The 57671-nt window shown below is 42.1% G+C and carries 63 protein-coding genes and 1 riboswitch (2 of these 64 cut by a window edge); of the genes, 48 read left to right on the top strand and 15 right to left on the bottom strand.

The features are described 5' to 3' along the window. Nucleotides 1-73, bottom strand: partial view of a polyphosphate kinase 1 gene (gene ppk1, locus NST25_RS16610; RefSeq protein WP_076130046.1) — the beginning only. It extends 2042 nt beyond the left edge of the window; 73 of the gene's 2115 nt are visible here — the first part of the coding sequence; its start codon is at nt 71-73; its stop codon lies off the left edge, out of view. A gap of 400 nt (nt 74-473) precedes the next feature. Between ppk1 and NST25_RS16605 the strand changes: the two genes are divergently transcribed. Further along, the gene (locus tag NST25_RS16605) at nt 474-1130 is read left to right on the top strand and encodes a 3D domain-containing protein (protein ID WP_340391850.1); all 657 of its coding nucleotides are present in this window, start codon (nt 474-476) and stop codon (nt 1128-1130) included. Nucleotides 1131-1230: 100 nt separating this feature from the next. On the opposite strand, the gene NST25_RS16600 is transcribed toward NST25_RS16605, so the two are convergent. Beyond that, nucleotides 1231-2112, bottom strand: coding sequence for a polysaccharide deacetylase family protein (locus tag NST25_RS16600; RefSeq protein WP_076184412.1), 882 nt, complete (start codon nt 2110-2112; stop codon nt 1231-1233). A gap of 187 nt (nt 2113-2299) precedes the next feature. Between NST25_RS16600 and NST25_RS16595 the strand changes: the two genes are divergently transcribed. The 8 genes from NST25_RS16595 to glp all read left to right on the top strand — a co-directional run bounded on the left by NST25_RS16595 (nt 2300) and on the right by glp (nt 8633). Continuing rightward, on the top strand, nt 2300-3334 hold the full coding sequence (locus NST25_RS16595; protein WP_076308325.1) for an NADH:flavin oxidoreductase/NADH oxidase: 1035 nt from the start codon (nt 2300-2302) through the stop codon (nt 3332-3334). Between the two features lie 87 nt (nt 3335-3421). After that, nucleotides 3422-4126, top strand: a complete 705-nt coding sequence (locus NST25_RS16590; RefSeq protein WP_076130050.1) for a dihydroorotate dehydrogenase electron transfer subunit — start codon at nt 3422-3424, stop codon at nt 4124-4126. Next, nucleotides 4119-5051, top strand: coding sequence for a dihydroorotate dehydrogenase (locus tag NST25_RS16585; RefSeq protein WP_076098788.1), 933 nt, complete (start codon nt 4119-4121; stop codon nt 5049-5051). Before NST25_RS16590 ends, NST25_RS16585 begins: the two co-directional genes overlap by 8 nt. Nucleotides 5052-5075: 24 nt before the next feature. Continuing rightward, nucleotides 5076-5414, top strand: coding sequence for a hypothetical protein (locus NST25_RS16580; RefSeq protein WP_076218215.1), 339 nt, complete (start codon nt 5076-5078; stop codon nt 5412-5414). 70 nt (nt 5415-5484) lie between these two features. Then, nucleotides 5485-6153 carry a PspA/IM30 family protein gene (locus tag NST25_RS16575; RefSeq protein WP_036687619.1) on the top strand — a complete coding sequence of 223 codons (669 nt, stop codon included), beginning with the start codon at nt 5485-5487 and terminating at the stop codon, nt 6151-6153. Nucleotides 6154-6276: 123 nt separating this feature from the next. After that, entirely contained in the window at nt 6277-6681 is a 405-nt protein-coding gene (locus tag NST25_RS16570; protein WP_036687618.1) for a DUF350 domain-containing protein, read from the top strand. A 14-nt stretch (nt 6682-6695) separates the two neighbouring features. After that, nucleotides 6696-7202 carry a DUF4178 domain-containing protein gene (locus tag NST25_RS16565; protein WP_076130052.1) on the top strand — a complete coding sequence of 169 codons (507 nt, stop codon included), beginning with the start codon at nt 6696-6698 and terminating at the stop codon, nt 7200-7202. Between the two features lie 168 nt (nt 7203-7370). Next, nucleotides 7371-8633: a gephyrin-like molybdotransferase Glp gene (glp, locus tag NST25_RS16560; protein WP_339187253.1), complete on the top strand. Its 1263-nt coding sequence runs from the start codon at nt 7371-7373 to the stop codon at nt 8631-8633. Between the two features lie 669 nt (nt 8634-9302). On the opposite strand, the gene xerS is transcribed toward glp, so the two are convergent. Next, a complete protein-coding gene (gene xerS / locus NST25_RS16555) occupies nt 9303-10385 on the bottom strand; it encodes a tyrosine recombinase XerS (RefSeq protein ID WP_076190208.1) in 1083 nt (360 codons plus the stop codon). Between the two features lie 165 nt (nt 10386-10550). Between xerS and NST25_RS16550 the strand changes: the two genes are divergently transcribed. The 9 genes from NST25_RS16550 to NST25_RS16510 all read left to right on the top strand — a co-directional run bounded on the left by NST25_RS16550 (nt 10551) and on the right by NST25_RS16510 (nt 17947). Beyond that, entirely contained in the window at nt 10551-11060 is a 510-nt protein-coding gene (locus NST25_RS16550) for a GNAT family N-acetyltransferase (protein ID WP_076184408.1), read from the top strand. A 363-nt stretch (nt 11061-11423) separates the two neighbouring features. Further along, nucleotides 11424-11525 (top strand): sporulation protein YjcZ, encoded by a 102-nt coding sequence (locus tag NST25_RS16545; protein WP_197069683.1) that lies wholly within the window; start codon nt 11424-11426, stop codon nt 11523-11525. Nucleotides 11526-11708: 183 nt separating this feature from the next. Further along, nucleotides 11709-12332, top strand: coding sequence for a TetR/AcrR family transcriptional regulator (locus NST25_RS16540; RefSeq protein WP_076277031.1), 624 nt, complete (start codon nt 11709-11711; stop codon nt 12330-12332). 60 nt (nt 12333-12392) lie between these two features. Then, a complete protein-coding gene (locus NST25_RS16535; protein ID WP_339187252.1) occupies nt 12393-13244 on the top strand; it encodes a hypothetical protein in 852 nt (283 codons plus the stop codon). Between the two features lie 33 nt (nt 13245-13277). Then, entirely contained in the window at nt 13278-13757 is a 480-nt protein-coding gene (locus NST25_RS16530) for a flavodoxin domain-containing protein (protein WP_339187251.1), read from the top strand. A 240-nt stretch (nt 13758-13997) separates the two neighbouring features. Further along, nucleotides 13998-14870: an AraC family transcriptional regulator gene (locus tag NST25_RS16525; protein ID WP_076220205.1), complete on the top strand. Its 873-nt coding sequence runs from the start codon at nt 13998-14000 to the stop codon at nt 14868-14870. Nucleotides 14871-15066: 196 nt separating this feature from the next. Beyond that, nucleotides 15067-15885: an aminoglycoside phosphotransferase family protein gene (locus NST25_RS16520; protein ID WP_339187249.1), complete on the top strand. Its 819-nt coding sequence runs from the start codon at nt 15067-15069 to the stop codon at nt 15883-15885. 178 nt (nt 15886-16063) lie between these two features. Further along, complete coding sequence (locus NST25_RS16515) at nt 16064-16804, top strand: class I SAM-dependent methyltransferase (RefSeq protein ID WP_081392544.1); 741 nt, start codon at nt 16064-16066, stop codon at nt 16802-16804. Between the two features lie 288 nt (nt 16805-17092). Then, on the top strand, nt 17093-17947 hold the full coding sequence (locus NST25_RS16510) for a GNAT family N-acetyltransferase (protein WP_339187246.1): 855 nt from the start codon (nt 17093-17095) through the stop codon (nt 17945-17947). Nucleotides 17948-18140: 193 nt separating this feature from the next. Here the strand turns inward: NST25_RS16510 and map are convergent, their stop codons facing one another. Together map and NST25_RS16500 are read right to left on the bottom strand one after the other, a co-directional pair. Continuing rightward, the gene (gene map, locus NST25_RS16505) at nt 18141-18887 is read right to left on the bottom strand and encodes a type I methionyl aminopeptidase (protein WP_076302587.1); all 747 of its coding nucleotides are present in this window, start codon (nt 18885-18887) and stop codon (nt 18141-18143) included. A 7-nt stretch (nt 18888-18894) separates the two neighbouring features. Further along, nucleotides 18895-19479, bottom strand: coding sequence for a TetR/AcrR family transcriptional regulator (locus NST25_RS16500; protein WP_340391839.1), 585 nt, complete (start codon nt 19477-19479; stop codon nt 18895-18897). A gap of 539 nt (nt 19480-20018) precedes the next feature. On the opposite strand from NST25_RS16500, the gene NST25_RS16495 reads away from it, so the two are divergent. From NST25_RS16495 to NST25_RS16480, 4 genes are all read left to right on the top strand, one after another. Further along, entirely contained in the window at nt 20019-20831 is an 813-nt protein-coding gene (locus tag NST25_RS16495; protein WP_076302586.1) for a hypothetical protein, read from the top strand. Between the two features lie 538 nt (nt 20832-21369). Continuing rightward, nucleotides 21370-22332 carry a YafY family protein gene (locus NST25_RS16490; protein WP_076302585.1) on the top strand — a complete coding sequence of 321 codons (963 nt, stop codon included), beginning with the start codon at nt 21370-21372 and terminating at the stop codon, nt 22330-22332. Between the two features lie 109 nt (nt 22333-22441). Beyond that, nucleotides 22442-23068 carry a type 1 glutamine amidotransferase family protein gene (locus tag NST25_RS16485; protein ID WP_339168073.1) on the top strand — a complete coding sequence of 209 codons (627 nt, stop codon included), beginning with the start codon at nt 22442-22444 and terminating at the stop codon, nt 23066-23068. A 197-nt stretch (nt 23069-23265) separates the two neighbouring features. Then, entirely contained in the window at nt 23266-23736 is a 471-nt protein-coding gene (locus NST25_RS16480) for a DUF3889 domain-containing protein (RefSeq protein ID WP_256715986.1), read from the top strand. Nucleotides 23737-24091: 355 nt separating this feature from the next. On the opposite strand, the gene NST25_RS16475 is transcribed toward NST25_RS16480, so the two are convergent. Further along, nucleotides 24092-25027 (bottom strand): Gfo/Idh/MocA family oxidoreductase, encoded by a 936-nt coding sequence (locus NST25_RS16475; protein ID WP_076279340.1) that lies wholly within the window; start codon nt 25025-25027, stop codon nt 24092-24094. 111 nt (nt 25028-25138) lie between these two features. Here NST25_RS16475 and NST25_RS16470 point away from each other — a divergent pair, with 111 nt between their 5' ends. After that, on the top strand, nt 25139-26095 hold the full coding sequence (locus NST25_RS16470; protein WP_339187239.1) for a WYL domain-containing protein: 957 nt from the start codon (nt 25139-25141) through the stop codon (nt 26093-26095). A 163-nt stretch (nt 26096-26258) separates the two neighbouring features. Here NST25_RS16470 and NST25_RS16465 read toward each other — a convergent pair whose 3' ends face one another. Continuing rightward, on the bottom strand, nt 26259-27503 hold the full coding sequence (locus tag NST25_RS16465; protein WP_076126732.1) for an MFS transporter: 1245 nt from the start codon (nt 27501-27503) through the stop codon (nt 26259-26261). A gap of 143 nt (nt 27504-27646) precedes the next feature. Here NST25_RS16465 and NST25_RS16460 point away from each other — a divergent pair, with 143 nt between their 5' ends. From NST25_RS16460 to NST25_RS16450, 3 genes are all read left to right on the top strand, one after another. Beyond that, nucleotides 27647-29419: an ABC transporter substrate-binding protein gene (locus NST25_RS16460; protein WP_248548704.1), complete on the top strand. Its 1773-nt coding sequence runs from the start codon at nt 27647-27649 to the stop codon at nt 29417-29419. A gap of 255 nt (nt 29420-29674) precedes the next feature. After that, nucleotides 29675-30598 carry a ketopantoate reductase family protein gene (locus tag NST25_RS16455; protein ID WP_339187236.1) on the top strand — a complete coding sequence of 308 codons (924 nt, stop codon included), beginning with the start codon at nt 29675-29677 and terminating at the stop codon, nt 30596-30598. Nucleotides 30599-30632: 34 nt separating this feature from the next. Continuing rightward, nucleotides 30633-31046 (top strand): VOC family protein, encoded by a 414-nt coding sequence (locus tag NST25_RS16450; protein ID WP_076126726.1) that lies wholly within the window; start codon nt 30633-30635, stop codon nt 31044-31046. A gap of 128 nt (nt 31047-31174) precedes the next feature. Here NST25_RS16450 and NST25_RS16445 read toward each other — a convergent pair whose 3' ends face one another. Continuing rightward, nucleotides 31175-31735 (bottom strand): TetR/AcrR family transcriptional regulator, encoded by a 561-nt coding sequence (locus NST25_RS16445; RefSeq protein ID WP_339168062.1) that lies wholly within the window; start codon nt 31733-31735, stop codon nt 31175-31177. Nucleotides 31736-31888: 153 nt separating this feature from the next. Here NST25_RS16445 and NST25_RS16440 point away from each other — a divergent pair, with 153 nt between their 5' ends. Beyond that, entirely contained in the window at nt 31889-32569 is a 681-nt protein-coding gene (locus tag NST25_RS16440) for an SDR family NAD(P)-dependent oxidoreductase (RefSeq protein ID WP_076306019.1), read from the top strand. Nucleotides 32570-32681: 112 nt separating this feature from the next. On the opposite strand, the gene NST25_RS16435 is transcribed toward NST25_RS16440, so the two are convergent. Then, entirely contained in the window at nt 32682-33074 is a 393-nt protein-coding gene (locus NST25_RS16435; protein ID WP_339187231.1) for a hypothetical protein, read from the bottom strand. Between the two features lie 186 nt (nt 33075-33260). Here NST25_RS16435 and NST25_RS16430 point away from each other — a divergent pair, with 186 nt between their 5' ends. Next, nucleotides 33261-34133, top strand: coding sequence for a GNAT family N-acetyltransferase (locus tag NST25_RS16430; RefSeq protein ID WP_339191217.1), 873 nt, complete (start codon nt 33261-33263; stop codon nt 34131-34133). A 121-nt stretch (nt 34134-34254) separates the two neighbouring features. On the opposite strand, the gene NST25_RS16425 is transcribed toward NST25_RS16430, so the two are convergent. Both NST25_RS16425 and NST25_RS16420 read right to left on the bottom strand, forming a co-directional pair. Then, nucleotides 34255-34422: a hypothetical protein gene (locus NST25_RS16425; RefSeq protein ID WP_169744777.1), complete on the bottom strand. Its 168-nt coding sequence runs from the start codon at nt 34420-34422 to the stop codon at nt 34255-34257. Nucleotides 34423-34642: 220 nt separating this feature from the next. After that, on the bottom strand, nt 34643-35101 hold the full coding sequence (locus tag NST25_RS16420) for an Hsp20/alpha crystallin family protein (RefSeq protein ID WP_076126722.1): 459 nt from the start codon (nt 35099-35101) through the stop codon (nt 34643-34645). A gap of 114 nt (nt 35102-35215) precedes the next feature. Here NST25_RS16420 and NST25_RS16415 point away from each other — a divergent pair, with 114 nt between their 5' ends. The 5 genes from NST25_RS16415 to NST25_RS16395 are packed head-to-tail and all read left to right on the top strand — an operon-like array spanning nt 35216 to nt 36879. Continuing rightward, nucleotides 35216-35440, top strand: coding sequence for a spore germination protein (locus NST25_RS16415; protein WP_036687577.1), 225 nt, complete (start codon nt 35216-35218; stop codon nt 35438-35440). Nucleotides 35441-35453: 13 nt separating this feature from the next. Continuing rightward, nucleotides 35454-35681, top strand: a complete 228-nt coding sequence (locus NST25_RS16410; RefSeq protein ID WP_076308316.1) for a spore germination protein GerPB — start codon at nt 35454-35456, stop codon at nt 35679-35681. Nucleotides 35682-35723: 42 nt separating this feature from the next. Continuing rightward, nucleotides 35724-36338: a spore germination protein GerPC gene (gene gerPC / locus NST25_RS16405; RefSeq protein ID WP_076126719.1), complete on the top strand. Its 615-nt coding sequence runs from the start codon at nt 35724-35726 to the stop codon at nt 36336-36338. Then, nucleotides 36316-36492: a spore gernimation protein GerPD gene (locus NST25_RS16400; protein WP_143765011.1), complete on the top strand. Its 177-nt coding sequence runs from the start codon at nt 36316-36318 to the stop codon at nt 36490-36492. The genes gerPC and NST25_RS16400 overlap by 23 nt, the downstream gene beginning before the upstream one ends. A gap of 3 nt (nt 36493-36495) precedes the next feature. After that, entirely contained in the window at nt 36496-36879 is a 384-nt protein-coding gene (locus NST25_RS16395) for a spore germination protein GerPE (RefSeq protein ID WP_076308315.1), read from the top strand. Between the two features lie 6 nt (nt 36880-36885). Here NST25_RS16395 and NST25_RS16390 read toward each other — a convergent pair whose 3' ends face one another. The 3 genes from NST25_RS16390 to NST25_RS16380 form a co-directional block, all read right to left on the bottom strand. Next, nucleotides 36886-38199, bottom strand: a complete 1314-nt coding sequence (locus NST25_RS16390; RefSeq protein WP_339187225.1) for a PQQ-binding-like beta-propeller repeat protein — start codon at nt 38197-38199, stop codon at nt 36886-36888. A 189-nt stretch (nt 38200-38388) separates the two neighbouring features. Next, nucleotides 38389-39345: an alpha/beta hydrolase gene (locus tag NST25_RS16385; RefSeq protein ID WP_076308313.1), complete on the bottom strand. Its 957-nt coding sequence runs from the start codon at nt 39343-39345 to the stop codon at nt 38389-38391. A 198-nt stretch (nt 39346-39543) separates the two neighbouring features. After that, a complete protein-coding gene (locus tag NST25_RS16380; protein WP_076184385.1) occupies nt 39544-40866 on the bottom strand; it encodes an amino acid permease in 1323 nt (440 codons plus the stop codon). 128 nt (nt 40867-40994) lie between these two features. On the opposite strand from NST25_RS16380, the gene NST25_RS16375 reads away from it, so the two are divergent. From NST25_RS16375 to NST25_RS16365, 3 genes are all read left to right on the top strand, one after another. After that, nucleotides 40995-41897: a LysR family transcriptional regulator gene (locus NST25_RS16375; RefSeq protein WP_076126709.1), complete on the top strand. Its 903-nt coding sequence runs from the start codon at nt 40995-40997 to the stop codon at nt 41895-41897. A 28-nt stretch (nt 41898-41925) separates the two neighbouring features. Next, entirely contained in the window at nt 41926-42831 is a 906-nt protein-coding gene (locus NST25_RS16370) for a tyrosine-type recombinase/integrase (RefSeq protein WP_076106781.1), read from the top strand. Between the two features lie 112 nt (nt 42832-42943). Then, a complete protein-coding gene (locus NST25_RS16365; protein ID WP_339187217.1) occupies nt 42944-43915 on the top strand; it encodes a glycosyl hydrolase family 53 in 972 nt (323 codons plus the stop codon). Between the two features lie 191 nt (nt 43916-44106). Here NST25_RS16365 and NST25_RS16360 read toward each other — a convergent pair whose 3' ends face one another. After that, nucleotides 44107-45030 carry an L-lactate dehydrogenase gene (locus NST25_RS16360; RefSeq protein ID WP_036687562.1) on the bottom strand — a complete coding sequence of 308 codons (924 nt, stop codon included), beginning with the start codon at nt 45028-45030 and terminating at the stop codon, nt 44107-44109. 172 nt (nt 45031-45202) lie between these two features. Here NST25_RS16360 and NST25_RS16355 point away from each other — a divergent pair, with 172 nt between their 5' ends. The 12 genes from NST25_RS16355 to NST25_RS16300 form a co-directional block, all read left to right on the top strand. Continuing rightward, nucleotides 45203-46585, top strand: a complete 1383-nt coding sequence (locus tag NST25_RS16355) for an amino acid permease (protein ID WP_076302576.1) — start codon at nt 45203-45205, stop codon at nt 46583-46585. 30 nt (nt 46586-46615) lie between these two features. After that, the gene (locus NST25_RS16350) at nt 46616-47905 is read left to right on the top strand and encodes a hypothetical protein (RefSeq protein WP_081387523.1); all 1290 of its coding nucleotides are present in this window, start codon (nt 46616-46618) and stop codon (nt 47903-47905) included. A 223-nt stretch (nt 47906-48128) separates the two neighbouring features. Further along, nucleotides 48129-48305 (top strand): hypothetical protein, encoded by a 177-nt coding sequence (locus NST25_RS16345; RefSeq protein ID WP_169744776.1) that lies wholly within the window; start codon nt 48129-48131, stop codon nt 48303-48305. A 194-nt stretch (nt 48306-48499) separates the two neighbouring features. Further along, nucleotides 48500-48892 carry a DUF2500 domain-containing protein gene (locus NST25_RS16340; protein WP_076190442.1) on the top strand — a complete coding sequence of 131 codons (393 nt, stop codon included), beginning with the start codon at nt 48500-48502 and terminating at the stop codon, nt 48890-48892. An 821-nt stretch (nt 48893-49713) separates the two neighbouring features. Then, nucleotides 49714-50145, top strand: coding sequence for a cell wall hydrolase (locus tag NST25_RS16335; RefSeq protein WP_076126705.1), 432 nt, complete (start codon nt 49714-49716; stop codon nt 50143-50145). Nucleotides 50146-50289: 144 nt separating this feature from the next. Next, nucleotides 50290-50754 carry a spore coat protein GerQ gene (gene gerQ / locus NST25_RS16330; RefSeq protein ID WP_036687556.1) on the top strand — a complete coding sequence of 155 codons (465 nt, stop codon included), beginning with the start codon at nt 50290-50292 and terminating at the stop codon, nt 50752-50754. Between the two features lie 314 nt (nt 50755-51068). Beyond that, nucleotides 51069-52385 carry a hemolysin family protein gene (locus NST25_RS16325; protein WP_036687555.1) on the top strand — a complete coding sequence of 439 codons (1317 nt, stop codon included), beginning with the start codon at nt 51069-51071 and terminating at the stop codon, nt 52383-52385. A 161-nt stretch (nt 52386-52546) separates the two neighbouring features. Continuing rightward, nucleotides 52547-53299 (top strand): DsbA family protein, encoded by a 753-nt coding sequence (locus tag NST25_RS16320; RefSeq protein WP_081387610.1) that lies wholly within the window; start codon nt 52547-52549, stop codon nt 53297-53299. Then, entirely contained in the window at nt 53296-53760 is a 465-nt protein-coding gene (locus tag NST25_RS16315; protein ID WP_076126701.1) for a disulfide oxidoreductase, read from the top strand. The genes NST25_RS16320 and NST25_RS16315 overlap by 4 nt, the downstream gene beginning before the upstream one ends. 194 nt (nt 53761-53954) lie before the next feature. Beyond that, a riboswitch (cyclic di-AMP (ydaO/yuaA leader) is annotated at nt 53955-54114 on the top strand. Nucleotides 54115-54238: 124 nt separating this feature from the next. Further along, on the top strand, nt 54239-56056 hold the full coding sequence (locus NST25_RS16310; protein WP_076126699.1) for an APC family permease: 1818 nt from the start codon (nt 54239-54241) through the stop codon (nt 56054-56056). Between the two features lie 203 nt (nt 56057-56259). Then, nucleotides 56260-57255: an iron-hydroxamate ABC transporter substrate-binding protein gene (locus NST25_RS16305; protein WP_340391829.1), complete on the top strand. Its 996-nt coding sequence runs from the start codon at nt 56260-56262 to the stop codon at nt 57253-57255. Between the two features lie 220 nt (nt 57256-57475). Further along, on the top strand, nt 57476-57671 hold the 5' end (the start) of the coding sequence (locus NST25_RS16300; protein WP_076217749.1) for an iron ABC transporter permease. 860 nt of this gene lie beyond the right edge of the window; 196 of the gene's 1056 nt are visible here — the first part of the coding sequence; it begins with the start codon at nt 57476-57478; the stop codon falls past the right edge of the window.

Genomic DNA, 57671 nt, shown 5'->3' with positions numbered 1-57671 from the left:
TCCAGCTCAAATCCCTATTGAGGTAAGCAGTGGCTGGACTGCTCTGATTGTTTTTAATCTCTTCTGTATTCATGGGACCTCCAAATATGCTTCGATGTCTATATCTCAAATCTATTTATCATATTCTATCATTTTACTATTGGATGAGGCACGAAATGTTAAATCTATGTAAAATCTCAAAGAATATTATTTAATTATCTTATATAATAGGATGTGATTGTCGCTATTTAGTTAACATAATCAAAATTACGTTAACTTCTTAATGGACAAAAGACAATAATTAAACATGTTATTTCAGAATGGTAACAATTACATACGCATAGGTTACAAAATTGTGATATATTAAGTCCTGTCAGTTTTACAAATGACAACAATACATCAGGACATCACACAAGATGTACATAAGTACAGGAAATGTACACGAGCGTATACGGAAGTCATACCGCTTACGCCCATCTAAAGAGGAGGCATTTATGAAGAACAAGTTCAGAACCATTAAAACCCTTGCTGCAGTTATGGGAATTAGTGCATTGCTGCACACCGCTCCTGCTTTTGCAGACAGCGTTCATATTGCAAAGGAAGGCAATACTTTCTATACTCTATCTCAGCAATACAATGTCGGTGTTAATGATTTAATGAAAGCTAATCCAAACGTTGCTGCTCTTAATATTTACGATGGACTTAAAATAACGATCCCAAGTAAAATGCAAGCAGAGTCTGTGGCTACGACAGAAACTCCAGTGCTTACACCAAGCCTGAATGTTACTCCAGAATCAAAAACAGTTGAAGCATGGGGCAAGTCCTTTAACTACGAGAAATCGATACAAGTTAAGGCTTCTGCTTATTCCTCAGCGGCTAGTGAGAATGGAGGCTGGGGTGCCGTTGATTATTTCGGGAACCCACTCAAGCTAGGAACCATCGCAGTTGATCCAAGTGTAATTCCTCTCGGAACAAAAGTATTGGTTACCGGACATTCACACGCAGGATTGCCTAAAGAAGCTTTTCTGGCTACTGCAACCGATACCGGAAGTGCCATTAAAGGTAACCGGATCGATATCTTTATCCCAGGCAGCCAAAGCTTTGTAGCCGATTTTGGTTATCAATATGTACAATTATACATTGTTAAATAGCTAGATAAAAATATAGAGATTTATTATAAAGATATGAAATGGGTTAAAAAGGTTAAACAAGAAACGGAGGGAGTCCTTAGCGGCTGCCTCCGTTTCTTGTTTATTTATTTTTAGAGACCTGCAGCAATTGAGGAACGGTAACAAAAGAATAGCCACGTTTACGCATAATCGTGATTACCTCAGGTAAAGCCTGAATCGTTCCGCGAAGATCACTACCCGGCCCACCTCCACCATGCTGAAGGATAATTGCTCCTTTTCCAGCATTAGCTAAGATGTTATTTCTAACTTGAGTTTTGGAAAGTCCCTTCCAGTCCAACGAATCCACATTCCAATTTACAAGCTTATAACCATGATTTTTTGCCCATCTCAACTGTTGCTCAGAGATATCTCCATAGGGTGGACGAATCAAGCGTGGTTTATATCCGGCTAAGGTTTGAATAATGTTCTCGGTCTCAATGATCTGTGATCTGAAATCATGCATCTTTAGCTTTACAAACTGAGGATGATCATAAGAGTGATTTCCAATAGCATGTCCTTCTCTAATCATTCTCTTCACTAGAGCGGGATGTTTCTCAGCTCGGCTTCCCACCACGAAGAAGGTTGCTTTGACATGATATTTCTTAAGAACATCTAGCAATTGGGGTGTAAACCTTGGGTCAGGCACATCATCAAAAGTTAAGGCGATGACTTTATTCCGAGGACCGCTGGTCTTAAAGGTCTCGGGATATTTGTGTAATAGCTGACTCAGAGACAAGCCCTTAGTGTTCTTATTGTTGCTGCTCGTTGAATTATTTGTAGTAGAAGTTCCCGCAGATATCGCCTTGTCTTCGTCAGTGGTTTGCGTGCTTTTAATTTGATCCTGTGAGGATTTCTGACTCTGAGCTGGGGCTGAAGCAACCTCTGCTGAAGAGGTTGGAAATAGCAGGACAATGATTGATCCTAATACTACTAGCAGTTTCTGGACTCTCCGTTGATCATACATCCCCATATGCCTCCTTTACTACCTGATCATCACCATATTCTTCATTGTTATCTCCATTGAAGGATGAATTTATGCCGTTTCTTCAAGGGCTCTGGTAAAGATTTCTTGCACACCCTAATGCGTGTATACTAAATAGAACGGGATATTCCCGGGCCAATTATAGACAGGTGGAAGGATGGGGACAAGGATGTCAGAATTGTTTGCACCTTATGAATTGAAGGGTTTAACGCTGAAAAATCGTATTGTTATGCCGCCTATGTGCCAGTATTCGGTGGATAAAGAGGATGGAATTCCTAATGATTGGCATTTTGTTCATTATGTTAGCCGTGCTGTTGGAGGTGCTGGTCTAATCATTGTCGAGATGACTGGAGTCCACCCGGACGGTAGAATAACGAACCGGGATACAGGGATTTGGAGTGATACACATATAGAGGCTTATCGTAAGCTCACAGAAAGTGTACATGCCTATGGGGCAAAAATAGCCATTCAACTAGGTCATGCTGGACGTAAAGCAGTCGATGCTGAACCGCCGATTGCCCCTTCTGCAATTCCATTTGATGCTCGTTCTAAGCAGCCACAGGCGCTTTCTAAGGAAGGCATCCTTGAGATGATAGAAGCCTTTCGTGCTGCCGCTCGTAGAGCTGTGGAGGCAGGATTTGATACTGTGGAGATTCATGGTGCGCATGGCTACTTAATTCACCAGTTTCATTCACCTCTGACCAACATCAGATTGGATGAATATGGACAAGATCCAGCACTTTTTGGAGTACAAGTAGTTGCAGCAATCCGAGAAGTAGTGCCAGTAGATATGCCCTTGATCATGAGGGTTTCCGCGAAAGAATATGTTGATGGTGGATATGATGCTGACTATGCCCTGGCGTTTTGCCGCCGATATAAGGATGCTGGAGTGGATATGTTCCATGTGTCTTCAGGTGGTGAAGGTCCCATTGGCTCTAATGGTGGACCTAATGCGGGCCCAGCCTACCAAGCAGATCTGGCAGAATATATTCGCAGTGGATTACAAGTGCCAGTAATTGCGGTAGGACGGCTTGAAGCCTATTCTGAGGCACAGTCCATCATTGCAGAAAAAAGGGCGGAGCTTGTAGCTATTGGCCGTGGGATGTTAAGTGATCCTTATTGGGCTTTACATGCTGAAGAAGCGCTTGGTGGCGTACATGATGTACCTAAACCTTATGAACGTGGGATTTGGAAAAGAGGCTAGACCATTTTCGGTGTGAAGTTTGTCACAGATTTTATGCTCCTTCTAAGGCAATCTTAATAAAGATAAAATTTGAAGGAGCTTGATAACGTGGGGACGGTTCTAAGTAACGAACGGCTGACAGATGGTGTGTATCACCTTAAGGTAGAGACGAATAGTGGCGGAGCAATGGGTCAATTCTACATGTTACGGGCATGGGGAGCTTACCCCATCCTATCCAGACCCTTAAGTATACATGAAGTACACGAGGATAGTGTTGAATTTCTGTATCACGTCGTTGGGGAAGGTACGGAGATATTATCACGACTGGGTTCAGGTGATTCGGTAGAGCTTGAGGGCCCTTTTGGAAATGGATTTCCACAGGTCGAAGGGAAGGTTGCACTCATCGGCGGTGGGATCGGAATTGCACCGCTTTATTATTGCGCGAAGCAGCTTCCGGGGAGTGATATTTTTTTGGGCTTTAGCCGTGAAGCTTACCGGACAGAAGCGTTTCGCCCACTTGCAAGTGAGCTTGTAGTCGATGTTGGCGGTTTAATTTTGGATAGTGTGGATTTCAGCCAATATGATCATGTCTTTGTCTGCGGCCCACACCCTATGCTTAAAGCTGCTCAACGTAAAGGCATTGCTGCTGAAGAAGCAGGCAGTAGAACGAAAGTATACCTTTCTCTAGAGAACCGAATGGCTTGTGGGATTGGAGCCTGTCTGGTCTGCAGTGTATCCTGCCGTGATGGCCAAAAGAAGGCCTGTGCAGACGGACCTGTGTTTCTTTCTGAGGAGGTGCTTTTCCATGACTAAGTTGAACACAACAATTGCTGGCGTTCATTTTAAAAATCCAATTATAATGGCCTCTGGAACGTTTGGTTTTGGCCGTGAATATGGCAAGCTGTATGATGTGTCTCTGCTGGGCGGAATCTCTGGCAAGGGGTTAACCCTCAATCCGAAAGCGGGGAATCCCGGCACTCGTGTATACGAGACAGCTTCTGGTATGCTGAATAGTGTGGGACTCGAGAATCCGGGTGTAGCTGCATTTTTAGATAAAGAATGCCCTTATTGGGAAACACTCGACACCGCTCGTTTGGTCAACCTGGGTGGAGGCACACTTGAAGATTATGTTCTTGGAGCTGAGATGATTCAGCGGGATGCAGATGCTCGTGCGAGTGCAGGTAAGACAGCAGTAGACATGATTGAATTGAATATTTCTTGTCCAAATGTTAAAGAGGGCGGCATTGCGTTTGGGATCCAAACTTCAGAAGCTCAAAAAGTAGTACAGGCTGTTAGACGCGCAACTAAACTGCCCCTCGCTGTAAAGCTGTCGCCGGGAGCCGAAAATATCGTTGAAATGGCACAAATGTGTCAGGAGGAGGGTGCAGACGCTGTCTCGCTCATCAACACTATCTCAGGAATGAAGATTGATGTCCGCCGTAGAAGCAGTGTATTCAATAACTTATATGCTGGATTGTCTGGACCTGCGATTAAGCCTGTCGCTCTGCGTATGGTGCATCAAGTTGCACAAAACGTAACGATTCCCGTGATCGGAATGGGTGGCATCACTTCAGCAACGGATATCATCGAGTTTATTATGGCAGGTGCTGCAGTTATCCAAGTGGGAACTTATAATTTCATGAACTTGCGTGCAGGTAGTCAGCTAGTTGCAGAGCTTGAGCAATTTATGGTTGAAGAAAATATTCAATCACTAGAGGAAATACGGGGCATTATATAAAGTGAAGTAGTGAGGGGAATACTATTGACTACTAACCAGATTGATCCTGAGGATATTGAGCTGAAGGCGACGGCTGTCGGACGTGATCTCTTGCTCTTAATTAGTGGAGGTGTTCGGCATATTGGTGCGACGAGTACTGCTTATCTGGAGGGGGAGCAGGTTAAAGTACTGACTTCAGCGGTTCCTCATCATAAAGAGCACACGATAAGCGAGCCCATTGCGATCAGAGTAGCTGAAGCGCTGAACAAGACGGTCACAGTAGTGATGGGGATTCATTACGACAATCTCACGAAAGAAGGTATTATGGAAGTCGTGGAAATTGTGAATTTAAAAGTAAATCAATATTTAGCGCAACAAATATGAAACGGTAGTGGCAATTCTACGTAAAAGATAGCATGTGAGGAATTAAATTATCTTTTGGAGGAATGAAACCATGTCTATATTTAAAAGATTGCGCGATTTAACCATGTCTAATGTGAACGCGATTATTGACAAAGCAGAAGACCCGATTAAAATGACAGATCAATACATTCGTGATATGACCGAAGATTTAGAAGATGCAGAAAAAGCTGTAGCGGCGCAAATCGCCATTGAGAAGAAATTCAAACAGCTGTATGAAGAACAAGAAGCGCTTGTTAACAAACGTACCCAACAGGCTCATGCAGCAGCTCAAGCGGGTAATGTTGACCTTGCTCGCCGCGCTCTGGAAGAGAAAAATGCTGCTGAAGCTAAACTGGTAGAATACAAAGCCAGCTTTGATCAGAACAAAGCCTCTGCGGATAACCTTCGTGGCAAGCTTGAAGAGATGCGCAAACAGCTTACCCAAATGAAGAACAAACGTGAGACATTGGTTGCACGTTATAATGCTGCCAAAGCTCAAACCGAGATCAACAAGGCAATGAGCGGATTTAGTTCCGATTCAGCGTCTGCAGGACTCAAACGTATGGAAGATAAAATGCTGCAAGCAGAAGCTCAGGCTGAAGCCAGCAATGAGATGAGTTCAGGCAATAAATCTCTGGATGATGAATTCGAGAAGCTGAACAAAGATCAAGCGGTTGAAGATGAACTGGCGGCTCTGATGAAACAATACGAGAAGCAATAACATTTGATCTTTAGCCGGTTCACGGCTGGTGTTCACAGGCGAAGGGGAGACAGAAATTCGTTTCTTCTTCGCTTTATCTATGCTTATGAAAGGCATGCAAAATGATTAAGCGGGGGCTATAGAATGGATCTCCATATTCTGGTGTCCATGGTCGTGTGGACGGTGAGCGGCGCTGTGTTGCTGTTTGTACTGATGTATATAGATTCACTTTTTACTCGTTATAACGATATAGAAGAGTTAAAGGCTGGAAATATGGCGGTGACTACACGGTTTGTAATGAAGCTTTTAGCTCAGGCCTTCATTTTATCTTCATCGATAGCGGCTTCTAATAGTTTGTTAGATGCGTTGCTGATTTCGTTGGTATCATTTTTGCTTTTGTTAATTTTAGAAAGAACAGTTCGACTTCTACTAGCAAATTGGGGGAAGCTGGATCTGGATCATGGTACACAGCTTGGTAAAATCGGATATGGCCTGCTATCAGGTTCACTGCAAATTACGGGTGCTTTAATTATTACTGCCTTTATGTAGGAGGAACGATCAAGTTGAGTATGTGGAAACGTATAGGTAACCTTTTCTCTAAGCCAGCGCCTCAGGAAGTTCAAAAAAGTATGCTTAATTTGTCTCCCGGAGACATTTGTGAAGTATCGCTTGTCACCTATGAAGTTACTGGCCGGACACATAATCGGGGCCGTAATGCTGTAGTTCTGACCCTTAGAGATGGAAGCCAGATAGCTTATCTTCATATAGAAGAGCGGGAACAGCTGCAATATGGATTGTACAGACCTATCGATGGGCGGTTAGATAATCCTGCTGAGGTTCCAGCAACGCTTGAGCTCGACGGCTATACATTTTTCCTGGAGGAAGAATATGAAGGTTTTGTTGCTGTTGCAGGTCAGACTCCATTTATGAACGGTGGAGAGCAGCATGTGTGGCAATATCAATCAGATGATTCACGTCTACTGCGTGTAGAGTGGCAACATGGACGGTTTATGCTTTATGAAGGGGAGAAAATAATCCCTGGGGATGTAAAGGTAATTAGAGCATCCTAGACTAGTAGAGAAGTAACGGGTCACTATACCGGAAAAAATATTGTAGAAAAGGCTGCTGCCCATAAACATGGATGGTGGCCTTTTGTGTTTATAATTTTACTTCAAGAGGTCTCATGTTAAAATAATACCTATTACTGCAAAAATCGACGTTTCAGAGCGGAGGTCTTTATGAAGGATAATAAATTTCAGCGTGAAGCACTGCAAGTAAAAGAAGCTCAGGCCAAAATAATCAAATATGCCAATCCGCTAGAATCAGAAGACGTATCGCTGGATGAGTGTTGTGGACGTTATTTGGCTGAAAAGGTGATTGCTCCACACCCATTTCCTGCGTTTAATCGTTCGAGTATGGATGGATATGCGATTATCGCGGGGGATACCCGTAACTGTGTTAATGGACAAGTGGTATGGTTAGAAATTGTGGATAATATTCCGTGTGGCGCAGTGCCTGCGGTAGATATAACTCCGGGAACAGCCGCAAGAATTATGACGGGTGCACAAGTACCGGTTGGTGCAGATGCTGTGGTGATGCTGGAGGTCACGGAGAGACGTGAAGAGGAAGGAAAGACTTACGTTGGTATTCGAAAAAAATTAGAAGCAAACAGCAATATCACACCTCAAGGTTTCGAATTAAGCCAAGGTGATCTTGTATTGCCTACAGGAAGGTTAATCTCTGCGGGGGATATAGCTGTTCTTGCAGCGTTTGGATTACATACCGTGAAAGTCTATCGTCGTCCCAAGGTAGCCATCTTTGCCACAGGAACAGAGCTGCTGGAAGTGCATGAGCCGCTGGAGCCTGGCAAAATCCGCAATAGTAACTCCCCTATGCTAGAAGCTCTAGTCAAAGAAACAGGGGGGGTTCCAGTAATGTTAGGCTCTATTGTGGATGATCTGGAGCTGGCTAGAAGTAAAGTACAGATGGCGCTGGAAACTTATGATTTTGTGATTACAACGGGTGGCGTTTCTGTGGGGGATTATGATATCATGGGCGACTTGGTTCGCGAACAAAGTGGTAATATGTTGTTCAACAAAGTGACGATGCGTCCGGGAAGCGTAACTACTGCTGCGGTTAGAGGGGGTAAGCTGCTGTTAGCTTTATCAGGAAATCCGGGGGCTTGTTTCGTTGGGTTTCAACTGTTTGCACGACCTGTGATTTCACTGATGCAAAGTTCTTCTAAGCCTTTTTTACCGGAATGGAGCGCTACACTCGGCACAGATTATAAAAGAGTGAATAATTTTACTAGATTTGTGCGAGCTCGGTTAGAAATTAAAGACGGCAGCCTGTTTGCTTATCCGGCACTCATTGATGAATCTTCCGTAACGGTCACGATCAAGGATAGCGACTGTTTGATAGTTGTACCCCCAGAAGAAAAGGGGCTATCCGCCGGAGATAAGGTAACAGTGATCAAACTGCCAGGAGAGATTCGGGGCTAGATGTGGAGGGTACTCTGGCCATCGATGATTAAAAGGTATTTGATATCCACGCACGTACGGAAATCAACATATAATTGCTGGGTCAACGGAATTATTTCCAACATTTCAACATATGAAAAATTCACAATAGACAAACAAAAAAACAGTTTTCGCGCTAACCCAATAGTCGCTTACAACCGGTTTAAAGGGAGATTTTACCCCAGAAACTAGAATAAGAAAACCCACTTGCGTACCGTAAGTGGGTTTTTAGTGCAACAATAAAAGGGTTAGGGGTGCCCGCCGGTTGTACTCAAATTTGAAAAAAAGCGAGAATGAAATGTCCGGGTAGGCGACACTATCATAGCAATTCTCCTATCGGAAGAGTCGCTGCTCTGCTGGTTGGAGTTATTAGCCTGCACCACTGCCGAGATTAATCCCCCGCGGATGCTTAAGGACTCAGATGATCTTATTTGTTTATTTATCACCTTTTAAGCGGGGTTTCGGACCTCAGCGTCGCTATTTCATAGAATGGAGCTCATATTTACGTATTTCAGGCCAATAGCGACCTTGGGGTCCGTTAGCCACCCAAATGTGAGATAATCCTGCGTTTAAGGTCCGCTGAGACCGATAACAACTCTGCACTAGCGAAGAGCGGCTACTCATCCGAAGTATAACTCCCCTTGGTGATGATTAATTATCGGTACGCCGTTCGATCGCCTCGGACATCGTTTTATCCGTTAGATGAGCGTAGATCTCAGTTGTTTCGGTGGATGCGTGCCCGAGCTGTTCCTTCGTTTTATAAATATCATTTTGCAGATAATAATCTGTTGCAAAAGAATGACGCAGCTTATGAACCGTAAGATACGGTTTACCAAAGCGTTTAGCGTACTTAATAATCATTTCTTGAATCGCACGTTTGGTCATACGTTTGCCTTCTTGACGCCCGTTAGGGAGAGAGATAAACAAGGCTTTTTCTCTCTTGGGTGTTTTGTAGCGAGATTGGCGCAGACTAAGATAAAGAGCTAGATCATCTTTAGCTTGCTCTCGAAAATAGACAGGTGTCTTGAACGTTTCGTCATTATTCCCTTTGCGGGTGACATATAGCAGCTTGTTGTTAACATCCAAATCGTCTACGTTTAGATTGACTACCTCAGACACACGCAGGCCAGAGTTCAGAATTAAGCTGGCAATACAGGCGTCGCGCTCATGATTTAATTGAAACGAATAATAAGCCTGTTTGTTACCTTCCACATCCCGTCCATAACCTTCATAAATGTACCCCACAAACTCCAGTAATTCCTCATCTTCCAAAATCTTACCCTTTAACTTAGCGGCAGTATCCTTTGGCTTATGTGTTCGTTTGACCTCAACCTTAGCCATAATGTTGCGTTTAAGCAATGGATAAAAGTTCTCATCCTCGGCGATTTGACTTAAATAATGAAATAAGGAGCGTAATGCAGATAACTTACGGGATACAGTAACTCGAGTGTTCGTTCCCTCGGCGCGAGTAGTTAGATGCAACCGATATCCGACAATACTGTCCATATGTAGGGTTTCCAATTCTAGAAGTGTGATCTCGGTATTTGAGCCGGCTTGAGATAAGCCCTCTGCACGCAACCAGCCGAAAAAAGATTCATAATCCCGGATATACTCCAGCAGTGTGGAAGGGGAGAGATCAGGGCGTTTATAATCAATAAACTGCTGAACGAACCAGGGCATGAGGGGTAGCTTTTGATCAAGTTTTTTACGGTCATCGTTCTTTTGAACGCTCATGTGATTCACCTTTTTCCATAGATTGCATAAAATCTCTTCCTTCTATCTTAACATGTTTTGTCCCGGATTGGACTTCGAATGAAGGGGAAACTAGGTCCGAGCCTTGCTCCTGATGCCGCTAAGCTTTATGATGTGAAGTAAACATAAATGTCAGAGGTGCACATAATGAAACTTGAAATTGAGCTGGTTCCCAAAGAACGTAAGCATACTATAAGCAGATTAATGCAGTTCTACCTATATGATTTCACCCGTTATTTAGAATTTGATGTCAATCAAGACGGGGTATTTCCGGCCTATCCGGGACTAGAAGCTTATTGGAGTAGCGGAAATAATAAATTCGCATATTTGTTTAAGGTGGACGGGCATATTGCTGGTTTTGCTTTGGTGGACAGGTTATTGCGTAATCCTGAAGGCCAGTTTTATATGACTGAGTTTTTTGTGATGCAAAAATACCGCCGAAGTGGTGTAGGTACATGGGCTGCGCATAAGCTCTTTGATATGTACTCTGGGGAATGGAAGGTTTCACAAGTCCGTGCGAATATACCTGCTCGTGATTTCTGGCATAAAGTGATCGGGGACTATACCCATGGAGAGTTTCAAGAGCGCTTTAATCCACAGCAAGGCAACCCCAGCCAATACTTCAACACATTAACTATTAATAGGATTAAGAAATAAAAACCGTTATATTGCTGGTTTCTTTTAGCTATGGAGCTTGCTACTAACGGCAAATGGATTGAAAAAGGGGCTAAGCGAGTGAGCGCTAGACAGTAGAGAATGACAAAGAGAGCGTCAAGACGGAAGGTCAGGAAATTGTGATTTTTTATAAAACTGGCTAGCTATTAAGAACATATACGAATTGTGATGTAGGGAGCATCTTATGCTCTCTATTGTAGTTAACATAACATTTATTATGTCAACCTATTAAACCATTCACCATAAAAAAGGTCGTTGGTTTATTTTTTGTGTTCAAAATACCCAGTCAGTGAGGGCAATATTGCATATCTTATGATGTACTCAATTACAAAGGAGGAGTCAACAATGGGCGAATTTGCAGGAGGATACGGTGGTTTCACTTCCACAGGAGCTATTCTGGTTCTGTTTATCCTGTTGGTTATCATTACTAAAACCCTCTGTCTGTAATCCTTTAACTTCACAAATTAAAGGTTCCGTCAGTCTAAATGACTGGCGGATTTTTTATGTCCGATATGTACATTGGGGGAGGAGAATACATGTGACTAAGGAGATTGACATAAAATAATTCAAAATATATATTAAACAATGTTCAAATATTAAACGGTGTTCAATCCACAAGGAGACGAATTTATGACTAAAGAACAACGAAAAGTACGTGAGCGTGAAGAAATGAGAAATCTGATCCTGCAAAATGCAGCTTTATTGATTGCCGAAGAGGGAATAGAGAAGCTGTCTATCCGAAAAATCGCTGAGAAAATCGAATATTCACCGGGAATTATTTATCATTATTTTAAAGGCAAAGAAGAGATTATCGAGAACTATTTGCAACAAAAATATACGGATATGCTTTCTGAGCTTCAGTCTGTGCAACAAGAGGTACAGCAGGAATTACCTCCAGATACACTTTTAAAACGATCATTGGAGAAGTTCATCAGGATGTCTCTTTCTATGGGTGTAGAATACCGGAATGTCATGCTAAACGATGCACCGGCTGTTCTTAGTTACACGGCTGTTCTATTTAGAGGAGCTGCACAGGAACGTAAAGCGATTGGGATGCTCTGCCAGGGCCTGCTCAGATTTGAAGCACAAAAAAACCGTGAAGAAGCTTTCGTAGAACTCACAGCTCAGGTGATATGGAGTGCAGCGTTCGGTTTAATTATGCGGTTGCTTGTCGAAAAGGATCTGCCTAATGATCAGGTCGAAGCTCTGATTTCATGTCATTTGGATTCAATGGTTGCTATTGCCTCCAGGTGAAATCTAAATATTTTCATGGAGGAGGGGGAGGGTGTTATAAAACATATAAGGAAAGTCGTAGTGCTGTCGGTGTTGATTTCGGTTATTGCAGTGTTTGCAACAGCAGTTGGGTTGTTTTCAGATGGGATAAGTGATGGAACAAAATATACTTTCACGTCAATATGGGGCGAGGATGTAAAGCTTCAGGGGTCAGGAGTGTACAGCCATGATTCTGTCTCTGCGGCGGCACAAGCTAAAGCACAGGATGGAGTTACATTATTTCTTGCCATACCTTTACTGCTCAGTTCACTCATCATGACAATTAAAGGCTCGATAAAGGGGAGGATGCTCCTTACGGGTACTCTGGGGTACTTTTTATATACTTACGCATCCTACAGCTTTCTGACGATGTACAATTCATTGTTTTTAGTTTATGTGCTGTTGTTTTCTTTAAGTTTTTTCGCATTCATCCTAGCCTTATTTTCCTTCGACAAAGAATCCATTCATACATACTTTAAAAACAGTTTACCTTCTAAAGGAATCGGCTTTTCCCTAATGGTTATTGCTTTTATGATTTTATTGCTCTGGCTAGGGAAAATACTGAATTCACTACTGGGGGGAACACCGCCACAAGGGCTAGAGCACTATAGTACGTTGGTAATTCAAGTTTTGGATCTTGCGATCTTAGTCCCATTAGCAATTGTAACGGGGATTATGGTCATTCGTAGACAACCTTTTGGGTACCTACTGGCAACTGTCGTTGTTTTTAAAGGAGTTACATTACTGCTAGCAATTACGGCAATGCTGGTGGCAATGATCTATAGCGGTGTGGCTGTGTCTATAGCCGAGTGTGTAATTTTTCCGACGATGACTGTAGCTATTGCTGCTTGTATGGTTATTTTGTTAAAGCATGTACGTGAACCCTTAAGATAATAAGTGACCAGCAAGCGGCAGGGAGTGATTAGAATGAAGACAATAATTATGTATACCTCGAAATATGGGTGTGCGGAAAAAGCGGCTTATTTATTAAAATCTCAACTGGGCGAAGAAACCGAAGTAGTTAATTTGATGCATGTTAAAGAGCCGACACTAGAACGATATGATACGGTCATCTTAGGAGGATCTGTTTATTATGGAAAAATCCAAAAACAAATGACTGATTTTACAACAAAATATCAAAATGAACTAGGGAAAAAACGAGTAGGATTGTTTGTTTGTACAGGAGCAACAGGTGAACAGGCCTCACAAGAATTGAAATCTGCGTTTCCAGAAGTGTTATATGACCAATCGGTGACGAAAGAAGTTTTTGGAGATGAGATCTATGAAGAGAAGCTAACTTTGCTAGACCGGTTTGTACTGCGGATGGTAAAAGGAAAAAATAAGAACGTAAATGGGTTATCAAAAGAGACGATCGAGCGTTTTGCTCTTGCTATGAAAAGGTTGTGAAAGTGAGTGGACGATCGAGCTTCTGAACGCACTTCGGATTATAGTTAACATAATTATGATTATGTTAACTATAATTTGACAATCAAAAAAAGTAGTCCTTCTTGTGAGAAGAGAGTAACTTCCTCGTATTGAGTCTCTGTTCATCGAAACATGAAAAAACCCTACAGAATCGTGCAGATAAAGTCGGGAAGATAAAAACCATCTCTGATAACCTTATAATTAACGAGGGGAGGCAACGTCATGGATACGCTGGTACAACTGAACAAAGCAATAAGCTATATTGAGGAGAACCTAACAAATCCCATTGATTATCAGGAGGTTGTGAAAATAGCCTGCTGTTCGGAATATCATTTTACTCGTATGTTCTCCTTCCTAGCAGGCATTACTCTGTCGGAATACATCCGGCGTCGACGTCTAACTTTGGCAGCACTCGAGCTTTCACAAAGTAATATCAAAATTATCGATGCTGCTCTGAAGTATGGTTATAATTCGCCGGATTCCTTTTCTAGGGCTTTCCATAGCATGCATGGGGTTAGTCCTTCGGAAGCTCGGGTCCATGGACATTCCCTTAAGGCATTCCCTCGGATGTCGTTTCAGCTGACTATCAAAGGAGGAAATGAAATGAATTACCGGATTGAAAACAAAGAGTCTTTTCGCATCGTGGGTATAAAAAAACGGGTTCCAATCATTTTCCAAGGGGTTAATCCGGAGATTGCATCGATGTATGAAGGGTTGACGCCGGAAATGATTGATGAGATGAAGAGATTTTCTGATGTTGAGCCCTCAGGATTTATAAGCGCCTCTACAAATTTCTCTGAAGGACGTATGGAGGAAAAAGGAGAGTTCGATCATTATATTGGCGTTGCCACTACGAAAGACGCATGGAATGGCTTGGATCAGCTGGAAGTGGCGGCCTCTATGTGGGCTGTATTCACAGTCGTCGGCTCTTTTCCGAGTGCGCTACAAGAGATCTGGGGGCGAATATATTCGGAATGGGCTCCGTCATCGGGATATGAGCTAATTAAAGGGCCTGAAATTCTATGGAATGAGCACAAAGATATCACATCGCCAAATTTTAAAAGTGAAATATGGGTGCCTATCACTAAGAAATAAAAGAGTTTGGTTGGACTATTGAAACTGAGCGCTGAATATCCTTTCACAACGAAGCTGCCGCGAAAAATCATTCCGGTAGCTTCGTCAAGCTATAGGCAGGATATTTCGAAAATATTGTAGAAGTACAACCTATCGTGTTAATGACAGAACGGGAAAATCATATTGACTCCGCATTCATGAACCTTTTATAGAGGACATGAAAGGTCTGCAACATACATTCGGCGGCATTCTTGGAGAATTGCAAATGCTTGAGAAGCTGGGAAGCTGGAGCACCAACGAAATACAGACTCCCGTAAGAAACAATGAGGGTGAACTTATTACGATCATTGAATACGAAGGTGAACTGCTAAACTGCTCCGTCCTCACCTGGTTGGATGGAAGAGACATGAATATGAATGATGTTAACAATCTTGAACTGGTAAAAGAACTGGGATCGCAAATAGCAGAACTGCATACTTTTTTTCGGCAGTACGAACATTCAGGTATGGAGATTCGCCCGAGTCAAGGCAAAGCTTATAATGAACGGATGATCCGTGTGATTCATTCGGGTGTGAAAAAGAATTTATTTACGCCTTCTGATGCTAATGTCATTGAACAAACGCTGCAATTGATCAACTCCCGGTTAGATGACCATGGCGGGGAGGCTGGCCCGGACCTTATTCATGGGGATTTGTGTATGGGTAATATCATCATCACAACCGAAGGAAAGGTGCGTTTTATCGATTTTGGCTTTTTCGGAAAAGGTTATGCTTTACTTGATGTAGCCATGGGAGCTATGATGCTGCCTTCCGATCGAAGAGATACTTTCCTAAAGGGTTATTACAGAGAGTGTGAAAATACAGCGAATGATCTACTGCAGTTGGAAGGGTTAATGTTGGTCGCTATTATTGGGTATTACGTGTTCCAGATAGAGAATGTACATGTTCATGACTGGATGCGTGAAAGAATGCCCAAATTATGCGCTGAGTATTGTCGCCCCTTCCTCAATGGTGAAAGTATATTTTATAAAATATGAAATGGAACGTTCAGGGTTGAACTAACGAGGACTGGTATGTTTGATAAAAATTGATTATAACCGTTTATCACCAAACGTGTTATCAAAAAAAAAGTAAAATAATACTGTTAAGCGCGATGGCTGTCGATTAGCATTTATTTCGATTATATTCTAACAAGGAATGAAAGGGAGAATGGTATTGATTGAACATAACAATCTTGAAGAATTTCAAGATCCGGTAAATTACGATCTTGAATTTGACGGTGAAATGGACAAATATCAGTTCTATCTTGAGCTTGCCAGATCGAGTCCTGGGGAAGTGTTGGAACTTGCTTGTGGTACAGGCTTAACAACGATCCCCCTCTCGAAAGCCGGTTTAACAATGACGGGTGTAGATATCTCTTCAGCGATGATTGCATATGCGCGGTTGAAGGCGAAAGGGCTGACTGTTACTTTTATGGAAGGTGATGCCCGTACCTTCGAATCGGACAAGCGATTTTCGATGATTTATTTGACTGGTAATGCATTTCAGGCATTCTTAAGTGATAAAGATCAAAGCGATTTGCTCACGACCGTTCACAAACATTTACAAGCCCATGGAATCTTTGCATTTGAGACCCGAAATCCGGAGGGAACGGATTTATCCGATCAAGAGGAGACAGAATGGGGAGCATTTATTGATAAGGATGGAAATAACGTCAAGGTATCAGGCACCCAATGTTACGATGCTGGCCAGCATATCATGCATTGGGTCACGATGCGTGATTGGGGGTATAAGCGAACGACTTCCCGAATTGCTTGTCGGTTCACGGATCCGAATACGCTACATTCTTTATTAACTCGTCACGGCTTTTGCGTCGAACATCAATATGCTGACTGGGATAAAACGCCGTTTTCTCCGTCATCTTCATCTATCATTAGTGTTTGTAGGAAATGTTAGGAGAAACGTAATGTATTGCGATAGAAAAAATCTAAGGTGACGCAATTGTATTAATTGAAAAGGATGGATAATTCAATGAATACATTTAACTAACGGGAATTGATAGTGGTTGCTTCTGCAGCCATTTTTTTTGCTTAACTAAAGGGTGGGATAAACCAGCAATAATCTTAGGTGAAAATGAAATTAGAGTGGTTATTTTATTTATCCTATTTATTCCTATATTTTGTGTTGTAATAAAGCATCAGGTTTTGTGAAAAGTAGAGGAACTAAATAGAAGGGAGAGATGAAATGATAGAGTTATCTAAAGGAGAGTACGCTCACATTCTGCCACTGCTGAAAAATCTAGCGTATGAACCTGTGTTTGCATATTCCGTAATTGAGCGTAATCAGTCTGGAAAAGTGTTTGTTGATCGCAGAGAAAATCCTACTTGCGGTCTAATTATCAATTTATATGGACAGTATCTTTTGACTGGCAGTGGCGACAATGAAAGCTTCATGAACGATGTGGTTGAATTTTTGCTAAATGATCAAAATCATTCAATTTACTACGATCTTTATGTTTCAACGCCGGATTTGCTTTTTCAAATTGGCGATAGGCTAGCGGGAAAGACTGTACTATTGTACCGTTCTTCTTTTACGTTCGAGCTATCCCAATTCCAACATCTAAAAACCCTTAACTCATCGCCAGAACAATTTGTAATGAAACGTATGGATGGCATTCTGTTCGATAAATACAAAAATGAAATGGACGCTTCTTATGACTCGCTATGGAGTTCGGCACAAAACTTTATAGATAGAGGGTTTGGATACTGCCTAGTGAAGGATGATCAATTTGCAAGTGTTTGTAATTCTTATTTTGTAGGTCGAGGGTATGCGGATATCGATATTGTAACCGTGGATGAATACCAGAATAAAGGGTTAGCAACACTTACGGGTACGGCATTTATAGAACATTGTTTGAACCACAATCTATTGCCGAATTATAGTTGTGACGCTGGCAATGAACGATCGATACAGTTAGCGAAAAAGCTAGGATTTGCAAAAAAAATTGATTTTTCCATGTTATGGTGGCATCAGGATCAGAGTATAATAAGTGATTATTTGAAAAGGTTCAATTATTCAAACACTTCAAAAGACAAATGAGAAACATAATGAGATTGAATTAAGCGAATGGTACATGATGGTAAAATAAGGAATTAATGGAGGCTGTCGGCGAACCTGTTTCGGCTGAGCTCTATAAAAGAACGGGATGAACGCATGTATCGGATGAAGAAAGAAGTTCTGCTCAATAAATAAAAAAGAAGTCGACCCTCTCGTTGGTCGGCTTCTAATTGTTCTATTGCGCGGTCAGGATTTGTGGTCCTTCAGAGGTGATGGCGATCGTATGCTCGTATTGGGCGGCGAGCTTGCGGTCCAGCGTCCGGGCGGTCCAGCCGTCCTGATCAATTGTCATGTTGTAGGTGCCTTCAGTGATCATGGGCTCGATCGTGAATACCATGCCTTCCTTGATGCGGGGGCCTTTGCCGGGCTTGCCGACATGCATATAGGTCGGCTCCTCGTGAAGGTCACGACCGATGCCATGAGCGAGAAGGTCGCGCACGACACCGAAGTTGTTCGATTCGGCATGCCGCTGGATTGCGCTCGTCACGTCTCCGAGCCGATTGCCGGGCTGTGCCTGCGCGATGCCGAGGTCAAGGCACTCCTTCGTGACGCGCATCAGCTTCTCAGCCGTCGGTGAGATCTTCCCGACCGCATAGCTCCAGGCTGAATCGCCGAGCCAGCCGTCGAGCTCCGCTACCGTGTCGATCGTCACAATATCGCCTTCCTCAAGTGGCTTATTTGTAGGGAAGCCATGTGCAATTACGTCGTTGACGGAGGCACAGGTCGCATATTGATAGCCATTGTAACCCTTCGTGTATGGTTTGGCGCCGTGCTTCAAAATAATATCCTCGAATATGCGCTCAATCTCGTTCGTTGTGATGCCCGGTTTGATGAGCGGGGCAATTGTGCGATGGCATTCGGCCACAACCTGGCATGCCTTGCGTATGGCTTCGATTTCATACTTGCTTTTTAAGATAACCATGTTTGTATTAGGACTCCTTTGTAATAGCTTGCATCGCGAGCTGGGCAATTCGATCGATGTCCAACTCGGAAGTGTTCGCATAGTAGTGCAGACCGCAGCAGCTGACCAACACGGCAAGCATAAGGTCGACGCTGTCGTCTTCGCGCTGGATGATCGATTGGAGTGGAACATACAGTCTTTCCGTGAATCGTCTTTTGGCAGGATGCCGATCTTTCTCTGGCAAGCCTGTAAAATGTTCCGCTGCCATTTTGTAGACGAGATATGCGCGGGCATCTGACTGCCACAACCGGAGTAACGTCTTGCAATACGGTAACAACTGCCTGTCGTCAGGGGTGTCCCGGCTGATGTTCGCCCATTGAGTCAGGGTTTGCTCACATCGCTCGAAGCCGCTGCTCAGCACATCTTCTATTAGTAAATGCCGGTTGGGGTAATAATGGTATACCGTGCCATAACCGAGACCAGCCTCGCGGGCGACGTCGCGAATATCAAAGCTTCCGCCCGTACGGAAGTAGGTGCGCGCGGCGAAGTCCAGGATTTGTTCCCTGCGCTGCATGCGTATGAGCTCATTTTGTTCTTTGGTACGGGGGCACATGGGCGCGTTAACCTCCTTTTTATAGACCTGCAAATTTGTCAATGTAAAGAGTGTAACGCATGAGGCGGAGAAATGCAATTGTTTGTTGGCGTTCGATGAAAACAACAAGGACACCATCATTGCGTCGTTAAAACGAAAGATGAAGAAGCTCGAAGAAGAAAATAAAAAGTTGCGAGAACAACTTAAGTTTTCCTATGCGGATGTCTATCAAAGGATTCGAGGGAATGACTGTTAACTTATTCACTTACGGGCAGCTTAGTTTAAGATCAGACTCGGTGAATCGTATCATAAATAGGGGCAAGTTTAACCCTTGAAACCAGTGAGCTAGGATCAATTTCGTTTCGAGCTAATGTAAATAGTAGCCGTTATTTTAAAATATGCGACAAGAATTGCATTTAAGGAAACAATATTGTATGATTTTGGTGTGTTAAAAATTGGAAAATTTAATCGTCATTGTGTGGACAGTACGTAAACTACTTCAGCAGTTAATTATGGCGTAACCAAAGTTTCTTATACTCATTAACTAAGGAGAAGCAGCCTTGCGTAAGAAGAAATATGTTAGCATTGCCTCAATTACATTGGTTGTGATTATGGTCGTTCTATTCTTCAGTATGAAAAATGTTCTTTTCGACGGCTCTTCTAACAAATCAGAGGAACAGGCCGCCACAACAACCAGTGAGATGATTAACGAGACAGAGAAACCAGCCGCTACAATAACGAATAAGGTAACCAATGAAAAGAAGAGCGTAACCGCGATGGAGGCACTGCGCCTTGGGTACTCAGAGGCGAAGAAGCTGACGGAAGAAGAGCCATTACTTATTAACATAACAAGCACGGATGACACTTCTGTTTCCCAGGAACGAACCGATGGTTCGGATGGAACAAGAGATGCTTGGAATCTCGAATTTGGCAGCAAGAAAGGGAATGTTTTTATTTATATCAAGATCGATAATGGAATGGCCATTAAGACTGATGTGAAAAGGCACGATAAGAATTTACTTGTAAAAGGACAGTATGCGATATCTGATATTCAAATCGATTCTTCCGATGCAGTTAAACAAGCTGTTGAGAGACTGGGGATGAAACCAGGAAATCCTGCTATAGCTGATGACTGGATCAAGGGGTATCATTTTACTATCAGCGGGTATAATACTGATCCTAACTCCTCCAAAACACGTCTGCTGCTAAGAGTTATGGGCATCTCGCCGAATTCTCCTAATCGTGAGAATGACAGTTTGAGAATGAGCGCTTTCTTTGATGTCAAAACAGGCGAATTGATGAGCGCTACCGAGATGACAGGCTTCGACAAGGATGGGAATACCATGTGGAAGGATATTGAGCTTAAATACTGATGAAGGCATAAATATATGAAGAAGGAAGATATTTTCATAAAAATACAACATATTACCAAATAAAGAGTTATTATTGATGGAACTTACCGTGCGTTACTGCTCATGAGCAGACGCATGGTAAGTTTGTTTTTGTGTAAAGGCGTTATTAACTGTCTACTTGGTAAAGGCTATACGCATCACTCAAGTTTATTGAAACTGGAAATATCCATTCTTCCAGGTGATGTATATGCTGTGTATATTCTTTAGTCCCCTGAACGGCGGTTAGGGCAATTGGAACCTAGCGGATCAAAGAAAGAGCATTCTGCAAAGGATGGCCCAAAAACTTACCGTTACAAACAGCGCGGTGAACTGTATCACAAGTTGTGGTAAAGTAGATTGTTGGGTTGAGCTAAGAGCAGCAATGTTAAAAATTGCAGATTGTTGTTTATAGATTGCTAAGTGAGGATTGAAAGGCTGAAAGATTGATGAATAAAGGGATGCAGGCGATTCGCAAAGTAAATAATTTAGTGCGATCCTAATAAAAGATGAGGTATATGTGATGCCAAAAAACGATAATATGCTGGCAATCCTATGGATGCTGAATTCGGGTGTTAAAATGACCGCAAAACAAATATCCGAAAAGTTAGAAATAAATATAAGGACAGTCTATCGGTATATTGATGCGCTAAGTGCCAGTGGAGTGCCTATAATATCCGACACTGGTCATAATGGCGGGTATAGCTTACTGAATAATTTTATCAGAGCACCTCTGCTATTTGATATTGAAGAAAAAAAAGCACTTCTTCATGCTGCTCTTTTTGCAGAAGAAGCCGGATACCCTTTGAGTGAGGCTTTAGGTAATGCGACATCCAAATTGAAAATGTATTCGAATCAGGAACAGGAAAGTGTTCTCAGCCATCATTTAGCCGGATTTGAAGTTATAAACCGTAGGGGAGACCCTTCTATTCAGCCAGTATTGGCGGAATTGGAGCAAGCTGTAGCAAACGAATTCTCTGTAGAAATTGATTATCACACACGCCGTGATGATCAACCCAAGACTAGGGTGATAGATCCCTATGGAATGGTGTACTGGAACAATAAATGGTATATTGTTGCATTTTGCCACCTGAGAAATGAGATCCGCAGCTTTCGGGTAGAACGGATTTTACAAATCAAGCGGACTCAAAACATATTTAAACGTTCCGAAGATTTTTTGGCTCGGGAATTTTTTTTGCGAAATCTATTACCTGATTTAGTCGGCAAGGACGGGTTAATTGCTTTAATTATCGAAGGTAGGTCAGAGGCGTTGGATGACTTATGCCTGCATTGGTTTTTGGGGCATCATCTGAAAGAACGTACATCAAATCAAGCAATCTTTTTACTTGAGGAAAAATCAATTCATACCTATGTTCCTAATTTTCTCTTATCCTACGGGAAATCCATTCAAGTAATCGAACCACAGAGTTTGAAGGAAAAACTTGTTGGTGTTGTGTCGGAGTTAATGGAATATTATCAACTTTAAAAACTTTACTGACAGCGGATGTCAGTGAAGTCATTTTATAATGATGATAATCATTGATTACCGAAGGTTGGTATCACTTGATGAATTGTAAAATAGGGAGAACTTACAAATGAATAATACGGTATATCTTTATGTGTTTGACACAATGGCAGACTGGGAAATAGGTTACTTAACTGCCGAACTGAACTCGGGAAGATATTATAAAAAGGGGCTGGCCCCATCAAAAATAGTTACCGTGGGAATTGATAAGACTCCAGTAACTACAATGGGCGGATTGAAAATATTGCCTGACATCAAATTGGATGATTGCAGTATTGAAAGATCCGATCTATTGATTTTACCCGGTGGAGATACATGGACAGAAACCATTCACCACCCCCTCTTAAAAATCGCTGAAAGGTGTTTAAGGGAAGGTATATGGGTTGCAGCGATTTGTGGTGCTACAATGGGACTTGCCCAGACAGGATTGCTGAATTCACGTGGGCATACAAGCAATGATCTGGAATACCTTAAAATGATCTGTCCCACTTATACAGGAGAAAAGTATTACAAAATGGAGTCTGCTGTAACTGATGGAAAACTGATCACCGCATCTGGAATAGCTCCGTTGGAATTTTCTGCACACATCTTGAAAGCTTTGGATGTGTTTTCTCCAAAAACATTAGACGCCTGGTATAGCCTTAATAAGACTAGTGATTCTAAATATTACTATGAGTTGATGAATTCAATACAATAAAAGATATGGGAGTATCAGGTAAATATACAAGAATGGAACACCCAACGACTTTACATCTATTACCCCATATATAACAGTGTGTTATATATGGGTAAGGACAAGATGCCGTATGAGTAACAATGCGATTTAAAATATTCGTTCCACAGAAATCCTAACGGAGTACGATAGTTAAGCATAAAGGGTTCCACATATTAGTCATGACTAATATGTGGAACCCTTTATTATATCTGACTTTCCTAAATCTAGATCTTGATAAATTGAAAAATAAAGTTGTAGACTGCACGCTGGCGTTAAGTTGTCTAAGAATACATTTGGATAAAGTGGGAGATATTACTGAAAACTTCTCCAGATGGGCGGTTATTATGAAAAAAATACTGATATCATTTTTGGCGATACTTATTTTTTCCACTGTTACAGTAGAGGCTGCGCCTGAATACGCAAAATGGGGCAAAATTGCAGTAGAGGAAACACAAAAACGATACAATGCAGTCATAATTGATTATAAGCACATTGGTCGTACTGAACTAACACCTAAAAAGTCTGAAGAGAAATTCAAACTATGGATTAGAAGCAAAGCAGGTAACGAGTTTGGAGTTTTTGTATCGATCCAATTTGACCCGCTAACTGATACAATCCAATCGATTCAGTTTTCCGAAACTAATCGTTAGATTTAATAAATCTCGCGATTACGCTAATGGGGCACGATAGCACAATGACAACAGGCTGCCGAGATCATAGGCAGCCTGTTCAGCTAACTTATCCTCTAATTGAACTATCTTAATCCCAAGGATGAAATCCCTCCAAAATGCTGTGAAATAACAGCTTTTTATGAACAAAAACTAAGCATAGCGTACCAAAAAGGACTGAATTTACTACTTTATTCTACAATTTCAACATATGAAAAATTCACAATAGAAAACTCAAAACCTATTCCTCTCCCTAGCTACTATCCACTAATTCTACAAATTCTACGCCCATACAAACAAAAACCATGAAAAAGGATATCTACACCAACCCTTATGTTTAAACAAGCTTTTTTTCTATTTTTATTGCTAATTCCATAGCTTGTAAGGCATAGTCTAACTCGATTATTGATGTAGAACCCTCCTCTAAGCATTGGAGAGCATGCGTAATACTCTTTTCAAAAGGATTAGCTTGTTCTAACAAAAGTTGCTGTTTACCTGCAGAGGTATATTCAATTAATGATCCTTCAACCGTGCCGTTCATGTCGTCACTTTCTTGATAGACTAGCTTTCCTTGTTCAAAATAAGCCTCATACCCTACGGAAAAAGGATAACCAGTTGGCATTTGTGAGGATACAACGATCTCTGCGGAGACATTCGTTTTCTGAAAATGGGTACGCACTAAAGCTTGTTCACTTCGTCCACCATCGGTTCCCCACACAAAGTATTCTTCTAACGATCCAAGCAGCCACGTTACAAAATCAAGTTCGTGAATCATCAGATTTGTGGAGATAGAATGAAGTCCGAGATCCCCCCAGAGAGGAGACGTTTCTCTTTTTAAGGTGAAGGCTAAAAGCTTTCCATATTTCTCATTAGAAGTGGTTTCGTATAAATATTTGTACGCAGGATCAAATTTAATAAATTGGTTCACGAGAATTCGTCTGCCATACAATTGTTCTGCTTCCTTCATCGCAAGGGCATCTTCAATGGTAAAGCATACGGGGGTTTCACAGAATACATGTTTTCCATGCTTAAGCGCCTCAACGGCATACTGTCTATGTAAAGTCACGGGCAGACAGATATCGATCACATCAATCGTGGTATCAAGCATGATATCCTCTATATTTGTGGTAATCTCAACGCCTAACGTTTGTTTTAAATTTTGCAGCTTAGCTTCATTTCTACCATAAACAATAACTTTGTCTACACGCTCATTTTTCGTCAATAATTCTGCATGATAAGCTCCGAACCCTGTTCCTAATACGGCAATTTTCATATGTTTCAGCTCCCTTTATGTAATGAACTAATCATAACCTGTTATTGTTGACAACATCATGGCAAGAATTTTGAAGTATACTAGATAAAAAAGAAAAGCTCGGAGGTTCTCATGCGCTTGCATCGTTTGATTGCTATTTTATTATTAGTGGAATCGAGAGGGAAAATGAAGGCTAATGAACTAGCTCAAGCCTTGGAGACCTCTGTACGTTCAATCTATAGAGATATTGATGTGCTAGCTGAAGCTGGAATTCCTTTGTTGTCTATGTCGGGGCCCAATGGTGGCATCTCCTTAATGGAGGGATACACAGTTAACCTGAAGCAGTTACATGGTGAAGATGTAATCAATCTATATTTAACAGGTATGGGCATCTATTCTGGGGGCCATTCTGAATCGGGTCTTAAGCTGAAAACGACGCTGTTGAAATTAGAAAAAACATTGCCCGCATCCTACCAACCTGACATTCAGAAAGCGCAAAAACGCTTTTATTTCGATGACACACCTTGGTGGACAGAACGAATAGAAATTCCCTGTCTGGAATCTATTCGGACAGCTGTTTGGCGATCTCAGAAACTACAGATTGCGTACCAAAAGGTTAGCGGAGAAATATCATGCAGGAAATTACAGCCCTATGGTCTTGTGGTGAAAAAAGAGGAATGGTATCTTATAGCCTACTGTGAAGAAGCTAAGCACATCCGCACATTTAAATGTGAGCGAATTGCCTCTACGCAGCTTGTGGAAGAAGAGTACTCTATACCTATGGATTTTTCATTAGAAGAGCACTGGAAGCGGCAGGGACAGGTTTTTAAGCAAGCTTGTAAAGAGGAAGAGGTCTATCCTGTTGTGATTAGAGCCGATAAGAGAACAAGGTCTTCTTTATCTCAGCTAGAGGTCATGGAAATGAGGGAAGAAGGGGATGCATTCATTTTAAAGGTGAATATGTTTGGTTATGAAAGTGCATGTGCTAATATCTGGAGCATAATAGGACATTCCGAAATCATTGAGCCCTTAGAGCTAAGGCAATATGTGAAAGGTCAGTTGAGTTTTCTGCAGGGAATATATGATTAACCGTTTTTTCTATGTAAAAGAGACCGTAGCTATTGCATATTCTGCAAAGATACGGTCCCGATTTTCTGATAAATGAATTAATTCATATAGTTAGTTAACATAATAATGATTATGTTAACTAAGGTGAGTATGATCCAGTAAATGACATATTTAATTAGATAAGTTATCCTTTTATTGCTCTAGTTTCAACACCAAGTGTTAATTTCTCTCTGGCAACAAGTCTTTTGTGCGCTACGAGAAGAAAAGGAAGACCAAAAGCTGTTGTTAAAGCCAACGGTACGAAGATCGCAAGGCCATTCTGAGCGCCATAATGGTCTAACAACACCCCGCCGAAGATAGGTGCCATAACACTCCCTAAATTATTAAAGCCAATCGTACCAAAGTACGTCCCTTTCATTTCAGGTTTGGCAATCCGATCGATCAACATATCCATCATCGTAAAGAGTAAGACTTCCCCTATAGTGAACAGAACTACACTGATCATTAATAGAGCCACACCACCAGCAAGCCCCACTAAGAGAAGACTAAGTGCAACGCAGATATTCCCAAGGATTAAAGGGACAATCGGCGGGAATTTACTTGCCGTTCGTACAATGGGGTACTGCACTACTAACACTGTTATAGCATTCAGTGACAACATATAGGAGAATAATTGCCCACCATTGGTGAAATGCGTATTCATCGCTAAATATTGAGCCATTGTTGAGCCGAAGTGACCGTATCCTAATACACAAAAGATGGTACCCAGGAGTACAGGTAGGAACACACGATCTTTACCGGTGATTGTCAAAGCTTCGAGTAAACGTGGTGCTTGAGCTTGTGTACGGGCGGGCATGCTTGAACGATGTGCCTTAAATTGCATGAATAATACAATTCCATATGCAACATATACGATTCCTGCGATTAGAAAAGGAAAAGTTGATTCCGCAGAGCCAAGCTGTAGCCCAATGATTGGACCAAATACTACACCAAGATTAATTGCTGCATATCTAAGATTAAAGACAAGCAGCTTACTCTCGGGTGGTGTAATATCGGACAAAAGTGCCCGTGAAGTAGGCTCGAATACAGATCGACATAAGCCGTTCAAGGTGTTCACCAGGAAAAATACCCATAGATGTTGAGCCACTGAGAATCCGAAGAAGACGGCTGCCCAGCCAAATACCGAGATTAACATGACGATTTTGCGGCCAACAATATCAGAAATATAACCGCCATAAAAACTGGCCAATACGCCTGCCAGCGAGCTAACCGCGACCGTAATCCCTGTTTGTGTCGGGGAAGCTCCGAGAACTTGGGTTAGATAGATGGATAAGAACGGGATGCTCATCGAGGTCACCAGACGTCCGAACATGGTGCCGATGATAATTGTCCAGGCTAGTGGGTGAATGTGCCTTAGATGCTGATTCATAATGATTACGATCTCCTAGTCTTATTGCTCTAATATTGTTGCTGCATATTCCTTGTTGATTTATGTATAATTATAATGATAAAAGGGGGAAGGAAAAGTGTAAGAATTACATTGACCATTTCACCTTTAAAGGAGTGAACCATTTGGACCAGATAAGTAATCATTTTTTATGTTTAGCAGCAGGCGTTACTAGTTCGTTCAAAGTGAATGAACCTGTTCCTGTGACGATAGATTTATTGGCTTCGATCCTGATTTGCACTCCACGTAATGTTAAATTCGTGCTGCGGAAACTGGAAGAGCAGGAATATATTCAATGGCAGCCGGGGAGAGGCAGGGGGCATATCTCTCAACTTACTTTTTTAAAAAGTATTGATGAGGTATTCGAGGATAGCTTTCAGGAGTTAGTTAGTAAAGGCAAGATAAAAGAAGCTATCGAATTGATGAGCAGCGATCAGGTGACCGGTCCCTTAAAGGAACGATTGTTAACGATGTTAAATAAACAGATGGGTTTCCGTAGTGAAGCAGAGTCAACCTCAGGGCTGGACGTCCTGCGGATTACCCGTAACCGGCATATGGAAGTACTGGACCCTGCTTATGTATACACCGCTTTTGAATCCTATTTGCTGGGTCAGATCTATAGCACACTAGTTACTTATGACGCAACGACCGATACCTTTCTTCCTGGTTTGGCCCATATGTGGGAAGCTAATGAGGGCCATACAAGTTATATTTTTTACCTCCGTAAGGGGGTGCGCTTTCATCACGGAAGAATCATGACCTCGAGAGATGTAAAAGAGACGCTACAACGGCTTATCGACTTGAACAGCCCTGCGGTTAGCCTTTATAAGGATATCGAACGAGTAGAGGTTGAAGGAGATCATCGAATCCGGTTTGTGTTGTCACGTCCAAATCTCTTTTTTCTGCATCTGTTCAGTTGTATTCACATGTCCATTCTCCCTTACGATATAGACATCACTAGTGAAGTAAGCGGTACAGGTCCCTACCGTTTATTGGATCTGAATGAGGATGTTTTGGTGCTCGCAGCTTTTGATTTTTATTTCGGAATTCGGCCGCTTCTGGATCGTGTTGAGATTTGGTATTTGCCAAAAGAGGCTTCTAATGAACGCCAATACCAGCTGCCAGATCCTGAACATGGGGAACTTTTACCTGATATCATCAGCAATCACAGTATAGATTACCCGGCCTTAGGCTGTAGATATATTCTGTTTAATTTTCATAGAGAGGGAATTCATCAGCAGCTATGGTTTCGCCAAGTCATCCGTATCCTTTACAGTCGAACGGCTTTAATAAAAGAATTGGGTGGCAATCGTATCACTCCAGCAGATAGCTTTTTGCCATGGGAGAGCAGTAAGAGAGAGCTTCTAGATCCAACTTTGGAACATGCCCGAGCGCTTTTAGCGGAAAATGGGTATCAGGGAGAAGTCATTACTTTAGCAACTAAGGATAAAAAAGAAGAACGAGAAGAAGCGTTATGGCTCCAAACACGCGCTGCCTCCGTAGGTTTGCAAATTGAGTTATATTTTTTCAATGAATTTAAGGCAGATCATATACAGACAACAGCCGAGATCCAGCTTGCTGAAGAGGTTTTAGAAGATGATTGGCAATGGGGAATGATTAACTACTTTAATAATAAATCTAATTATTTATTCTCTTTGCTTAGAAAGGACCAGATTTCATTGTTTTCGAAGGTATTAGGTCCTTTCACAGAATCTCCAAAGGATGAACGGGTGAAACTACTGAATCAAGCAGAGGAGATTCTTCGAGACAATTACTGGGTGCTACATGGCTGTCATATGAATAAAAAAGCTCAGCTAAATCAAAGCCTGTTTGGTCTGCACACCGGTTCCTTCGGGTTTCTGGACATCTCTAAGTTATGGATTAAAACTAGGCTTTAAGGTTTTCTTTTGTTATACTTTCCAGGGAGGCTGTATCGATAGAATCGAATGGCGCTCTAGATGGATCAGATTTATGAATAGTAATTTATTTGTAGCCATGGAGGTGAACTCGTTGGATTTTGCTCAGATCCGTATGGACCGAGACAAAAGAACGGTCGATACTTGACTCTTTTTTTGCCATTCGGACCTGTTTAGCGGATAAGCTAAGCGGTCTTTTTATTTGTTAAAAATTAGGTGAAAAAAGGGGAGACTTACATGCGTTTTCTATTCGTGGGTGCAGGAGCTATTGGTGGTTATTTTGGAGGACGTCTGGTTCAAAAAGGGGAAGATGTAACTTTTCTAGTCCGTTCTACTAAACAAAAGCAGTTAGAAGATGAGGGTCTGGCAATAAAAAGTGTGCATGGTGACTTTCAGACTCCCGTTAGGACGATTACATATGGGGAGAAGGCAGCGCATTTTGACTGTATTATTATTGCAGTGAAGGCCTATCATTTGCCTCAGGTGATGATGGATCTTACCCCTTTCGTCGGTGAACAGACTATGATTCTCCCGCTCCTTAATGGGTATAAACATTTTGGTATTTTGCAGCAGCATTTTGGAGCAGAAAAGGTACTGGGTGGTCTTTGTTATATCGAGACAACGTTAGGTTCTAATGGAGCTATCATACAAAGTAGTTCTTTTCATAGTATTGTGTTTGGTGAATGGGCGGGTGGGGAGTCAGAACGAACGCAGAAACTTCTCAGTCATTTGGATAAAGCAGGATTCACTGTGATACTAAGCTCTGATATTCAGCACGAAGTGTGGCAGAAATATATATTCGTAGCTAGTTTAAGCGGGATTACAACTTTAATGGATAGCTCGGTTGGACCCATTTTAGCCTCATCTACAGCGCGTACTATTTATGAACAGCTTCTGAATGAGATCGTGAGTATAGCGCAAAGTGCAGGTATGCCTGTTGGAGCAGATATGGTGACTGCCACGATGCAAAAGATGGATTCGGTACTACCCGAATTTACTTCCTCTATGCATAGGGATATGCTAAAACATCTGCCAGTGGAAGCTGAGCATCTGCATGGTGCACTTTTGGCGATGGCTGTATCTGGTCAAGTTGTGTATCCTATTCTCGAAACCGTATATGCCCGTTTGAAAGTATACGAAAGCGTTAATGATATGAGATGATCTGTATAAAATTACTTTAAGGAGCTGGACGATTATGAAGGAACTGAATCAAAAGATAATGACATTTCTAATGTTCGAAGGAAAGGCTGAAGAAGCTATGAATTTCTATACTTCTTTATTTGATCACTCCGAAATCATCAGTATTAAACGTTATGGGACAAATGAAGCAGGCCCTGAAGGGAGTGTCATGCAGGCTACTTTTTCATTACATGGACAAGTCTTTATGTGTATAGATAGCTACGTGAAGCATGGATTCACCTTTACTCCAGCGGTATCCTTATATGTGAATTGTGAAAGTGAAGCCGAAATTGACCGCGTCTATGCTGCATTATCCCAGGGTGGACAGGTGCTCATGCCACTAGGCGAATATCCATTCAGTTCGAAATTTGGCTGGGTAGCGGATCAATTTGGTGTGTCATGGCAATTAAATCTTTCGGGGAATGTGTAATCGATTGATGTGTTGCACGGTCAGATAATATTCTGTATCACAAGGGGCCGAGTTCGTCTGTAAAATGACGTACTCGGCCCCTTAGTGTTCAGGCAGCGGAAAGGTCTGAGGAATCTTCTGATTTTAAATTACGATTGCAGCCCGCTTATGACTAATGAAGAAATTCTCTCGGCGACTTCTTGTTGATTTATAGTATTATTCCCTGTCACCCATTGATAGACACCTTCATGGATCATTTGTGCGATGATCGGTACATAAAAGCTTTTCCCGTGATCTGGGTAGATATCTCCTAAAGCGTTAGATAAGTGAACCTTCAGCTCATTTATAATCTTCTCTTTCAATTGAGGGACAACCATCCCTATATAACTGCTGCGGCATTGTATGTTTGGTTGCTGATAGAAATCGAATACCGATAATACGAGTTGAGTGATGCCTTCTTGATCGAATTTAATTTCACCTTCAGTATGTTTTACAATAGCAGCGGATGCCGAATCACCCATAATATAATCCAATAATTCATATTTATCATTAAAGTGTGCATAGAACGTGGCTCGATTAACTTTAGCTCCCTTTGTTATATCGACGATTGTTATTTTCTCAAAATCCTTCAGGGAAACTAACCGTAAAAAGGAGTCAATTAAAGACTGTTTAGTCTGTGTCAGCCGAATATTGTTTACTTTAGTAGCCATTACTTCACTCCTACCCAACAATTTAGCAATCTTGTTGCTATAGCAACATTTGCAGGTTGATTGTTGATTGATACATTAAATTAGTAGCTGTATATTAGCAATTAAAGCAACAGCTGTTACTTTAATATATCATAGAAAAGGAGTTCATCAAAAATGAGAAATATTGTTATCGTGGGTGCAGGGCCTGGGTTAGGATTGTCTCTAGCTAAAAAATTCGGAGTTAATGGATTTAGGGTGGCTGTCATTTCACGCAATCCCGAGAAATTATCAATGATCATTAGTGAACTTAAGAAACTTAATATTGAAGCACAATCTTTTGTAGCGGATGTGACAGATTTAGCTGCTCTAAAACAAGTCTTTCAAGCGATAATAAAAGAGTTTGGTTCAATCGATGTACTAGAGTTCAGTCCGTATGCAGGGTGGGATAAATTCACTCATGTGCTGGAAACTACACCTCAAAGTGTGTTGGAACAAATAAACAGTTACTTGCTGCCCGCCGTTCTTTCGGTTAATGAAGTATTACCCGATATGATCCATAGAGGATCAGGAGCCATTCTTTTTACCACTGGTATTTCTGCTATGTTCCCTTTGCCTTTTGTAGGAAATGGCGGCATTGTTATGTCTGGTATACGAAATTATGCTACTGCGTTACACAATGAGTTAATAGATAAAGGAGTATTTGTCGGCCATCTTTCCATAGGGACAATGATACAAGCAGGAACAGCTGGTGATCCTGATGTTATTGCAGAGACTTGGTATAGCTTATATGAAAAGCAAGATAACTTTGAGGAAGTATTCCCTCTAGGATTGGATCCGACCCATCTTCCAAATTAAAAAACTAAATCTTATTTGATTAGCAAGTCGCCTTAATGGCGGCTTTTTATCCTATTAGAAGACATATCTCTCATCAGAGTGAAGCAGGATTGAAGGTCAGATGTGAATGGATTTAATTACATTGCTGAACAACGGTTGTGCGTTCATTAGTAATCGTGACTTTGGAATGACCTGATAAATATTCGGTATAACCGCACACGGTTTGTTCTTTAGACTGTCCGTTAGAGTTGGTATATCGAAGATATATAGCACCTTCACCATTTAAACTCAATTTTGGTTTGAATTTTTTCTTTTGTCCTGCTTTTATTGGACTTGTATACAATTTCTTTGAATCCGCACCAATTAATCCTACTTCGATAGAGCTAATATCAACATCAGATTGATTATCTACGATGACTGAGAAGCTTTTAAACGGACTCAGAAGATTTGATATCGTCCCTACACCAAGAGCAACTCCACAAGTAATCAGAAATATCGTAATCCCTATAAAAAATCGTTTTCTCATTCTTCAGTCCCCCTATATAAGTAAGACAGGGGTTACTTAAAAAATGTTACAACAAGGAGAAGTTAGTTATAAAAATTCATTACCAAATCAAGCGTGGACTTGCATGTTATTATAAATATATTCCATATTAATGATTTGAAAAGGGGTTTTGTATTGACTATTATCCGTCATTTTGAACAAGGTGACATGCCATTACTTGGTGAACTTTATAACTCAGTATCTTCAAAGGGGAATGTTGTTTTTTGGTGGGTTGGCACTGAGGAAAATTGGGAAAATGTATATTGCGCTTTCGAGGACGGTAAAATGGTGGCCAAAGGTCAAGTGAGCATCATCAATATTGTGCCACCCGGCCGTTCCAAGGATAGCAGACATTCGATCTACCTGAACTTAAAAACAATACCAGAACGTGAAGCCGATTATGATTTATTAGAAAAAGTTTATCAGTCACTCTTATTAAGAGCACTCGAATTAAAAGAAACGTTATCAAAGGATTACAAAACCACTCTATGTGTAGGGAACGATTCGGCAGAAGTCTTGAATACTCAATTTTTCGAAAAAGTGAAGGGCTTCTCTCATTATAATAGCTTATTTAAGATGAAACACAATCTAAGTGATGGCTTGTCTGAACCCACTCTGGCTAAGGAACTTGAATTCGCAACCTGGAATATGGAGACGCCTGAAGAAGACGAGCATTATTTGGAATTAGAAGCTGAGATTTGGCCGGAAACTCCGCTAGGGAAAGAACGGTTAGCTGAATTTAAACAAAATCCGCTCTGGACATCACTTGTTGTTCGAGAAGGGGAGAAGGTTGCGGGTAGCTTAATGGTCTGGCAGGAAGAGAAGGGTGGCTACATCGAAAATGTATTTGTACTTGAGCCATGGAGAAGATCCGGAATTGCTAAGTACATGCTTTTTCAAGCATTGAGCTATTTTAGAACCCACGGACTGGAAGAGGCATGTCTGATGGTGCTTACGGAAAATGATTCTGCATTACAGCTATATGAATCTGTCGGTTTCATTCTAACGAATGAGGAAAGACGCTATCGGATTGAACTATAAAAGTTTTTGTAAGTGAAGGATTACCAAGCAAAGTGCGATAGCTTTTTTGTCGAGCTTAGGTTCGAGGTTAAGGTCGCACTTTATTTGGTAACCCGTTCTGTGAATTATCTGCTAAATGCTTTCATGCCTTTTGCTTCCCATCACATTTTTTACATACGTTAAGCTTTTCACCTGAAATGCCTTTCCCGAAGTACAACAGCTTAATACGTGTGCTTCCACAGATCGGACATGTTCCTCTGGCCCGGGATGGAATGCGCCAAAGTGCTTTGCCGCGTTTGTTTTTAGACATGATTTGCCCCCACCTTTACTCTTAATACTCCATCTTATGACCAAGAGGAACTTAAAGTTCGAAGAGCGAAAAGAATAGAAAATCGGAAGAAAAAGGGCTAAAAATCACCCTCAAAAAACAGCGTATAACTTAAATTATACGCTGTTTTGATTTTAAGACATTTTTTTTAGGGGGGTGGGGCACTTGGACGAGTAAAACAGGTGGATTTTAAAGGAATATTTTATAAATATCGGATGTCGATATCTTTGAATCTTCCCGCTGACATTTTAGGCATTCTGAATTGCAGGGAACCTTGTTTATAAGTGCCTCTGCTCTGATCTGGAATGACGGGAACTGGCAACTGAATAATCTCGCTATGATCTTTTCCTAAACCTGTTAATTTAATTTGTGTGCGATTGATTTGTGCCCATATACTTTCGGGGTGAATTCCGTTCGGAATACGAATTTTGGTAATCAGGTGATTATGAGTGTCGATATGCTCAAAACTTAAACTTGTGGTTTCGTTCATAAATGAAGAGGAGGTCGCTGCAGTTGCTTCACGGATTACTTTTTCGACATACCCGTCAATTTGGTTAGGATCCAACTTCCACTGCTCTTCAAGAGCTTTCAAGGATAACTTTTTCTTAAAAAAGGGATCTTCATTCATCCAATCTAAAGGGTTCGTCTTATTGGGACTCATAGCTCTGCGCCTCCTACGGTTTTTATCCATTGTATGGGCGTTTGACTTATTCAGTGACATCTGGGCGAATATCTACATAGAATAGCTTATCATTCCGAAAGGAGGAGTGGTTTGGTGGTTTCAATCATCGGCAATATTAAAATCAATAGCGTAGGCCCCAGCTCCACAGTCTTAGTAGGAAATACGGCATCCGTTATCCTGAGCAGCAACTCTAAAATTTATGCCGGTGCCAACTCCTTCTCCATAGGTGACTCCATAGGTACGAATATAACGAATAATGCGGCCAGCAGTACAAATACGATGGATTCAGATGTGGTGGATCAAGTATCACCTCCTTAAGGGTGGGGTTTAAATGAACATTACGGTATATCAATGCATATCGATCTATAATCTAAAAATCGGCACTATCTCTAATTCCTCGGTACTTCAGATTGGTACATCGGGACGAATCAATACTTTGTCTCATAATTATGAGACCTCTGGAGCTCCATCATCGGCTCCAACAACTCCAGCGAAAAAAATGGGTTCACCCCTTGTATCCTTACCGCCAGCGGCGGAACTATATGCACATCTGAATTAGGCTCTTTGTCCCCGCATACAATAAACCATAGGAGGGGGTTGTATGCATCCGTATTACGCTCAGCAGGTTTTTAATACACTAAGATTGCAAGCGGAGAAGATTCAACAGTTAGAGAAGCAACTTCGCGATTTGCAAGGCGATGTAGACAGCATAAAGAACAATAAATCTGCAAGTATAGGACCTATCAATTATCATTTTGAACAATTAAAAATCGAAAAGCTGGAAGGCACTTTAAATATAGGCATTACACCGAATGAGGGAAACAATCTGGATGAAGCGATGATCAACGGTAAACCTATTGGGGAGCGGGAGGATGGTACAACTGCCTTATCGGATCAGATTCGCCCACAGATTTTGAAGTATGTGCAAGAAGAGGTTCCCTCGCAATTTTCACGTTTAGAAAAAGAGAAGAATTTAAGCATTGATGAGCAATATATCCAAATGGTGACTCAGGATCTGCTGAATCAAATGGATGGACGGATTAACGAGTATGTAAACCAACTCCCTGCCACAGAAGAAGGGCGTGGATACACTGATGAGGAATGCGCTTCTATTGTAGAGCAAATCAAACGAGATATCGTTATGGCAGTAGAGCGGCATTTGGAAATAAATATAACCGGAAGGCGGGAGACGAATGAAGATAACGGTGATCAATAGAGATATTAGTGTCAATGCAGTGAAAGTCGTTTCGATCTCGGGTTCATCAGTATTTTTAGTAGGGGATACTCAATCCATTCATTGCTCCTCAGCGTCTGACAGCGTAATAGAATATACTCAGAGCGCGCCAGATCAAGTCAAAAAAGGCAGTTAACTTATGCATACCTCACGCATACAAGATGTTTATATCAACAATCTGTCCGATAGTTCTATTTTTATATGTGGATCTGTAGACCGGGTTCAATCTAAATTCCTGGGAAGCAAGGAGAATTATCTTTTTAACATAAAGGAGATTAATAATCACACGAAAGAAACTACACTCATAGATATTCCTATCCCTGTATGGACAAACCAAGGGAATGAAGCGGATGAATTTGTGATATTAAAGGATTCCGCAGAATCAATGATTAATATACAATATATAAAAATTCTGTCGATTGGGTCTGGCACGACCTTCCAGATTGGAAACAGCGGGTCAGTTCATCTGGAGAGTCGAACCAGTGAGTTTAAACGAGAAGTGGCTGCAAAAGATGAGGAGTAACAACAACTATTTTAATTCTTTTGGCAGGGAAATCGCGAATATATCGTGCTCCGTCTGGATGTAGAGTATACCATTCGCACTAAATAGTGTGCCGTATTGTTGTGCTCCGGTCTTTACTTTGCCAAGCGCTTTGCCTGTTTCTGCATTTATGATATAGAAGTAGCCATTCTCATAGCCAGCGTAAATCCCCTTACCCAGAAATTGAACGCTAAGCGCGGGACTGTCCGGACCGTTGAAGCTTATAATGCGATTATCGTTCATTTGAACGCCAGTAATCTGTGCATCCTTTTGGAAAAAAGCCATGTTATTTACTGGACCAGCCACCCAATTTCCGTACTCCTCATAACTTTTGGGTTCACTCGCTGTTTCTTGACCTAAGGTAAAGCGGTATAGTGGATGACCACCCCATTGGTCTAAACCTCCATCGACTGTATATAGATACGAGCCTTGAAGTGATGTAAAATAATTACCGAGTCTACTGACATCTTCGAGCGGTTTGTAGTTCTTTTTGGTCTTCGCTTTTCCAGTTTTAACATCTACATGTATCAAGGTCAACTGATAGCCTTTAAGAGGCTCGTTAGAGGCATCATTTGCAGCATTGGCTTGTTCGCGGAGTAATAATTCACCATCCCGGTAAGCAACAAAGCTATATAATCCCTGAATTCTCCATAACTTCTTGCCTGTAGCCGGATCGAGACCGAAAAACTGTGTGCGTCTATTATCAACGGTACTGGATACTACCAATACCCCGTTATAAAGGCCGTCGATACTTCCTACATACATAGGGATGTCTTTATTCTCCCAGATCTTTTTACCAGTGACCGGATGATAAGCTGCAATTCCACCATGCTCGTTCCGGAAGTACAACACTCCGTTAACTAACTCCGCGAAAGCATCGATCTCAATCGGATCTTTGGCAGCCTTAACCTTCCAAAGCAATTTCCCCGTTTGAGCATTAACTTTTACAAGATAACCCTCATAAGTGATAAAGAAAACCGAGTTATTCGTTATAATCTCAGGATTTGTTCCGTTTTTGTAGGACCATTTAACTTTGCCTGTAGTGAGATCGGCGGCCTTTAGTGTCCCGCCTGATGAATAATAGAATAATCCATTTGCAATAGGAGCCAGTTGGCTATAAATTCCTTGACCATCTGCCTTGTCGTGCCATAAGGGTTTAATTGTGGTGATAGAGTCGACGGTTGTTGAAGAGGAGGCAGAGGTTGTTACTGCTGCTTGAGCACTAGACAAATATATACCAGCTCCAGATACGAGCAAGGAGGAAGATATAACGGTCTTTAGGATAAACGGTACATATTTCACGATTTTAGCTCCTTATACATCATTTATAATATATTGACGCAGGGAATGGATATTTGTTTCTCAATTGTAAAAATACACTTGTTAACATAATAAATATTATGTTAACAATAAAAGGCGAATCAGTTTCGCACAAGAATTCTTGTGGGAACCAATTCGCCTAGTAAAGGAATATGTCAATAGTTGATTTGTTTAGAAACCTTCACGAAGCCATGTTGTCGCTAACTTGATAGCTCCTTTTTTAGCATGAGTCTCGGCTAAAGGATTCAGCATGACAAAATCATGAATGATGCCTTGGAAGCGGACAGCCGTAACATTCACGCCAGCTTCCCGCAATTTGGCGGCATAAGCTTCACCCTCATCCCGTAGCACATCTGCTTCACCAGTAATGACCAGTGCATCTGGTAAATCCCGCAGCTGTTCTAGGCTAGCACGAAGAGGGGAGGCCGTGATTTGATTACGTTCCTTAGGGTCAGTAGTATATTGATCCCAGAACCATTTCATGCCGTCCCGCTGCAAGAAATAGCCTTCGGCGAACTCATGATAGGATTCAGTATCAAACGAGGCATCCGTTACCGGATAGAATAATAGTTGTTTCGCTATCTTCGGCCCACTCCGTTCTTTAGCCATTAGAGTAATAGCAGCGGCCATATTCCCACCAACACTGTCTCCGGCTATAGAAAGCTTGCTAGTATCTAATCCGTGCTCGCTTCCTTTTTCAGCTGTCCACTGGAGTACTGCATAGATTTCTTCAATAGCTGTAGGATATTTAGCTTCTGGGGAGAGGCTGTAATTTGGGAAAACAATTGCGGCCTCCGCTCCGACAGCTAGTTCACGGATCAGGCGATCATGGGTATGAGCATTCCCAAACACCCAGCCTGCGCCATGAATGTACAGGATAACAGGCAGCGACGCTGATGAGGAGCTTGGGGGACGAACGATTCTTATGGAAACATCACCGTTAGGTCCACCTGGCACCATTAGATCTTCAATATCAACTTCAGGTTTATATATCTCACTGGATTGTACGCTATCTACCGTTTCACGGCCTTTTTCTGGCCCAAGGTCAGGTAGAAAGGGAGGTTTCGCATTATCATCGGCAAATTTTTGAGCAGCTGGCTCAAGAATGATCTTAGTTTTGTTTGGCATGATTTATCGTCTCCTTTGACTGGTCATAGTCTAGTATACCCTCTTCATTCCATAACCATCTAAGCAGCTGCTGAAACGAATGCCAATTTAGGAGTAGTTAGAGATTTGACGCTATTTGCACATTTATCGCCTATTGAGCACGGTTTCGGACACCAGTACAACTATTCCTTAAGGAGAAGTTCAAACGCAGTTAGAGCCTTACAACACCTTTTGTTGTTCCTTATGCATTTCAGGACCAATCTCTTCAGTGACACGTATCCTCTGTTTACGCTTATTACGGATAATCCAAACGAATACCAAAGTAATGAGTAGCGGATAGCCTATCGCCCAGCCCGTAAAAGGAAACACAGCAGCTGTTGCTAAAAAAGAAATCCAGCTTATCGTCACACCTAAGCGACTTCCTTTGAGCAGACGTATTCCTGCAGCACAACCTCCGATATAAGTCAGGATAAAAGTAGCATTCGGAAACTGGATCAGAGTGGTGATGGAGAGGGACCCGCTGCCATACAGCGTCATCACCGATACAAAACAGAGCAGAAGAAAAGCTATGCCACCGATAGGGGTATGATACTGTTTGGATATTTTACCCATCCATTTCGGCGCAGAGCCTTGGCGGGATAAAGCATAAGCCACACGTGAGGCAGCTCCTGCATAGGCAATAATTGTGGCTGTACAGATGAACAGACCGGTAAGTCCAGCAATAAATCCTCCCCAGCGCCCAAGAGGCTGACTAATAATCCAGACGAGTGAAGTGCTTGATCCACCTTTGAGGTAGCTTTGTGTACCAACAGTTGCTAGTGCGGAGAGAAAATATAGAATCCCTACTATAATAGCGGCGATAGTTACTCCTTTAACGGCGGCACGCTGTGGGTCCTTGAACTCCTCAGATAGGTGTGAGACAGCCTCCCAGCCAATAAAACACCAGAATAAGATTGCAGCAGCCTGGCCAATGCTCATCCACCCATGTGGGATAAAGGGAGTGAAGTGTTCGACTTCCATACGGGGCAGTGCAGTAGCAAAGGAGAAGACCAGCACAGCAACAATCGCTATAACTACCGCTATTTGTACCTTTCCAGCTACCTGCATACCAATCCAGTTCGTAATCAGGCCAATGACCAACATAATAGCGGCAATAGTAATTCTTGCAGATTCGTCCCAGCCCATAGCGGCGGTCATATAACCAGCTCCAGTCAGTGCAGCAACAGGTGCGCCAATCGGAACGGACATCAGAAAAAACCATCCTACCAGTGAGCCAGCTTTTGGACCAAAAGCAAGCGTTACAAAATGGGACACGCCTCCAGCGTTAGGGAATTTAGCAGAGAGCAGACCCATTGATAAGGCCATCGGCAAAATCAGCAACGACATAAATCCCCACGCCAGTAATGAAGCGGGACCCGCCATTTCTGCAGCTAAACCAGGAACAATTAAGACCCCAGAACCCAACACAGCCCCGATGTAAAGGGCAATAGCCTGAGGCATGCCAATGTTTTTTTGTAAAGTGTTTGAACCGGATTCCTTCATGTTTTTTTATCCTGCTTTCCTTGTCTTTTGTTCTAGAGTAGCAGATAATAGATCCATTGGAAAAACAGAATTTTTGAATAGTATCCATTCGATATTCCGATGGTTCATTTTCATTTAGGGGGAAATTCATGGAGTCACGTCATCTTTTTACCTTTTTAGTGGTAGTGGAGACGGGCAGTTTTACTAGAGCAGCACAGAAGCTTGATTATGCACAATCCAGTATTACTGCACAAATCCAAGCACTAGAGTCTGAAATTGGTCAGCCATTATTTGATCGGATCAGTAAAAAGATTATCCTAACCGACGCAGGGCGTCGGTTGCTCCCGTTCGCTCAAGAAATATCCAGAATGCACACTTTAGCAGAGGACGCGTTACGTTCGGATAGTGAGCTTACGGGTTCTTTACGGATTGGGGCTCCTGAATCTCTCGCTGCTTTTCGCTTACCAGGTATTATTAAGGAGTTTCGCGCTAAATATCCGAAGGTGCAAATTCTTCTGAAGCCTGGAGCTTGCTGGGAACTATCAGATTTTGTCCGTTCGGGTGAACTGGATTTAGCGTTCTTGTTGCAACCTGAGACGGAAGATAAAGATTTAAATATAGAAACATTAGTACATGAGCCGATGACGCTGATCGCAGCGACAGATCATCCCTTATTAAACCTTGCTGAGGTAGAACCCCTTCATTTAAAAGGAGTGACCATACTTCATACCGAAACGGGCTGTTCCTACCGGACTTTATTTGAACGGCATTTGAACAGTTACGGTGTTTTTCCTGACCCCACGTTAGAGTTTTGGAGCATCGAGGCGATAAAGCAATGTGTGATGGCTGATCTTGGCATTGCCTTTCTTCCATTAATTACTGTAAAAAATGAACTCGCCGAAGGCAAACTTGCCAGGTTGAATTGGAATGATGAATCACAGCGTGTGGCGACGCAGATCGCCTATCATCATAAGAAATGGAAATCGCCCGTACTGACGGAGTTCTTACTTGCGATACAAAAACATGCTGAGCAATGGAGAAGTCTAATATAGATCAACGTTAACAAGGAGGCTCTAAGGCATGAATGAGTGGTGTGAAGACTACGAAGAAGGGCTGGAGGCCTTTCTCATCTGGATGAAGGATGCCGGGTACACTCCCTATACGCAAAAATCCTATTTAGTAGATGTGAAACAATTTTTAGACAGCCTGAATGGTAAAAAGCTTGAGACGGTGAAGAAGCTGCATGTCATTTCTTTTTTGACCTCTGTCCGCGAACGTGGAGTGAGTGATGCGACCCGTAACCGGAAGCATGCTGCGATTAACTGTTTTTTCAAGGCATTGATCGAGCTGGAATTACTTCAGAACAACCCGGCAGCCGGGATTAAGAAATCCAAAACGGAGATCAATCGTGAGCCGGTCTACTTAGATGAAAGTGATCTGGGTCGGTTTTTATCTTCTATAGATGGTAAATACAAAAAGCGCAATTTAGCAGTTTTTTTGTTGATGTCCTATATGGGGCTTCGGGTGGGGGAAGTCCACACACTGAATTTGAGTGATTATAATGTAGAAAGACATTCTCTCCGTGTGTTTGGGAAGGGGCGTAAATGGCGTAATGTGCCGGTTCCCGAGGATGTAGTGCCTTTTCTGGACTCTGCGTTAGCAGAAAGGTTAGATCCTTGGCGCAGTAAAGAGGAAGCGATGTTCATTTCACAAAAAGGACGCAGGTTGTCGATCCGCGGCATTCAGCAAATTGCAGCAGATACCTTTGATCGTTTCCAAAGGGATGTGCCAGCAGCACAGCGACGTCCGTATTCAAGTCATAAGCTCCGACATTCCTTTGCAACCATGCTGCTGAGAAAAGGGGCAGATCTGCGCACTGTACAGGAACTGCTTGGTCACTCCTCGATCCAGACTACAACCGTATACACACATATTACCAGTCGTGAGAAGGAAGAGGCTATGTCTAAATTGCAAATCCAGCTGTGATAGAAAAGAAAGAAACCTCCTCAGAAAATTGATAACAAAAAATAACTTGTTATTATAACGGTATTGATTTATTCTAACAGTTATTAAGAGTTTTTTATAGGAGGTCCTAATCGTGAAGGATGTATTTCTAAAAGGGATGACTTATGGCTGGGGATCAAAACGAGGCGAATACCGTACAGAATATGCAGAAGATTCGATGAGAAAGCTGGCGGAGACAGGAAGCGAATGGATCGCCTTATCTTTTTGGACATGGCAAGACACAGTGCATTCAACAGAAATTCATTATGATTACGGTTACACGGTGACAGATCGTGATCTCGCACATGCGGTACAACTGGCAAAACAGCTTGGTCTTAAAGTTTGTCTTAAACCGGTTGTGAATTCGAGGGATGGCATTTGGAGAGCTAGGATTGGATTTCCGGAAGAGGGAGAGATTTATTGGGCAGCATGGTTCCGTTCTTATACAAATTTCATTAAACACTATGCAGAGTTGGCGGAAGAGCTTGAATGTGAGATGTTCTGTATCGGCTGCGAAATGGTAGGCACAGAGTCTAGAACTACGGAATGGAGACAATTAATTCAAGAGGTCACCAATCTTTATACAGGGCCGATCATTTATAATGCTAATCATGGCAAAGAAGAAGGAATCGAGTGGCTGGATGAGGTGGATTTTATCGGAACCAGCGCTTATTATCCGGTAGCTTCCGTGCCGGGAGATTCTTATGAGAATATGCTGGCTGGTTGGGAGCGGCAGAAACCGCGGCTTAAGTCACTGTCTGAGCGATTTGGCAAGCCTCTCGTATTCATCGAGATTGGATGCCGAAGTGCGCATGGATGTGCCACCATGCCATGGGACTTTACATATACAGACTTACCGTATTCAGAAGATGAACAAGCCAACTTCTATCGGTCAGCGCTGGAAGCATTCTGGAATGAACCTTGGTTTGCCGGTTACTTCTGGTGGGACTGGAGCACGAAATTATATGCCTTGGAAGAGGCTTCCATTGACCGTGGTTTTGATATTTATGGCAAAAAAGCCGAACAAGTTCTCAAAGAATATTACAAGCAACCTATCACTAAATAAATTGATAAAAAAGATCCGGAATTTCAGGTGAGCCTGGCCTGCTAAAGGATCTTTTTGTCATTGGCAGGCTAAGTTAATTCGTGTTATATTAAAAACCGTCCTTTTCATAGTGGAGGCAACGCTCCACATATAAAAAGGACGGTTTCTTGTGTCTTTTGTAGTCAAAAAGGGCTGTTTCCAGCCATATTCGCTTACAATTCTAGCTTAGCTATTTCTGCTTTTAGCTTCTCAGCGGATTTCTGGAATAAAGCCTGTTCGGTTTCATTGAGTGGGAGGTCCAGTACCTGTCGAACACCCGAGCGATCTACTACGCAAGGTGCACCGAGATAGACATCCGAAACCCCGTTATAGTTATTTAATAAAGTAGAAACATTCAACACGGCGCCTTCATTATGAAGAATGGAGACTACAATTCGGTCCAGTGCAAGAGCTATTGCATAAGAGGTTGAGCCTTTGGCATCAATAATTTCATAGGCTGCATTCTTGGTATCTTGGAAGATTTCTTCGCGTTCTGCTTCGTCAAAACCAAGATCAATCCCAGCTACATTCGCAAGACTCCAAACCGGAAGCTCTGAATCTCCATGTTCACCGATGATCTGTCCGTGAATACTGCGAGGATCGATTTCTTTGTGAAGACCGATCAAATAACGAAAACGAGCACTATCAAGTACCGTACCAGAACCAATTACACGTCTGCGGTCAAACCCACTTATTTTCAAAGTCGCGTAAGACAGAATATCTACAGGGTTAGTTGCAATAAGTAGAATGGCATGTTGGTTATACTTTGTTATTTTTTCAATGATATCTTTAAAAATCGAAATATTTTTACGAAGCAGATCTATCCGGGTTTCTCCCGGTTTTTGTGATGCACCGGCAGTGACTATAATGATATCTGCTTCACGGCAGTCTTCATAAGTACCAGCCCATAACTTCACACCGCCGACAAAAGGCATGCCGTGATTCATATCCAGTGCTTCGCCAAGTGCTTTCTGATGATTAACGTCAATAAGTACGAGTTCGGGCATACGTCTACGTAACAATAATGTATAGGCTGTAGTTGTACCAACTGCTCCAGTACCGATAACTACGACCCGATTGGGTTTTGGGGGGGCCATGTCTCCATCTCCTTAATATTTCAAATTTTTGGTTTCAATCTTGTCCATCATAATCGTTAACGGTAGTGTTTTCAAGCTGATCTTATTTAATGCATTACCCTAATTAAGGCCATACTAAAATGTGATTTTTATTTCATTATCTTAGCAAGACTAGACAGGAGAGAATGTAAGGATGGATTTATTTCGTAAAAAGGCTCTACACATACCCACAAGTTCTGAAGGGACGCAGTTAAACAAGACGTTGGGTGCCCTGGATCTAACAATGCTTGGGGTAGGAGCCATTATCGGCACAGGTATTTTTGTAATGACAGGAGTTGCCGCAGCAGAACATGCAGGTCCTGGTCTTATAATTTCTTTTTTACTAGCGGCGTTTGCCTGTGTGCTCTCGGCATTATGTTATTCGGAATTTGCTTCGACCATTCCTGTTTCCGGGAGTGCTTATGCTTATAGTTATGTAGCCTTTGGAGAACTATTAGCTTGGATCTTAGGCTGGGATCTTGTCTTGGAATACGGAGTTGCCGCAGCGGCTGTAAGCAGTGGCTGGTCAGGGTATTTTCAGGGGTTATTAGAGGGCTTTGGGATACATCTCCCAACCGCACTATCGGGGGCTTATAATGCACAAGCGGGTACAATAATAAATCTGCCTGCAGTAATCATCATTTTGTTAATTTCCTATTTACTGACTCGGGGAACCAAAGAAACGGCACGCTTTAACGCAATCATGGTTTTTATCAAAATAGCAGTGGTGCTTCTATTTATCGTAACAGGATTTTTCTATGTGAAGCCAGAGAACTGGACTCCGTTTCTCCCTTTTGGGTACCATGGCGTGATCAATGGCGCGGCCACAGTGTTTTTTGCCTACATAGGTTTTGATGCGCTAGCAACCGCTGCTGAAGAGGTGAAAAGACCCCAACGCGATTTGCCGATTGGAATTATTTCATCCCTTGCTATCTGTACTGTCTTGTACGTTCTTGTCTCACTCGTATTAACGGGTATTGTTCCATATACTGATCTCAATGTTAGTGATCCTGTATCTTATGCGCTTCGCTTTGTAAATCAGGATATGATTGCCGGTCTGATCTCTGTTGGAGCCATTGCGGGAATGACTACGGTACTGCTCGTGATGTTATTCGGTCAAACTCGGCTGTTATTTGCCATCTCACGTGATGGCCTACTGCCCATAAGTTTATCTAAGATTAATGCTAAAACACAGGTACCTGTACGAAGCACATGGATGGTAGGTATCTTAATAGCTGTGTTAACGGGTTTCATCCCACTGGACCGGTTGGCAAATCTGACAAGCATAGGAACATTGTTTGCCTTTTTTGTAGTGTCTTTAGGGGTAATCGCGCTTAGATATATTCATCCGGATTTAAAAAGAGGGTTCAGAGTTCCTTGGGTACCTTTCATTCCGCTGTTAAGTGCGGCAACTTGTGGTATTTTGATGTATAATCTAGGAAGTGAGACTTGGATTGGTTTTCTAATTTGGACAGTTGTTGGACTTCTAATCTATGCACTATATGGCTATCGTAATAGTAATTTGAATCATAAATAAGATTCAATCCATCCGAGAGGAGAGAGGTTATTGGCATCTAAGATTGCTGGATTGAAGGGAATAAGATTAATATTGATGCTGATTTTGTTAGCGTGGGTGGTCACGGCTTGTTCATCTCCTCCCCCTGAACCTACTCAGCAGCCCCAGCCGACAGAGGCACCTGAAGAAGGACAGACGATAACCCTGATTACTCCAGACGCCAATCATATTGACAATGATAGCGCTCCGAAATATCAAATTCAGACTCGTCTTACAGATTTTCAGCTGCTTAGTGAAAGTGAGGGTCTGGCCTGGGGGGTTACCAAAAACGAACTCCGGTTGTACTTGACCCGGGATAACGGAGCAACTTGGGCTAATATTTCACCAGCACCAAATGTGCAGTTCCTCTCCAATCCTGTGTATGGGAAGGGGATTTTCTTCACGGATCCATCTCATGGTTGGATTATAAGAAGTGCTTTTGGCTCGACAGAAACGATTGTGCTGCGAACCACAGATGGTGGCCAAAGCTGGAAAATCTCATCTTTAGGAGATGTGAATACAGTATCCTCTGTATATTTCAACTCACCCAGAAAGGGTTGGCTGATGACCTCATGGAACGCTTCTTCCAATAAAGAGAACAAGGCACTTTTTTCAACGACAGACGGTGGGGCCACTTGGGAAGAAGTGATGCAGAATGAGCAATACAATCCGAATTTCCCAAATGATTCGATACCGTTTGCCGGGGTCACCACTGGAATGATTTTTCGCAATAGTACACATGGATTTGTGACACTACAGACAGGTGCTCTTCCCAAAATCTTTATGACAAAAGATGGCGGTAAGAGCTGGAGCCTCGGGCCAGCTTTTCTAGTTAACGAACGTTTAGAAGATTGTGACCGAGTAATTACTGGCAAACCGGAGTTCTTCGATGCTAGTAAGTCTACTGGTTGGATGTCTGTTGGCTGTCAAAAGGATAAAGAAAAAACGATCACTTACCATGGATATTTTACAGCTAACGGCGGTGCTAATTGGAAATTCGCTTCCTTTGGATTGAACGCACAAGCTGGTGTTAATCGTCTAATTGCTCCGACTTTTTTGAATTCACAGATCGGTTGGACCATACTCGGCGACACCCTTTACCATACGATTGATCAAGGAGCGACCTGGTTACCTCTTAAAGAGAGCAGTGTACTGCGATCTAAGCTTTTGGAATATCCGGAGATTGTAAAGCTACAGTTTTTTTCCACTGAGGTGGGGTGGCTTTTGATTGAGAAAAAAGAGGACAAGCGCTCGATACTGTTACAGACTACGAATGGTGGTATCAGCTGGCGCGTAATGTAATAAGGAATAAGAACCTGCCTGATGGTAGGTTCTTTTGTTGTTAGCAGAGTGGGGGTTTATTGTTGTTTGTGAATGATTGAATATAAGGAAAAAACTTATTTAAAATTTTCTTTATAAATGTGAAAAAAATCACATGACATTTAAAGAATCCTGTGATATATTTAACACATAGAAAACAAGTTCAAATTTTCACAAACTCAGACATCGAATAGGAGAGATTACAATGAAAACATTCGAAACAGATTATATGACAAGAAACCTTTTGCAACTTTGCTACAACTGTGATGACGCTCATCTTTGTGAAACTGAAGAACAATGCAGAGCTTGCTGGGCTGAAAATGGAATGTTAGATGATCAGACAGACGAAACTAAGAAATTGCTAGACCTAGTTCATGCTTAATTTAATAACTGAAAACTCTGTATAGAGACCACTCGAATTCTTGATTTCTAAGAAAACGAAGTGGTCTTTTTTGCATCTAGTCTCACTTATTTAATGCTTTCTGGACTAGATGAGGCATATACATGTACAGAAGTACCCAGAACGCAGCAATTAGGCTGAATAACAAGAGGAAGAAGGGGGAAACTGTCATGGGAATGGGCCCGGATCTTTCATGGATGTTTGATTTTGCCGGAACGGTGATGCCGATCTTTATCGTTGTTATGATTGGTATTCTTGCTATATCAGCAGGCAGGGGCTTGCTTCAATGGGGCAGGAACAATGGCTCCCCCATACTAACAATCCCTGCGCATATCGTTAGCAAACGGACTGAAGTACGACAGCAGCAGCTTCAGGAAGAGAATGGCTCAACTCGTACTAGTACAACTTACTATTTAACGTACGAGCTGGAGGGCGGTAGTCGCATGGAATTTAAAGTAGATGGCCATGAATATGGCTTGAGTGCGGAAGGCGATAGAGGAATGCTTACTTATCAAGGAACCAGATATCATGGATTCCAACGACAGGCACAATACTCAACTGCGGAGTAGTCATATGTATTAAATCAAAACAGCGATCCTCATGCTCATGGTGGATCGCTGTTTTGCGTTTTGGTTATGTACCATTCAAGCTCATTGATCCTGTAGCTCTCAAAGCTCACTGACCTCGTAGTTCTCAAAGCTCACTGTAGGTGCGATCATCTATTAAGTGTCAGATCTTCATTACCCTCTCACCTTGCGGACCCAGATGACGTTATTTGCAAATTCAAGTCTTTTGAGCCTAGTTTCGGACTCCAATGCAGCTATTCATTAGAAAGAGGCTTATAATCGGTGCTTTGCGGGCCAATAGGGGCTTTAGGGTCCGATAGAATCTCAAAAGTGGATTAATATCGCGAATAAGGTCAGCTGTGTCCGATAGCGCCTTTTGAGCGGGTGCTGACATTGACATCGATATCAGCACCGATTCGACGCTACCACCGACGTGGACTCTGATGCTAAAGCTGCCGTTAACAAGAACATCGATGCTGACGTAGATAATTGTGGCTAGCACCGACACCGATGCCAGCACCGATTCGACGCTACCACCGACGTGGACTCCGATGCCAGCACTGATTCGACGCTAACCTCGACGTCGACTCTGATGCTGCCACCGACCCCGACCCCGACTCTGACGCTTTAGCGCGGACATATGCAGCATATGGACATACGCAGCTTAGAGTGTAGATAATGGGGATTTGCTGAGTGGTTAACAGGAAAGATCCCTACTCTAAAAAATAGGCGGGAACTGTCACCTCTTAGGCGAATGCACATACTATACAGCATGCAGTTAAGAACGAGGTTGCTACAAGAAGTGACCCCAAGGAGGAGACAGCGTGGCCGTCATCAAAACGAACTCGGAAGATGTGAAGGTGCTGGCGCGGTTGATGAGAGCGGAAGCTGAGGAAGATGGAGATCTCGGCATGCTCATGGTCGGCAATGTTGGCGTCAACCGGATTCTTGGCAATTGCTTGGACTTTAATAACATTCGGAATGTGAATGATATGGTCTATCAAAGTCCTGGAGGTTTCGAAGCGCCGCAGAAGGGATACTTCTACCAGCGAGCCAGAGAAGCAGATATCCGTCTAGCCAAACGTGTAATTGCTGGTGAAAGAACCTGGCCAGCTACCAATGCTTTGTGGTTCTTCAGACCCGCAGGTGATTGTCCTGCAACCTGGTATAACCAACAAAACACAGGCCGCTTTAAAGCCCATTGCTTCTTTACTCCGACCGGAGAAGATTGCCCGACTGTATTTATCGGCAATTAGGATGGTAACTGTGCAAAGAGAATTACTCAATAAAATGAGTAATTCTCACAGAAAGTTAGTGTGATTTCAATTGTGTCCAAATGTAAGTTTCATTAGTGTCCAAAGGAGCTTATGCTCTGATAAACATTTAGGAGGTTTCAGTAAATGATCGTTCAACCTTACCGCCCCGTAACTTATACCATCGGTAGTGTCTCTTCTTCAGGTATGCCAATGTCTTCCGGAATGCCGATGTCATCTGGAATGCAAGGCATGGGCAGCATGCCACCCCAAGTAAGCAGTGGCAGTCCAATGACTCCAGGGGGAGTAGTAGTTCAGAATCCACCACAAACGTTCGAACAATCCTACATTGAGAATATTTTCCGCCTGAATTTAGGAAAAGTAGGTACGTTTTATTTTACTTATGAGAACAATAAAGACTGGAATGCCAAAGTTTACAAGGGTGTGCTGGAAGCGGCAGGCCGTGACCACATTATTATCAGTGACCCTGCGACCGGCCAACGCACCGTCTTACTTATGATTTATTTTGATTATGCTACCTTCGATGAACCCCTTACTTACCAATACCCAGGTGTAATTGGCAATCCTCCAACGATGAGAAATTGTCGCTAAATTTAACCTATCTTCGATGAGAAGAACTCCAACGCCAAAAGGTTAGGAGTTCTTTTTATTTGTGATGAATTTATGGAATAATCTTGATAATCATCGCCCATTTTTTTTCGAAAGGACACGCATGCTTGCGGTTTGCCCCAATATATTAATATAATAAAGTATATATTCAAAAACGTGATTCTAGACTGGAGATGAAACCATTGGGAAATTGATACTGAAAGGAACAAACGGCAAGCATTTTGCCAATACTCTGAAAAAACGAAGGAGGTGGGCCTATCCATCCATGTACGGAAAATGGTGGATAGGAGTATAAATTGAGCGACCCTTTACCCGGTATATTACATGTTGGTCTTATTATTTTGTTGGTATTGTTAAACGGATTTTTTGTTTCAGTCGAATATGCAATGGTGAAAGTACGAAGTGGTAGAATTGATACCCTGATTGAAGAAGGTAGTAAAAAAGCTTTTAATGCAAAAAGCATTGTCAGCAACCTGGATGGCTATCTCTCAGCCTGTCAGCTCGGCATTACATTGGCTTCGCTTGCGTTAGGGTGGCTGGGTCAACCAGCTATAGCTAATCTTATCGGGCCTTTATTAGGAAGCATAGGTTTAGGAGAAACTGCTGTTAATGTTGTATCTTTGGTTATTGCTCTTATGTTCATTACTATCTTGCATATCGTATTAGGTGAGCTTGCACCTAAGACCATTGCTGTTAACAAGGCTGAATCTGTCCTTTTACTAACAGCAGGACCGATGAATGTATTTTACAAAATCATGTATCCAGTGATATGGATCGTTAATGGGCTGGCGCGTGGTTTACTGCAAATTTTCCGATTAGCCCCGGCTTCAGAGCTGGGAACGGCGCATACGGAAGAAGAAATTCGTATTATCATGCAGGAAAGTAACAAAAGCGGCTTTATAGATAATACTGAAATGGCGTTAGTTGACAATATTTTTGAATTTGTGGATACCATGGCTCGGGAGATCATGATTCCGCGGACAGAGATGATCTGTCTGAATAATCATGTTTCTGCTGAGGAGAACCTTGAGATTGCCTATGATGGCATGAGGACACGTTATCCCGTCTGTGACGGTGATAAGGATCATATTTTAGGCTTCATCCATATAAAGGACTTAATTAAGGATCGTCCACAAAGTTATCAGAAATTAATTCGTCCAATATTGACCGTGCCGGAATCCATTCAGATTAGTGCTTTGCTGAAAGTTATGCAGCGTGCGAAGACACAAATCGCCATATTGATCGATGAGTATGGGGGTACTTCAGGAATGGTGACACTGGAAGATATCATGGAGGAAATTGTTGGAGAAATTCAGGATGAATTTGATGAGGAACGTCCCGGTGTTGAGAAGCTTGGCGAGGATGAACACTCCATTGACGGTTTGATGCTTATTGAAGAGATTAATGATCTTTTAGGTCTTCATATGGAGACTGAGGATTACGATACGATAGGCGGCTGGCTGTATTCTAAATTGGAGGTTAATCCACCTCAAAAAGGGCAATCCGTAGAATTTGATGATCATCTATTTATTGTAGAAGAGACTGAGAATAAGCGAATTTCTCGAATTAAGCTATTGCGGTTACAGTTATTGAATGAAGAAGCTGGAGCTTAATGGAATTATATATTTTTAAAATAAGAGCAGCGTTTCTCCTTTTGGAGTTACGCTGTTTTTTTTGACCATACTGTTTGCCAAAAAGAGATTAATAATTATATAATTTTAAATGTATATGATAAAAACTACATTAGTCCCTAGAGGACAGAAAGGAATTCTCCTTGAGTAAACCTAAAAAAAGTCCAAATGTTCCCCAGTTGAGCAAACAAGAGAAACGACGGGTAGAACAGGAGCAACAGAAGCAGAAAACGAGAATTTTAGTTATTAGTTCAATAGCTGTAGTAGTTATCATTTTTGTTGGATTGTTTATGTTAGCTTCGAAAGATGCAGCAAAGAATGTCTCTACAGGAGAACCGGTAGAATTCAATTACAGTGAGCTACCTAGGATTGGTAATGAGGATGCACCTGTTAAGCTTGTTGAATTTGGTGATTTCAAATGTCCAGCTTGTTCCCAATTTGCTGGCTCCATGAAACCGAAAATTGTTCAAGATTTTGTCAATGAGGGAAAAGCAGCTCTTTACTTTGTAAATATGGCTTTCGTTGGTCCTGACTCTGAGACAGCTTCACTAGCTGCATTGTCTGTATACCATCAGAATAAGGATGAATTCTGGAAGTTCTATGATGCTGTGTATGCGCAGCAAGGGGATGAGAGCGTGGAATGGGCGACTGAGGATTTCTTGGTAAGCCTTGCTGAAAAAGAGAAATTAGCGATCGATTACGATCTGTTGCGTAAAGACATCCAAGAGAAAACTTATGCAGATGAGCTGAAGAAAGACATTCAGTTGGCAACTGACTCAGGCGTGACAACTACGCCTTCGCTCTACATTAATGGAGTGAAAACGGCTGAACCTTTCGATATTGAAGCGATTACATCTGAAATTAACACCGCCGCAAAAGCAGTGGAGGCAAAGTGACAAAATTCCTATCTTTTTGCAAGCGTAACTGCCTCTATCTGGCCTGGTTCGTCTCTTTGGTTGCTGTAGCTGGTAGCTTGTATTTAAGTGAAGTCTTGAAGTATGAACCTTGTAAGCTTTGCTGGTTTCAGCGGATTTTTATGTATCCGCAGTTATTTTTGTTGGGAATTGCCACTTTCCGTGGAGATAAGCGCATCATTCCTTATGTGCTTCCATTAAGTTTGATTGGTGGCAGTATCTCAATCTATCATTATGCGGAACAGAAGATTCCAGCGTTAAGTAAAGTTCTACCTTGTACAGTTGGTGTTCCTTGTAATAAAGATTACTTGAACTACTTCGGATTTATAACGATTCCTTTGTTAGCTTTAATAGCGTTTGCTCTAATAAGTCTCCTTCTTTGGTATGGACGTAGGGAAGAAGAAGTGATTGAAGTAGATGCTGAGGAGAGCTTAGGATTTTAGTTTTTACTTTGGAAGGTACAAAAAAGCTGAAAAGGTATTAAAATCACGGGCTAGAGGGATAATTGAAGATAATGAAAGAGAGCATCCAATAAGACGCTATATTTGAGCTTATTGGATGTTTTTTCATTCTTTTTTCATTTTTTTCAACGCTTTACTGTAGGCACTTTGTAGACTAATATTAGACCTTGTGAGAAGTTGAATATGCGCTGAATTTTCTTAGGAAAAACGGGGGAACCAAACTTGGCATTCATGCCAATGGGGTGAATCGGAACCGGGTCGAACAGACCTCTACCGTAGGGCTATAACCACAGCCCGAATCCGCCAGCTAACCTCGTAAGCAAGGTGGGAAAATGACCATGCATAAGCATGCGGATCATTTCCGTATGCTTATTTTTGTGTCTGCATTTATGAAATCCACCGATGAAAACAGCGCACGGAAATTCCGTTTCAGCTCCCAAAGAAAGGAACTGTATCCACCATGGTAAGCAAGGTAAAACGACTATTGATCGGACGTCCGATGAAGTCGAATGAACTCGATCATGAAAAGTTATCCAAGGTTAAAGCACTGGCTGTTCTGTCTTCTGATGCGCTCTCGTCTGTAGCCTACGGAACGGAACAAATTCTGATTGTACTGGTGGCTGCCGGGTTTACTGCCATCTGGTATTCCCTGCCAATTGCATTAGCCGTATTGGGCCTGCTGGCCATCCTGATTTTATCCTATCGGCAGACGATTTTTGCTTATCCGCAAGGAGGCGGAGCTTATATCGTAGCCAAGAGTAATCTTGGTATTCCGACAGGGCTGCTCGCTGGGGGTTCATTATTGGTGGATTACATTCTTACCGTAGCGGTTAGTGCCTCGGCAGGGACGGATGCGATCACATCGGCTTTTCCAAGTCTTCATAATCATACTGTTCTCATCGCTGTATCTGTTATCGTTTTATTAACAATCATTAATCTTCGCGGAGTGACTGAATCGGCTTCATTTATCGCAATTCCAGTGTATTTGTTTGTGGTTTCGATTGTTGTTCTGATTATCTCCGGTATCGTTAAATATGCAATGGGTGGCGCGCATGCGAATGTTCCTGAAATAGGCAGCGCCGTATCTAATGTAAGTTTGTTTCTACTATTAAAAGCGTTTAGCTCTGGTTGTTCAGCCCTAACGGGGGTTGAGGCCGTATCTAATGCGATCCCAAACTTTAAGGCACCGGCTGAGAAAAATGCAGCCAAGACGCTAATGATCATGGGACTTATCCTTGGCTTTATGTTTACCGGAATCACTGTGCTGGCATATTGGTATGGTATTGTGCCAGATGAAAAGGCTACGGTTGTCTCTCAGATCGCTGAATCGACCTTTGGCCGTGGCGGATTGTACTTTTTCATTCAAGGGATTACAGCAGTGATTTTGTTCTTGGCAGCTAATACAGCATATTCAGCGTTTCCGCTGCTCGCCTTTATGTTTGCAAAAGATAAATATCTGCCACATGCATTTATGGTCCGTGGTGACCGCCTGGGCTTCTCAAACGGCATTATTTTTCTAGGAGTTATGTCTATCATACTTGTGACTGCATTCCATGGGAATACGGAAGGTTTGATTCCACTATATGCGGTAGGCGTGTTCATTCCTTTTACCTTATCCCAACTGGGGATGATGGTGCATTGGATCAAAACAAGACCCGCTGGATGGGTGAAAAGATTTGTAGTAAATACCATCGGTATGCTGACTACATTGACGATTACGCTTATATTTATCATTACTAAATTCTCGAGCGTATGGATGGCATTCATTTTCTTACCTGCTGTAATGTTCGTGTTCCACCGTATTCATAAGCATTATTTGAATACTGCGGATCAACTGCGTATATGTCCGGCTACTGATAAACCTGTAATTAAAGGAAGTACTGTAGTTGTTCCTGTTGCAGGGGTTACACGTGCTGTATTACATTCCATCAGCTATGCGAAGTCTCTAACAGATAATGTTGTTGCTGTGTATGTAGGCTTTGATGAAGAAGACATTCATAAGATGGAGCAACGGTGGGAGGAATGGAATCCAGGTGTACGCCTGATTGTTCTTCGTTCCAGATATCGTAGTATCATTCGTCCGTTAGTGAAGTTTATCGATACGGTAGAGTGGAAGACCGCTGCGACGGATCACATCACGATTTTGATTCCACAGTTTATTACCAAACATTGGTGGCAAGCCGTGCTTCATAATCAGACCAGCTTTTTAATCCGCTCGTATCTAATGAATCAAAAGGACGTTGTAGTAGCGACTGTCCCGTATCATTTAAATAAATAAGTAGAAGATTAAAGATGAGGTTATATCCGGAACGTTCGGAATATAACCTCTTTTGTATTTTATATGAAGGAAATTGTTGCAAATCCACAGAATTTGAAATTTATATGTTGACACAGAGAATGAGAATCAATATCATTTAAAAGTGAAGCAGAGGTAAAGGTCACCTTTGAATATCAAAGCAGTTACATATAGGAGGGTTTTTAATGTTTTGGCTTAACAGAAAAAGATCAGGAAGCATGAAAGTGACGATGAGCGGACTAATAGTGATGACGCTAATACTTTCCGCTTGTGGTAATAATAATGCTGAAAGCTCATCAAATGCAGGAACAGCGCCTACAGCAGAATCTACAGAGGCACCTGCTGCACCTAAGACGTTAACAGATGCAATGGGTCATAAAGTAACGATTCCGGCTAATCCACAGCGCGTTCTGGGTTCATATTTGGAAGACTCTTTGGTAACTCTGGGTGTAACTCCAGTAGCTCAATGGTCAGTTACAAACGGCGTTCAGGATTATCTGGCCACTGAATTGAAGGATGTTCCTACAATTAGTTACGACCTTCCGTTAGAGGCTGTAACCAGCTTTGCTCCGGATCTTATTATCATCCCATCGGAGTCTTCTGTTCAGAACGGGATTTACGATCAGTTGAATAAGATTGCACCCACTTATGTAATTGGGGATGAACTAAATCAAGATTGGCGCAAATCGTTGCTCAAGATGGGTGAGATTTTGAACAAAACCCCTGAAGCAGAAAAAGCCATTAAAGATTATGATGTTAAAGCAGCGGCTGCGAAAGAACAGCTTGCAGGAGCTATTGGACAAGAGTCCGCGGCTATTTTATGGTTGGTGCAAAAAAACTTCTATATTGTAGACGAAACCCGCAGCAGTGGAGCTGTATTATATACAGACCTTGGCGTAACGCTGCCTAACTTAGTAACAGAGATCCCAGTAGGAACAAGAGCAACTTGGAATCCGATCTCACTAGAGAAGCTTTCTGAGCTGACCGCAGATCATATTTTCCTTGTAAATAGTGATAAGACTGAGGGTTCGGAGATCCTAGATAGTGCAATCTGGAAGGGCATCCCAGCTGTAAAAGCTGGAAATGTGCATGAAATGAGCTCAACAAGCAGCTGGCTTTACAGTGGTGCGAACGCTGGCAGAAAAATCATTGACGATGTGCTAAAAAGTCTTGTGAAATAAAAGTCGTAGTTCACCATGAATGAGACTGATCATTTCGGTGGGGAAGGGCGTGCAGATCAAGTATCTCGGGATACAAAGATCTGCACCATTTTTTTATAAACCAATCCAATAGTACGGAAAAATCGTTCCTGCAATTGTACAACATAAATATTTTTGCGATAATGAGAATGATTGTTGTTATCATATAAACCATTGTAACTATTGAATAAGGAGACGGCTCATGGTTTCACCCTCAGATTTCGCAAATCGTATTAAAAATGAACCCAAAAAAGCTCTACATACCCGACCGGCAGCTGCCATTGGTATTCTTATTTTTGGACTTGCTGCCATTGCCTTCGGATTGGCACTTTCGGTCTCAGTAGGTGCAGCAGATATCAAGTTAGCTACGGTATGGGAAGCTATATTTCATTTCAATC

This window comes from Paenibacillus sp. FSL E2-0190 (genome assembly GCF_037992965.1).
Taxonomy (GTDB): domain Bacteria; phylum Bacillota; class Bacilli; order Paenibacillales; family Paenibacillaceae; genus Paenibacillus_AQ; species Paenibacillus_AQ odorifer.
This window is presented reverse-complemented; position numbering and strand designations above follow the sequence as displayed.

Bases quoted from the DNA above. Each gene is read 5' to 3' on its own strand.
- NST25_RS16605 (WP_340391850.1), top strand. From the start codon at position 474: ATGAAGAACAAGTTCAGAACCATTAAAACCCTTGCTGCAGTTATGGGA.
- NST25_RS16600 (WP_076184412.1), bottom strand. From the start codon at position 2,112: ATGTATGATCAACGGAGAGTCCAGAAACTGCTAGTAGTATTAGGATCA.
- NST25_RS16595 (WP_076308325.1), top strand. From the start codon at position 2,300: ATGTCAGAATTGTTTGCACCTTATGAATTGAAGGGTTTAACGCTGAAA.
- NST25_RS16585 (WP_076098788.1), top strand. From the start codon at position 4,119: ATGACTAAGTTGAACACAACAATTGCTGGCGTTCATTTTAAAAATCCA.
- NST25_RS16575 (WP_036687619.1), top strand. From the start codon at position 5,485: ATGTCTATATTTAAAAGATTGCGCGATTTAACCATGTCTAATGTGAAC.
- NST25_RS16570 (WP_036687618.1), top strand. From the start codon at position 6,277: ATGGATCTCCATATTCTGGTGTCCATGGTCGTGTGGACGGTGAGCGGC.
- glp (WP_339187253.1), top strand. From the start codon at position 7,371: ATGAAGGATAATAAATTTCAGCGTGAAGCACTGCAAGTAAAAGAAGCT.
- xerS (WP_076190208.1), bottom strand. From the start codon at position 10,385: ATGAGCGTTCAAAAGAACGATGACCGTAAAAAACTTGATCAAAAGCTA.
- NST25_RS16550 (WP_076184408.1), top strand. From the start codon at position 10,551: ATGAAACTTGAAATTGAGCTGGTTCCCAAAGAACGTAAGCATACTATA.
- NST25_RS16545 (WP_197069683.1), top strand. From the start codon at position 11,424: ATGGGCGAATTTGCAGGAGGATACGGTGGTTTCACTTCCACAGGAGCT.
- NST25_RS16540 (WP_076277031.1), top strand. From the start codon at position 11,709: ATGACTAAAGAACAACGAAAAGTACGTGAGCGTGAAGAAATGAGAAAT.
- NST25_RS16530 (WP_339187251.1), top strand. From the start codon at position 13,278: ATGAAGACAATAATTATGTATACCTCGAAATATGGGTGTGCGGAAAAA.
- NST25_RS16525 (WP_076220205.1), top strand. From the start codon at position 13,998: ATGGATACGCTGGTACAACTGAACAAAGCAATAAGCTATATTGAGGAG.
- NST25_RS16520 (WP_339187249.1), top strand. From the start codon at position 15,067: ATGAAAGGTCTGCAACATACATTCGGCGGCATTCTTGGAGAATTGCAA.
- NST25_RS16510 (WP_339187246.1), top strand. From the start codon at position 17,093: ATGATAGAGTTATCTAAAGGAGAGTACGCTCACATTCTGCCACTGCTG.
- map (WP_076302587.1), bottom strand. From the start codon at position 18,887: ATGGTTATCTTAAAAAGCAAGTATGAAATCGAAGCCATACGCAAGGCA.
- NST25_RS16500 (WP_340391839.1), bottom strand. From the start codon at position 19,479: ATGTGCCCCCGTACCAAAGAACAAAATGAGCTCATACGCATGCAGCGC.
- NST25_RS16490 (WP_076302585.1), top strand. From the start codon at position 21,370: ATGCCAAAAAACGATAATATGCTGGCAATCCTATGGATGCTGAATTCG.
- NST25_RS16485 (WP_339168073.1), top strand. From the start codon at position 22,442: ATGAATAATACGGTATATCTTTATGTGTTTGACACAATGGCAGACTGG.
- NST25_RS16480 (WP_256715986.1), top strand. From the start codon at position 23,266: ATGACTAATATGTGGAACCCTTTATTATATCTGACTTTCCTAAATCTA.
- NST25_RS16475 (WP_076279340.1), bottom strand. From the start codon at position 25,027: ATGAAAATTGCCGTATTAGGAACAGGGTTCGGAGCTTATCATGCAGAA.
- NST25_RS16470 (WP_339187239.1), top strand. From the start codon at position 25,139: ATGCGCTTGCATCGTTTGATTGCTATTTTATTATTAGTGGAATCGAGA.
- NST25_RS16465 (WP_076126732.1), bottom strand. From the start codon at position 27,503: ATGAATCAGCATCTAAGGCACATTCACCCACTAGCCTGGACAATTATC.
- NST25_RS16455 (WP_339187236.1), top strand. From the start codon at position 29,675: ATGCGTTTTCTATTCGTGGGTGCAGGAGCTATTGGTGGTTATTTTGGA.
- NST25_RS16450 (WP_076126726.1), top strand. From the start codon at position 30,633: ATGAAGGAACTGAATCAAAAGATAATGACATTTCTAATGTTCGAAGGA.
- NST25_RS16445 (WP_339168062.1), bottom strand. From the start codon at position 31,735: ATGGCTACTAAAGTAAACAATATTCGGCTGACACAGACTAAACAGTCT.
- NST25_RS16440 (WP_076306019.1), top strand. From the start codon at position 31,889: ATGAGAAATATTGTTATCGTGGGTGCAGGGCCTGGGTTAGGATTGTCT.
- NST25_RS16435 (WP_339187231.1), bottom strand. From the start codon at position 33,074: ATGAGAAAACGATTTTTTATAGGGATTACGATATTTCTGATTACTTGT.
- NST25_RS16430 (WP_339191217.1), top strand. From the start codon at position 33,261: ATGCCATTACTTGGTGAACTTTATAACTCAGTATCTTCAAAGGGGAAT.
- NST25_RS16425 (WP_169744777.1), bottom strand. From the start codon at position 34,422: ATGTCTAAAAACAAACGCGGCAAAGCACTTTGGCGCATTCCATCCCGG.
- NST25_RS16420 (WP_076126722.1), bottom strand. From the start codon at position 35,101: ATGAGTCCCAATAAGACGAACCCTTTAGATTGGATGAATGAAGATCCC.
- NST25_RS16410 (WP_076308316.1), top strand. From the start codon at position 35,454: ATGAACATTACGGTATATCAATGCATATCGATCTATAATCTAAAAATC.
- gerPC (WP_076126719.1), top strand. From the start codon at position 35,724: ATGCATCCGTATTACGCTCAGCAGGTTTTTAATACACTAAGATTGCAA.
- NST25_RS16400 (WP_143765011.1), top strand. From the start codon at position 36,316: ATGAAGATAACGGTGATCAATAGAGATATTAGTGTCAATGCAGTGAAA.
- NST25_RS16395 (WP_076308315.1), top strand. From the start codon at position 36,496: ATGCATACCTCACGCATACAAGATGTTTATATCAACAATCTGTCCGAT.
- NST25_RS16385 (WP_076308313.1), bottom strand. From the start codon at position 39,345: ATGCCAAACAAAACTAAGATCATTCTTGAGCCAGCTGCTCAAAAATTT.
- NST25_RS16380 (WP_076184385.1), bottom strand. From the start codon at position 40,866: ATGAAGGAATCCGGTTCAAACACTTTACAAAAAAACATTGGCATGCCT.
- NST25_RS16375 (WP_076126709.1), top strand. From the start codon at position 40,995: ATGGAGTCACGTCATCTTTTTACCTTTTTAGTGGTAGTGGAGACGGGC.
- NST25_RS16370 (WP_076106781.1), top strand. From the start codon at position 41,926: ATGAATGAGTGGTGTGAAGACTACGAAGAAGGGCTGGAGGCCTTTCTC.
- NST25_RS16360 (WP_036687562.1), bottom strand. From the start codon at position 45,030: ATGGCCCCCCCAAAACCCAATCGGGTCGTAGTTATCGGTACTGGAGCA.
- NST25_RS16355 (WP_076302576.1), top strand. From the start codon at position 45,203: ATGGATTTATTTCGTAAAAAGGCTCTACACATACCCACAAGTTCTGAA.
- NST25_RS16345 (WP_169744776.1), top strand. From the start codon at position 48,129: ATGAAAACATTCGAAACAGATTATATGACAAGAAACCTTTTGCAACTT.
- NST25_RS16340 (WP_076190442.1), top strand. From the start codon at position 48,500: ATGGGCCCGGATCTTTCATGGATGTTTGATTTTGCCGGAACGGTGATG.
- gerQ (WP_036687556.1), top strand. From the start codon at position 50,290: ATGATCGTTCAACCTTACCGCCCCGTAACTTATACCATCGGTAGTGTC.
- NST25_RS16310 (WP_076126699.1), top strand. From the start codon at position 54,239: ATGGTAAGCAAGGTAAAACGACTATTGATCGGACGTCCGATGAAGTCG.
- NST25_RS16305 (WP_340391829.1), top strand. From the start codon at position 56,260: ATGTTTTGGCTTAACAGAAAAAGATCAGGAAGCATGAAAGTGACGATG.